This is a genomic window from Limosilactobacillus pontis DSM 8475 (genome assembly GCF_001435345.1).
GTDB lineage: Bacteria > Bacillota > Bacilli > Lactobacillales > Lactobacillaceae > Limosilactobacillus > Limosilactobacillus pontis.
Map to the genome: position 1 here is coordinate 137,807 of NZ_AZGO01000065.1, position 57,671 is coordinate 195,477.

The following is a 57,671-nucleotide window of genomic DNA, read 5'->3' on the forward strand; positions in this document are numbered from 1 at the left end:
TCATTGCCCCGGACTCATTTAAGGGGAGTCTGACCGATAAGCACCGCCCTTGCCATGGCCACGGGAATTCGCCGGGTCTTTCCAAGGGCCGAATATACCCTAGTACCGATGGCCGATGGTGGTGAGGGGACCGTGGCGGCTCTAGTTGATGCGACCGGGGGACAGCTGGTTCAAGTACCGGTCCATGATCCCCTTGACCGGGTCGTCACGGCAAGCTATGGCCTGCTTGGCACCAGCAACACGGCGGTGATTGAGATGGCCGCCGCAAGCGGGATTCAGTTCGTCGATGCGCAGACTAGTAACCCGCTGTTGGCCTCGACTTACGGGACCGGCGAACTGATTAAGGATGCCGTTGCCCGCGGTGTGGACCGGATTATCATCGGCCTGGGCGGCAGTGCGACGGTTGATGGGGGTGCCGGAATGGCCCAGGCCCTGGGGGTCCACCTCCGGGATGAGGCGGGACAAGAACTCCCCCATGGCGGTGGGGCCCTCACGCACCTTACGCGGGTTGACATGAGTGAACTGGATCCGAGATTGCACCAGGTGGAGATCCTCCTAGCTGCCGATGTCACCAACCCCCTAACCGGGTCAGAGGGGGCTGCACGGGTCTTTGGACCGCAGAAGGGCGCCACCCCGGCGATGGTGACCATCTTAGAGCGGGGACTGGCCCACTTTGCCACGGTTGTGAAGCACGACTGTTGCCGTGACCCATCCCGAAAGCCAGGTGCTGGGGCCGCAGGGGGGCTCGGCTTCGGCCTGCTGGCTTTCACCCATGCCGAGGTGAAGCGGGGGATCGACCTGGTCCTCCAGTACACCGACTTTGCCCGGCAGGTCGTCGGGGCGGATTACGTCTTTACCGGTGAAGGCCAGGTTGACTTTCAGACCGAATTCGGCAAAACCCCGTTGGGCGTGTCCCGGGCTGCTCGTCAGGTAGTTCCTGGCGTTCCGGTGATTGCCTTGGCCGGGAGCTTGGGGTCGGGTATCGATGCATTGGATGACGACTTCACGGCCGTCTTTGCCGCACCCAGCGGCGCCAAGGACCTCCACCAGGCGATTGCCGACGCTCCCGCCGACGTGGCCCTGACGGCGGAAAATGTTGCTCGTTTGATTAAGCGGCTCAAATAGTACACAGGAAAAGGCTCACTGTCACGTGATTGGCAGTGAGCCTTTTTGCGCATCGTGGTTATTTCAAAATCTTCTTTAAGAACTCCTGTGCCCGGGGGCTGGTCGGATGGTCAAAGAAGTCGTCTGGCTGGCCAGTCTCCTGGATGTAGCCATCGGCCATGAACCAGATCTGATCGGCCACCTCCTTTGCAAAGCCCATCTCGTGAGTGACGACGACCATCGTCATCCCGGAGTCGGCCAGGTCCCGCATGACCTTCAGGACCTCTTCAACCATCTCGGGGTCCAGGGCTGAGGTTGGTTCATCGAAGAGCATTACCGCCGGATCCATCGCCAGGGCCCGGGCAATGGCAACCCGCTGCTTTTGCCCCCCGGAGAGCTGGTCAGGATACTGGTTGGCCTTGTTGGCTAGGCCCACCTTGGCCAGGAGCTTCATGGCGGTTTGCTTGGCATCTTCTGCGCTGGTCTTCTTGACCTTGATCGGGGCGATCATGATGTTCTTGAGAACGGTCATGCTTGGGAAAAGGTTGAAGCCCTGAAAGACCATCCCCATCTTCTGGCGAATCTGGTCGAGTTGCTTATCATCCAGGCCCACCAGGTTCTGGCCCTCAAAGAGCACCTGACCGCTGGACGGCTGTTCCAGGGCGTTGAGACAACGGAGAAAGGTGCTCTTCCCGGCTCCAGATGGTCCGATGACGCAGATCACCTGGCCCTGGTCGACGTGCTCGGTGATTTCCTTTAAGACCACATTATTCTTGAATTTTTTCTGCAGGTTTTTGACTTCAATCATCTTAGTGGGCATGTTTCATCTTCCTTTCAAAGTGTAACAGGATCCGGGAGAGGGTAAAGGTCAGTACGAAGTAGATCAGCATGGTGATGAAGAGCGGGAGAACACCCTTGTAGGTGGCAGATTGGACCAGCTGGGTCTGATACATCAGCTCGCTGACCCCGATGACGGAGACCAGGGAACTATCCTTCAAGAGGGTGATCAACTCGTTCCCCAGGGCCGGCCAGATGTTCTTCAGGGCCTGGGGCATGATGACCTCTTGGAAGGTCGTCTGCTTGCTCATGCCCAGGCTCCGTGCCGCCTCGGTCTGCCCAACCGGAATTGACTGAATCCCGGAACGGATGATTTCGGCAACATAGGCCCCCGAGTTGAGCGAGACGGCAATGATCCCGGCAACCAGGGCGGGCATCGACTGGATGACGGCCCCAATCCCAAAGTAGACGAACATGATCTGAACAATCATTGGGGTCCCCCGGAGGAATTCAATGTAGCAAACCGCTAATGAGTGGAGCAACTTGTTCTTGGACAACCGCATCAGGGCGAAGAGGGTACCGAGGATGAACCCACAGATGACGGAGACGATTGTGATGATCAGGGTGTATTCAACCCCCTTGGCGAAGTAACGCCAGTAGGAGAGGACCGTGTTCTGCTTCTTGTAGGACTTCATGTACTTGGAAGCCTGGGGGATCCATTGCTTGTTGATCAGGTCCTCGTCGTTGACTTGCTTGATCGTCTTGTTGGCCGCGGCTTCCAGGGACTTGTCACCCTTGGGGAAGGCCATGGCGATGTCACCGGCCGTTGACGGTAGCTTCGAGTTGAAGGTGACCAGGTTGGAGTTGTTGGCCGCATATGCCTTAGCGGTGGCCTCATCCATCAGGACGGCGTCGACCTTGTGGGATTGCAGGCCGATGACCAGGTTGGACAGCTTGGCCAGCCCCTTGTTCTTGACGCCTGGCATACTCTTGTCGATCATTGTCGACTGCAGGGTCCCGTTCTGGGCGCCGACGGTCTTACCTTTGAAGTCGGTAGCCTTCTTGAACCGGTCATGGTCGGCCTTATTGATCAGGAAGTAGCTATTTCCGGAGTAGTAGGTATTGGAAAAGTCAACACTCTTCTTACGCTCGTTGGTGACGTTCATTCCGGAGATGATCGTGTCAATCTTTCCGGTCTCAAGGGCGACGAGTAGGGAATCAAAGTCCATATTCTTGATCACCAGCTTGACACCCAGGTCCTTGGCAAACTGCTTGGCCAGATCGACCTCAAAGCCGACGTACTCGGTCTTGCCGTTTTTCTTAGTGGTGAACTCGTAGGGCGGGTAGTCGGCACTCATGCCGACCACCAGGGTGCCCTTTTGCTTAATCTTCTGTAGTGAATCATCCGTGGCTGCCTGATTGCTGCTTGATGAGCTGACGGCGCTGCTGGAACTGGATGATGAACTAGCATTGGTGGCCGCAAGGGCCGTGCTCGGTATCACCAGTGAGCAGCACAGGATGAATAGCATGAATAATTGCTTGAGATGTTTCATAGTGTTGACTCCTTATCTGAATTTGATGATTGCTAGCAATATACACCGCTTTACATACCTATGCAATGATTAACGCTAAAATAGCATAAATATTCATAAATGGTGAAAGGGGTTCCATCAGCGGTGACCCGGTAATCACGGCTGATTGATCAGGGACAAAGATTTATTTATTCAGGGAATTATACCGAGAAGTGAAAACTGATAATTGGGTATAGATGGAAGAAAAAAGATCTTCCGTAAAATAAGTTGAGATTTGTTGAAAGAATTATTGACATGAAAGCCTTGATTAGGTACAATACTTTTTGTAGTGAAAAGGCGAATTTTCGTAGCCTTGTTACGTAACTTTAAGCTCGGAGGGAGGGAATCAACATGTCAAAAACAGTCGTTCGTAAGAATGAATCTTTAGACGACGCTCTTCGACGCTTTAAACGTTCAGTTTCACGTAACGGAACTCTGCAAGAATACCGCAAGCGTGCATTCTACGAAAAGCCTAGTGTACGACGGAAGTTGAAATCTGAAGCGGCACGGAAGCGCAAGAACAAGCGTGGTCGTCGTTACTAAAAATGTTTGCTCCTACCTTTTGCGGTGGGGGCTTTTTTTGAACGGAGGAGAAGACAATGAGTTTACTAAAGCAATTACAGACTGACATGATCACCGCGATGAAGAACCGGGACAAGGATACCCTGGCCGTCGTTCGGATGCTGAAGGCGTCGGTGCAAAACGCCCAGATTGAGGCGGGCCATGACCTGAGTGCCGACGAAGAGGTGGCTGTAATGTCACGGGAATACAAGCAGCGTAAGGAATCATTGGAGGAGTTCAAGAAGGCTGGTCGGCAGGACCTGGTCGACAAGACCAACACCGAGATGAAGGTTGTCGAAAAGTACATGCCAAAGCAACTCTCCGCTGACGACGTCAAGAAGATCGTCAGCGAGACGGTCCAGCAGGTCGGTGCGGCTAGCATGAAGGACTTCGGCAAGGTCATGGGGGCTGTGATGCCGAAGGTTAAGGGGCAGGCCGATGGAAAGCTGGTCAACCAGACCGTCAAGGAGACCCTGAGTAATCTCTAATATCATTTTTAACGAACGAACCGGTTCCACCACGGAGGGGTCGGTTCTTTTTATTGGCCACATATTAGCCTAGATTTAACAAATAAATTAATATTATATTAATGGGAGCTGACTTATCCTCTGGACCACCTTCCCGATTGATCGGGAGTTGAGTACTGAGTTACTGGGTTTTGACCACCCCTACGCCAACTCCTTAGATGCCGTCTCGGACCGGGACTTTGCCCTCGAATTTTTGAGTAACGCCAGCATCCTGATGGTCCACCTTTCCCGACTGTGTGAGGAACTGATCTACTGGTGCAGCTATGAGTTTGGCTACGTTGAGCTGGCCGACCAGTATGCGACGGGGAGTTCGATCATGCCCCAGAAGAAGAATCCCGACATGGCAGAGTTGATTCGGGGCAAGACTGGGCGAATCTTTGGCGACTTAACGGGCCTGCTGACGGTGATGAAGGGTTTGCCACTGGCCTACAACAAGGACATGCAGGAGGATAAGGAGGGGGTCTTTGATGCGGTCAAGACGATTATCCCGAGCCTGCAGGTGATGACCGGGATGATCAAGACCCTCCGCATCAACCGGAATCGGATGGAAGAGGCTACCCACCATGACTTCTCCAACGCCACCGAGCTGGCCGACTACCTGGCCACCAAAGGGATTCCCTTCCGGCAGGCGCACGAGATTGTCGGTGAACTGGTACTCAAGGGCCTAAAGACCGGGACCAACCTGGCCGACATTCCACTAGCCCAGTACCAGGAGATCAACCCACGGATCACTGCCGACGTTTATAAGATCCTCAAGCCCGATACGGCGGTGGCCCGGCGGCACTCGCTGGGTGGAACGGGCTTTGACCAGGTCAAGCAGCAGATCGCGGCGGCCAGAGAAGTGATTGATCAGAATCAGCAGGAGTAAAGAAGGCTGGATGCACGTCGTCCGGCTTTTTTTGTGGGCTGTGATATAATCAATTGAAGATTAACTACTAGAAGGAGCTTACTTAATTGGTAGAAAAAAACGACGAGATTGAACAGACATTTCAGATCGAAAGTCCCGAGATTGAGGTCGGCATCCTCGGTCCCCAGGATAAGTTTGTCAGCCTGATCGAGCAGGGGATGGACGTTACCATCAACCCCTTTGGCGACAATCTGAAGGTGAAGGGACGTACGGAGGACGTCAAGATGGCGGTGGATGTCTTCCACGCCCTGATCAACCTCCTGAACCAGGGGATCCGGATCCATAGCACCGACATCGTCAGCGCAATGAAGATGGCGCACCGGGGGACCCTAGAGTACTTCGCAGACCTCTACAGCGAGACCATCATCAAGGATCGCCGTGGTCGGGCCATCCGGGTGAAGAACTTCGGTCAGCGCCAGTACGTCAACGCCATGAAGCATAATGACATCACCTTTGGGATCGGCCCCGCTGGTACGGGGAAGACCTACCTGGCCGTGGCCATGGCGGTGGCGGCCCTGAAACGGGGGGAGGTTGAGCGAATCATCATCACCCGACCCGCCGTTGAGGCCGGAGAGAGCCTTGGCTTTTTGCCCGGTGACCTCCAGGAGAAAGTCGACCCCTACCTGCGGCCAATCTATGACGCCCTAAATGATATCTTTGGTCCCGACCACACCCAACGGCTGATGGAGCGGGGCGTAATTGAGATCGCTCCTTTGGCATACATGCGGGGGCGGACCCTGGATGGGGCCTTCATTATTCTCGACGAGGCCCAGAACACGACCAATGCCCAGATGAAGATGTTTTTGACCCGGTTTGGCTTTGGCTCCAAGATGGTGGTCAACGGGGATGTCTCCCAGATCGACCTGAAGCATGGGGTTCGCAGCGGCCTGGTCAGTGCCCAGCGGATCCTCCAAGGTGTCCGGTCGATCAAATTCGTGACCTTCAGTGCCGAGGACGTGGTCCGGCACCCGGTCGTTGCCCGGATCATCACCGCCTACGAGGAAGCGGTAACGAAGAAGAAAGCAAAGGAGGAACAGACGGATGGACCTGACAATTTACGATCAGACAAGTAGCGGCATCAGCCAGGACCAACATGACCTGGTTGAGCGGGTCCTGCAGTTTGCTGCCCAGAAGCTCAAGTTGGCCGACGCGACTGAGATGTCGGTGACGTTGATGAATAACCCGGCAATCAAGAAGATCAATGCCCAGTACCGGGGGGTTGACCGGGCCACCGACGTCCTCAGCTTTGCGGCAGAGGAGAGCGGCGCAGAGTCACCAATCATCATGGATCCCGAATTGGCGGCCGAACTACCGACCAACCTGGGGGACCTCTTCATCTCGGTGGATAAGGTGGCTGAGCAGGCCAAATTCCTCGGTCATTCGCCGGAACGGGAGCTGGGCTTTTTGCTGGTCCATGGTTTCCTCCACCTGAACGGCTACGACCATGAGCAGCCAGCGGATGAAAAGAAGATGTTTGCGCTGCAACGGGAGATTCTCGATGAATATGGGCTCAAACGATAAGCACCAGGTGACCAAGAACCACCACCTCTTTCAGGCGATGGGCCATGCCTTCGACGGGATTGTGGCAATGCTCAGGGAGGAGCGCAACATGCGTTTCCACGTCTTGGCAGCCATGCTGGCGGTCGTCATCGGCTGGTACCTGAAGATTAGTACCGAAGACTGGCTTTGGATCCTGCTGGTGGTCTTCTTGGTCTTTGCGGCTGAATTCTTAAACACGGTCACGGAGGCGGTCACTGACCTCCTTTCCAACCACCATTACGACATCAACGTCAAGAAGGCTAAGGACGTGGCGGCTGGCGGGGTCCTTTTGGCGGCCCTCTTTGCGGTGGCTGTGGGTCTGATCATCTTCGTACCACGCTTTTACGCATTAGTCACTTTTACGCATTAGTCATTAGATAGGAAGTAAGAAAGAATATGGATAATCCAGAATACAAGTCCGGCTTTGTCGCCCTGATTGGCCGGCCCAACGTCGGTAAGTCGACGCTGTTGAACTACATCGTGGGTCAGAAGGTGGCCATCATGAGTAACGTGGCTCAGACTACCCGAAACAAGATTCAGGGGATCTACACCAGTCCCGAAGCCCAGATCATCTTCATCGATACGCCGGGGGTCCACAAGCCGGCCACCAAGCTGGGCGACTTCATGGAACGGTCAACGATGTCGGCACTCGACGAGGTTGACGCCGTCCTCTTCGTGGTCAGCGCCACGGAGAAACGGGGGGCCGGGGATGACTTCATCATCGACCGCCTCAAGCAGGTCAAGCAACCGATCTACCTGGTAGTCAACAAGATCGACCAGGTCAGCCCCAACGACCTGCCGGACATCGTGGCCCAGTACCAGGACGCCCTGCCGTTTGCGGCGGTCGTGCCGATCTCGGCTTTACAGGGGAACAACGTTAACGACCTCCTGAACAAGATCATTGCCGGTCTGCCCCACGGGCCCCAATACTACCCGGCCGACCAAATCAGTGACCACCCCGAACGATTCGTGGTTGCCGAGATGATCCGGGAAAAGATCTTCATGCTGACCAGGGAGGAGGTCCCGCATTCGGTCGCGGTCGACGTCACCTCGATCAAGCGTGAGGACGAGGAGCACATCCACATCTCGGCCAACATCATCGTGGAGCGGCCTGGCCAGAAGGGAATAATCATCGGTAAGAAGGGGCAGATGCTCAAGAAGATCGGGACGATGGCCCGCCAAGACATTGAGCGCCTGCTCGGCGACCGGGTCTTTCTCCAACTATGGGTCAAGGTGGTTCCCGGCTGGCGTGACAAGTCTGCCATGCTGAAAGACTACGGCTACCGAAACAAGGATTACTAAGACGAGGAGGACTGGGTCGTGGCTAGAGAAGTGACCGACTTCAACGGGATCATCATCTACCGGCAGGACTACCGGGAGCGCGACCTCCTAGTGAAGATGCTGACTGATAAGATCGGCCCGGCGATGTTTTTTGTCAAGGGGGCCAAGAAGCGGGGCTTTCGCCTGGCCGCTGACATCCTGCCCTTCACCCACGGCAGCTACATTGGCTCGCTGGCCGATGACGGGTTGAGCTTCATCAACGTCGCCAGCGAGACCCACCAGTACCGTAATATCATTGCTGACATCAGCAAGAATGCCTATGCCACCTATATTCTCTCTTTGGTTGACCACGCCTTTCCTGATGGCCGGAGCATCGGCGGGTGTTTTAACCAGGTGGCGGCGGCCCTAGAGCGAATCGACCAGGGAGTCGACGAGCAGGTAATCGCCAACGTGATTGAGATCCAGCTGCTGACGATGTTCGGGGTGGCCCCTAACTGGGACCGGTGCGTGGTCTGCGGCCAGGATCAGGGCCCCCTTGACTTTTCCGAGGAGTCCGGGGGGATGCTGTGTAGTCGGCACTGGTACCTGGACCCGCGCCGACTACACCTCGACCGGCGAACCGTCTACTTTCTCCAGCGCATGGCCCACGCCAACCTCCAGCAAGTGCGCAAGATTAGTATCAACCCGGTGACCAAGCGCCGTATCCAGGCAGTCCTCGACACCATCTACAACGACCAGGTGGGCCTGAAGCTGAAGAGCAAGCATTTTATCGACGAGATGCACCGTTGGGAACAAAAGATGGGGAATTTGTCGACAAATGATTGACTTTCAAAAGGACATTATCTATTATTAGGTACGTATTTAAGAAACACCTCAATTGAATACGTGCAGCCACGACGGAGAATGATGATGGCCAGTACCATGACAGCGAATGGGGGAGAGTGAAAGCCCTAGCATGGTCGGCCATCACGGGCCCTCCACCAGCTGGATAAACTAAGCTGTTTTGCAGGAATTGCAAAAAAGCAGGGTGGAACCGCGAATCAATCTCGTCCCTGCAGTTACTATCAGGTAGTAGCTGCAGGGGCTTTTTACTTAGAGAAGGGAAGAATGACGATGACAACGAAGAAGCTAAGTGTCCAAGACATCATCTTTACACTTGAACAGTACTGGGCCAAGCAGGGCTGCATGTTGATGCAGGCCTACGATACCGAAAAGGGGGCCGGGACGATGAGCCCCTACACCTTCCTGCGCGCCATTGGGCCGGAACCGTGGAACGCAGCCTATGTTGAACCATCCCGGCGGCCAGCGGATGGTCGTTACGGGGAGAACCCCAACCGGCTCTACCAGCACCACCAGTTCCAGGTGATCATGAAGCCATCACCGGACAACATCCAGGACCTCTACCTGGGGAGTTTGCGTGAGCTCGGCATCGAGCCCCTGGAGCATGACATCCGCTTCGTTGAAGATAACTGGGAGAACCCATCGATGGGTTGTGCCGGTGTTGGTTGGGAGATCTGGCTCGACGGGATGGAGGTCACCCAGTTCACTTACTTCCAGGTTGTCGGTGAGCTGCCGATGAACCCGGTGGCCTCCGAGGTTACCTACGGGCTGGAGCGACTGGCTGAATACATCCAGAACGTTGATTCCGTTTACGACCTTGAATGGGCCGACGGGGTCCTCTACGGTGATATCTTCAAGGAACCGGAATACGAGCACTCCAAGTACGCCTTTGAGGAGAGCAACCAGGAGATGCTCCTGCAGGCCTTCAACGACTATGAGGCCGAGGCCAAGCGCCTGATCAAGCTCGGCCTAGTTCACCCGGCCTATGACTACGTTCTGAAGTGCAGCCACACCTTCAACCTGCTCGATGCCCGGGGTGCTGTCTCCGTGACCGAGCGGGCCGGCTACCTGCACCGGATTCGGATCATGGCCAAGTCGATTGCCAAGGCCTTCGTCGAGGAACGGCGCAAGCGGGGCTTCCCACTGATCCATGACGACAAGCTGCGTCAAAAGACCCTTGATGAATACACCAAGAAGGCCGAGCAAGAGAAGCAGCGGGCAGCAAAGAAGGCTGCTAAAAAGGCAAAGCAAGCACAGAAGGGGGACAAGTAAACATGGCTAATTCATACTTATTAGAGGTCGGCGTCGAGGAAATGCCTGCTCACGTGGTCACGCCAAGCATCAAGCAGCTCCATCAGCGGGTGGCCGACTACCTAAAGAAAGAGCGAATCTCATTTGACAATATCAAGGAATACGCCACCCCACGGCGGATGGCCCTCCTGATCTCCGGCCTGGCCGACAAGCAGCCTGACATTGACGAGTCCGTCAAGGGCCCGGCCAAGAAGATTGCCCAGGACGCCGACGGTAACTGGACCAAGGCGGCGATCGGCTTCACCCGGGGACAGGGCGCCACGGTCGACGATATCGAGTTTAAGGACGTCAAGGGCGTCGAATACGTCTTCGTCGAGAAGCATATCGCTGGAAAGCCAGTCGCTGAGGTTCTTCAGGGCCTGCCGGACGTCATCACGGCGATGAACTTCCCAACCCTGATGAAGTGGGGTTATAACAACCTTCAGTTCATCCGGCCAATCCGTTGGCTGGTCTCCCTGCTCAATGACCAGGTCGTACCGTTTAAGATCCTCGACGTTGAGGCGGGGCGGACGACCAAGGGCCACCGTTTCCTGGGTCATGATGTTGAGCTCAAGCAGGCCACCGACTACGAGGATGCCCTCCATGACCAGTTTGTGATTGCCGACCAGGCAAAGCGTAAGCAAGTGATCACTGACCAGATTGACGCCATCGTCAAGGAACACGACTGGGTTATCGACAAGGATGCCGACCTCCTGGAAGAGGTCAACAACCTGGTTGAATGGCCGACCGCCTTTGCGGGCTCCTTTGACCCCAAGTACTTGGTCCTTCCCGACGAGGTCTTGATCACCTCAATGAAGGATAACCAACGCTTCTTCTACCTTCGTGACCATGACGGCAAGCTTCTGCCGCACTTCATCGCTGTCCGTAACGGGAACGATGAGTACCTGGATAACGTGATCAAGGGGAACGAGCGGGTGCTGGTTCCGCGGCTGGAAGATGCCAAGTTCTTCTATGAGGAAGACCAGAAGATCACCATCGATCAGTACGTCGGCCGGCTCAAGCGGGTCAGCTTCCACGACAAGATCAGCTCGATGTATGATAAGATGCAGCGGGTGGCCGTCATCGCCCGCCTGCTCGGGGAACGCCTTGGCCTCAGCGATGACGAACTGGCCGATCTCGACCGGGCCGCCCACATCTACAAGTTCGACCTGACCACCCAGATGGTCGGCGAGTTTGCTGAACTGCAGGGGATCATGGGTGAGATCTACGCCAAGATCTTCGGCGAGAAGGACGATGTCGCCACCGCCATCCGCGAGCACTACATGCCAATCTCTGCCGAGGGTGAACTCCCGCAGACCAAGATTGGCGCCATCCTGGCCGTCGCCGACAAGCTTGACAGCATCATGAGTTTCTTTGCCGTCGGTATGATTCCGTCCGGCTCCAACGACCCGTATGCCTTGCGTCGTCAGGCCTTTGGGATTGTCCGGATCATCAATGATCGCAACTGGCACCTGCCGCTGATGGGGATGCAGGATGCGGTCATCGGCGCCTTTGGACAGGCCGGTCTGCAGATTGACTTTGACTTGACCGCCAACCAGGACCAGGTGCGGGCCTTCTTCCTCGACCGGCTCAAGCAGCTCTTTGCCGGTGAGAAGCTGCGTCACGACATTGTCGACGCGGTTACTGATACCCAGGGAGTCGACATCGCCAACGTGATTGAGGCGGCCCAGGCCATTGACAGTCACAAGGACGATGACAACTTCAAGGAGGCGGTTGAGGCCCTGACCCGGGTTCTGCGGATTGCCAAGAAGGGTAAGTTCGGTGATGCAATGCCGGGCGTCAACCCGGACCTCTTTGTCAACCCATCTGAACAGCAGCTCTACGACGCCGTCAACGCGGTTAAGGAGCAGTTTGCTGACCGGACCGTGGCCGAAAACTTCACCGCCCTGCGTGGCCTGGCACCCGTGATCAGCACCTACTTCGATGAGAACATGATCATGGACAAGGATGCGGCCGTTCGCCAGAACCGGCTCGCCCAGCTGACCATCCTGGCCCGGCTGGCGGCCGTGGTGGGGAACCTCAACGACCTGATCGTCAAGTAATGAGGGCTTTTATTTGAAATTCTCGCAATTTGTGGTATCTTATATACTAAGTGAATTATGGTTAAATGATTGATTGGAGGGTCGCATTCCGTTGGGTTGCGGCCTTTCGTTACTGTTCGCGAACCTAATCAAGTGGGGTGATTCAATGGCCAGAATACCACGTGAGATAATCGATCAAGTTCGTAATTCAGTTGATATTAGCGACGTCATTGGACAATACGTCCAGCTCAAGCGGGCCGGTAAGAACTTCACCGGCCTGTGTCCCTTCCATGAGGAGCAGACCCCGTCCTTTTCCGTCAATGCCGAGAAGCAGTTCTACCACTGCTTTGGTTGTGGGCGGAGCGGGAACGTCTTTCAGTTCCTAATGGACTACAAGCACATCAGCTTTGTTGAGGCCGTTCAGGAGGTTGCCAAGCTGGGGGGCACCACGCTGCCGAGCAGCTACACGGCTGATTCCACTCCCCAGCAGACCAGCCCGGTTGACCGGGAACAGGGTCAGCTTCTGGACCTCCATGACAAGGCGGCCCAGCTGTACCACCACATCCTGCTCAACACCCCTGCTGGGGAGCCGGCCCGGCGCTACCTGCAGAAACGTGGAATGTCGCGTGACCTGATTGAAAAATTTGGGATCGGTTTTGCTCCCGTCCAGCGGATCTTGGCCCCGTACTGTGCCCAGCAAAAACTTGATTACCAGCTGATGCGCAAGTCCGGGCTCTTCACCGAGGATCGCGACGGCAAGCTGCAGGACCGGTTTGTCGAGCGGGTGATGTTCCCGATCAGAAACGCTCAGGGAAAGGTGATCGCCTTCTCCGGGCGGCTGCTTAACACCGCCCAGACAGACCTGCCTAAGTACCTTAACAGTCCGGAGACCCCGATCTTCAACAAACGGCGGACCCTCTTCAACCTGGACTTGGCAAAGAAGGCCGCCCGGGATGATGGGCGTCTCTACCTGTTTGAGGGGTTCATGGATGTGATCTCGGCCTTTGGTGCCGGTGTCGAGAACGGGATTGCCTCGATGGGGACCTCCTTCACGTCGGAGCAGGTCCAGATCATCAACCGGACGACCAAGCAGCTCGATATCTGCTATGACGGTGATTCGGCCGGGCAAAACGCAATCGACCGGGCAATCAGCCTGGTCCAGGACCACCAGAACGGCCGCCTGAACGTGCAGGTCGTTCAGTTGCCGGCGGGGGTCGACCCAGACGAGTACGTTCAGCAGAACGGGGCCGCTAAGTTCCGTGAATACGTGCATGACCAGGAGGAGACAACGACCGATTTCTACCTTCGTTTTCTGCGCAACGGCCGCAACCTGAATAACCAGCAGGAACTGATGGCCTACCTGGATGCGGTCCTCAAGGAAATTGCCCGCCTGGATACCCCCCTGGCCCAGGACATGTACCTGAGCAAGCTGGCCGACGAGTTTAAGCTGGACAAGGCCGCCCTGCAGGGGCAACTGCGTCAGTTCCAAGGTGAATTACACCTGCAGCCAACCCAGCCAGCGCAGTCCTATCAGGAGCAGGCGGCAATTGCGTATGCACCACCGGCCCAACCGACCACGGTTAAGATCGACCGCACCGAGCTGGCCGAGCAGATCCTGCTCCGGTACATGCTCCATGACCCCAACGTCTGGAGCCATGTCCGGGCCCAGGATCACTTTCACTTCATCCACGAGAAATACGAATCCCTGTACATGGTTGCCAGCAGTTATTTCTCGGAGTACGGTGATTACACAACGGCCCGCTTCCTTGATTATCTGGCGGCTTACCCTGACTTGCGGACGACGCTCAGTCAGGTCGAACAGCTGACGGTAAACCCGGATGTGGACATGCAGGTGATCGACGACTGCCTACGCACCCTGACCCAGCAGACTCCCCTGCAGGATCAGATCGAGCAGGTCCGCGCCCAGCTCAAGGAGGCCAGTACCCTGAATAATACCGAGCTGGCCACCCAGCTGACGGTTAACCTGATTAAACTACTAAAGAAGCAACAACAGTATAAAGCGGAGGAGACTAAATAGTATGGCAAAGAGTAAGAAGAAAGACCTTGTTATCTCAAATAGTGACAGCTTTGATCAGCATGAATACGACACTGCCGTTGGTAAACTGATTCGCCATTACAAGAAGCAAAAGGAAGTCAAGTACGACGAGCTGACCGAACAGATTGCCAAGCTCTTTGAACTGAACGCTAACGGGATCGACAACCTCTTGCAAAACGTCGAGGACGCTGGGATTAGTGTTGTTGACAATAACGGGGACCCTGACCCGCGGGCATTGAAGGCGACGGAGAAGCTGTCCCAGAGTGCGATGAAGGATACTTCAGCACCAACCGGCGTGAAGATCAACGACCCGGTTCGGATGTACCTAAAGGAGATCGGTCGGGTCAAACTACTGACGGCCGACGAGGAGGTTCAATTGGCCCTGCGGATCGAGCAGGGTGATGATGAGGCCAAGCAGGAGCTGGCCGAGGCGAACCTGCGGCTGGTGGTTTCGATTGCCAAGCGCTACGTCGGCCGGGGGATGCAGTTCTTGGACCTGATCCAGGAGGGAAACATGGGCCTGATGAAGGCGGTCGAGAAGTTCGACTACCGGCGGGGTTTCAAGTTTTCCACCTACGCTACCTGGTGGATCCGGCAGGCCATCACCCGGGCGATTGCTGACCAAGCCCGGACGATTCGGATTCCAGTCCATATGGTGGAAACGATCAACAAGCTGATCCGGATCCAGCGGCAGCTGCTCCAGGACCTCGGGCGAGAACCATTGCCTGAAGAGATCGGGGCCGAGATGGACATGCCAACGGAGAAGGTCCGTAACATCCTGAAGATTGCCCAGGAGCCGGTCTCCCTGGAAACCCCAATCGGTGAGGAGGATGACTCCCACCTGGGTGATTTCATCGAGGACCAGGATGCCACCAGCCCGGCTGACCACGCGGCTTACGAGATGATGAAGAAGCAACTGGAGAACGTCCTGGATACGTTGACCGACCGGGAAGAGAACGTCTTGCGCCTGCGGTTTGGCCTGGATGACGGCCGGACCCGGACCCTGGAAGAGGTCGGCAAGGTCTTCGGCGTAACCCGGGAACGGATCCGGCAGATTGAGGCCAAGGCCCTGCGGAAGCTGCGCCACCCATCCCGCTCCAAGCAGTTGAAGGATTTCCTGGAGTAAACGGGTTCTTATTAATTAAATACGGAAAAATGACGGATTGTGACCAATTTGGTGGCAATCCGTTTTTCCAATTATGGATCTTGAACATTAAAATAAAGTTAAAAAGAAATTAAAATAAGCTTGACCGCGCCGTGTTTTGACAATAAACTTAATATAATTTAACGATTAGAGAGGAAATGACGCTATGCCTGAATTAGCACACGATTTGTTAGGGACGATTAACCACCGGCTCGATGCCCAGAAGCCATCTGGGATCCGGGCCTTTGACCAGGAAGTTTCCAAGGTGCCAGGAATCATCAAGCTGACCCTGGGCGAACCGGACATGAATACGCCGGAACACGTCAAGCAGGCGGCCATCAAGAGCATCCAGGAAAACGATTCCCACTACGCTCCCCAGGCGGGAAAGCCAGAACTGCTGGCGGCGATCAGCAAGTACATCAAGGATACCCGGGGTGTCGACTATGACCCAAGTCAGGAAGTCGTGGTTACCGTTGGGGCAACCGAGGCTGTCGTGGCGGCCCTCTTTTCCCTGCTGAACACCGGTGATAAGGTGATCATTCCCACCCCAGTCTTCTCCCTGTACTTCCCACTGGTTGCCATGACCGGGGCCACTGCAGTTCAGGTTGATACCTCCGCAGATGGCTTCGTCCTGACGCCAGAACGCTTGGAAGAGGTTATCCAGCGCGAGGGCAAGGGGGTCAAGGCGGTCATGCTCAACTACCCATCCAACCCGACCGGCCGCGAATACCCGCAAGATATTCTGGCGGGCCTGGCCAAGGTCATCGCCAAGCACCACCTGTACGCGATTGCCGATGAGATCTACAGCGACCTGGTCTACGGGGTCAAGCACTATTCGATTGCCACAATGATCCCTGAACGGACCCTGTTCATCTCCGGCCTGTCCAAGTCCCATGCCATGACCGGTTACCGGCTGGGATATGTTGCTGGTCCCGCTCAGATCATGGCCAGCATCCGTAAGATGCACGCCTACCTGGTCACAACGGTCACCGATAACGTTCAGGCCGCTGCCGTTGAGGCTTTAAACAACGGTCGTCAGGATCCAGTTGACTTTCGTGAGACCTACGAACACCGCCGGGACCTGGTTGCTGAGGGTCTCCGCAATCTTGGCTTTGAGATGTCGACGCCGCAGGGGGCCTTCTACATCTTTGCTAAGATCCCGGATCAGTTCGGCAAGGACGATGTCACCTTCGCTAAGCGTCTGGCCACGGAGGCCCGGGTCGGCGTCACCCCGGGGAGTGCCTTTGGGGCCGGTGGTGAAGGTTACGTCCGTCTCTCTTACGCCTCATCCGATGAGGACCTCACGGAGGCCCTGCGCCGGATCGGTGAATTTGTCAAGAAACTGAATTAAAATTGTCTGAAAAGTACCTGCTGGTCTCATGCCTGCGGGCACTTTTTGTTATACTAGTGTTAAAATGACAATAAAGAAGGATGTTAACGTGAACGAGAAACACTTATCAAAACGTCTGGCGACCGTCGCCAGTTATGTGCCGGCCGGGGCGCGGATGGCCGACATCGGCTCTGATCATGCCTACCTGCCGGCGGCTCTGGCACTGACGAAGAAGATCAGCTATGCGGTGGCCGGTGAGGTCGTCAGGGGCCCCTATGAAAACGCGGTCAATGAGATCAAGGGACACGGCCTGACTGATGTGATCCAGCCTCGGCTAGCGGATGGCCTGGATGCAATCACAGCCGCCGACCGGATCGATACGGTCGTGATTGCCGGGATGGGCGGGACCCTGATCACCGAGATCCTGGAACGCGGGAAAGCACGCCTGGCGGGAGTTTCACGACTGGTTCTCCAGCCCAATGTCGGTGAGGCTCGCCTGCGACGGTGGCTGATGGCTAACCGCTACCAGATCGTGGCCGAGCAGATTGTCGGCGAGGATGACCACATCTATGAGATCATTATCGCCGAACCGTCGCTGGTGCCGTTTCGCTACAGCGATTATGAGCTGATGTTTGGTCCCCACCTGCTGGAGAAGAAGGGCCCGGTCTTCGTTGCCAAGTGGCAAGACTTTGCCAAACGGGAGCGGGGGGTCATCGCCCAGATCGAGCGGGCCCAGCAGGTACCGGTGGCGCGGATCACTGAGATGAAGCAGAAGTTAGCATTGGTAGCGGAGGCGTTAGACGATGACAGAAATTGATGGTAATACCCTGATTCAACGCTTTGAGCTGTTCGCCAGCCCCCAGCTGGCCGAGCACTGGGACCACGTTGGCCTGCAGTTAGGCAACCCCGACCGGCCGATCAGAAAGCTGATGACGACCCTTGACGTCCGTCCAGAGACCGTCCAGGAGGCCATTGACAATGGGGTGGACTTTATCTTTGCCCACCACCCGGTGATGTTTCACCCGGCCAAAGACCTCGATACCCGCAACCCACAGAATGCCATGTACGCCCGGCTGCTGGCCCACCAGATCACGGTCTACGCCGCCCATACCAACCTGGATACGGCTAACGGCGGGATGAACGACTGGCTTGCCACCCAGCTGCACCTCAGCAACTGCCAGCCCTTGGTGCCGGCTGGCAGCGATCCAGTTACCGGTCAACCGGTGGGAATGGGGCGGATTGGTGACTTTGCCGGCTCAATGAACGCCGCCGCCTTTGCCCGTTACTGCATGCGGACCTTCAACGTGGCCGGCCTCCGTCTGGTTGTCAACCCGGCCGACGCTGACCGGCTGATCCACCGGGTGGCCGTCCTGGGTGGGGCCGGCCAGGACTTCTACCAGCAGGCGGTCAAACGAGGCGCTGACGCCTACGTCACCGGTGACGTTAGCTACCACTTCGCCCACGACATGATCGCCAACCACCTGACCGTCGTCGACCCCGGCCACCATATTGAGGCGGTAGCCGAGCACGGCCTGGCGGCTTTGATCCGCGGCTGGCAGAAAGAATACGGCTGGGACTTTGCGGTGATTGAGAACCGGATCAACACGGACCCCTTCACCTTCATGGTGCAGCAGGATGAGAATTAAAGGAGATGTTCAATAATGGTGAATGAAAAGTATGATGGTTTATTATCCCGATTCTTGAAGTACGTCAAGACCGAGACCCGGTCGAACCCAGCGTCCGATACGGTGCCGTCCGACCCCAAGGAGATGGCGTTCTTAAATGAACTGGCAGGGGAATTGAAGGAGATTGGCCTGGATGATGTCCACATCAACCAGCAGAGTTCCTACCTGATGGCCACGATTCCGAGCAACATTGATTACCCGGTCCCGACGATCGGCCTGATCGCTCACGTTGACACGGCGGACTTCAACGCCCACAACGTCAGTCCCCAAATTGTTGAAGACTACGATGGGCACGCCGTTATCAAACTCGGTGACGGTGAGTACCAGCTCGACCCGGCAGATTTCCCGTCTTTGAAGAAGTACGCGGGCGACACCCTGATCACCACTGACGGGACAACCCTGCTCGGTGCCGATGATAAGTCTGGAGTGGCTGAGATCGTGACGATGGCCGCCTATCTGATGAAACATCCGGAGATCAAGCATGGCCAGATCAAGATCGGCCTGGGTCCCGACGAGGAGATTGGGACCGGGGCGGACCACTTTGACGTGGTGGACTTTGGCGCCGACTTTGCCTACACGGTTGACGGTGGCCCCCTCGGTGAGCTCGAGTACGAGACCTTCAATGCTTCTCAGGCGGAGATTGCAATCAAGGGGAACGATGTCCACACCGGGGTCGCCAAGGGGACAATGGTCAATGCCATCCAGGTAGCGATCGACCTCCACAACAGCTTGCCAGCCCACGAACGGGCAGAACGAACGGATGGCCGGCAGGGCTTCTTCCACCTCTACAAGTTTGATGGGACGGTGGATCATGCCGAGATGGTTTACCTGATCCGGGACCACGACAAGCAGACCTTCACCGAACGCAAACACCTGTTGGAGCGGGTTGTGGCCGGCCTCAACGACGAACTGGGGGAAGAGCGGGTCACAATGAAGCTCTACGACCAGTACTACAACCTGAAGGATGCCTTGAAGGATCACATGGATGTGGTGAAGATCGCCAAGCAGGCCATGGAAAACCTGGGGATCAAGCCCGACATCTACCCGGTCCGGGGTGGTACGGACGGGTCGACGATCTCTTACATGGGGTTGCCGACACCGAACCTCTTTGCTGGGGGCGAAAACATGCATAGCCGTTTCGAGTATGTTTCCCTCCAGACGATGGAAAGGGCCTTAGACACCCTCCTGGAGATCAACCGGCTGAACGTTGAAGAAAATAAGTAATTGAACAAGAAAAGGATCAGCGAAACCAATCGCTGATCCTTTTTGCGTTACTAATGAAATTCGATTACTTATTGTCCTTAGCTGGGTTGGCACTCTCGGTGATGGCCGTCACTGCATTGACAGCGATCAGGGCCATGACAACGGCCAGGATCCCAACCATCGTGTAGTCAGGTGTCATGCCTTCGAGCTGACCGGTGATGTAGGCTAAAACCTCACCGAGGATCAGTGCCCAGATCCCGGCCATGATGTTCCGTGATAATACGTTCATGTAAGTCATCCCCTCTTTATAACTCCTTAATTTTAGCACAAAGGAAGGAGGACGGGAAAGGGGTAAACCAATTTAAGTGTTTCACTGCGGCCGGTCCGCCCAGATTTGGTATAATCAACCTAGATGTGAAAGGAGGAGAGTGTCTTGGCTTTTACGCCACTTGATGTGCAGAGTTCATTCAGCCTGTTGCAGGGTCCCATCCGAATCCCGGACCTGGTAAAGGCGGCTAAGGAGCGGGGGTACACGGCTCTGGCCCTGACCGATGAGAACATCCTCTACGGGGTGGTCGATTTTTATAATGCCGCGCGAGAAGCGGGAATCAAGCCACTGCTGGGGATGAAGATGCGCCTGGCCCTGGGGACGGAGACGGGAGCCAGCCTGATGGTGACCTTCCTGGCCCGCAACCGCCAGGGCTATCGGCACCTGATGGACCTCTCCACTCGTCACCAGACGACGCCGCATGACCAGCTGCCATTGACCGTTGACCAGGTTGCCGACCTGCTGGGTGACCTCTTCGTCATCGTTCCCCCGCAGACTGGCATGTTTACGCCGGCCCTCCAGCCGGCAAAGTTTCTGGCCCGGCTTGCGGAGCTGACTGACCCTGATGGCCTCTTGATCGGGGTCAACCCGGACCTGGATGCGGTTCACCGGGAAACCCTTAGGGACCTGACGTCTAGTCAGGGACTGGCGCTGGTGGGCAGTCGACCGGTAGAGTACCTGGACCCGACCGACCAGTTTGCCACGAAGGTGCTGCAGGCGATCCGGTCCGGTGGCCAGCTTGAAAACGTCGCCGCCCAGGCCCGGGAACGGGGGGCGCATTACCTGCGGACTGCCAATCAAGAAGTTGCGGCCTATTCTGTGGCGGGGTTGGGCCAGGCCGCGGCACAAACGGCCCGCCTGGCTGACCAATGTAACGTTGAGCTGGAGTTCAAGGCCCCGGTCCTGCCGCACTTTGTCACCCCGGACTCTCAGAGTTCCAAGGACTTCCTGCGGGCCCTCTGTGAACGGGGACTGGCCAAGCGACCGGTTGCCCAGGGACTTTCTAAGCAGGATTACCAGGCCCGGCTTGACCACGAGCTCAGCGTGATCCACCAGATGGGCTTTGACGACTACTTCCTGATTGTCTGGGACGTCATGAACTTTACCCACCGACAGCACATTACAACCGACCCGGGACGGGGGTCCGCGGCCGGCTCACTGGTCGCCTATGCTCTGGCGATTACCGAGGTGGATCCCTTGGCCTACCACCTGCTCTTTGAACGCTTCCTTAACCCGGAACGGGCCCAGATGCCCGACATTGACCTGGATATCCCGGATAACCGGCGGGGGGAGGTCCTCCAATACGTCCACGATAAGTATGGCCACCAACACGTTGGCCAGATCATCACCTTTGGCACCCTGGGGGCTAAGCAGGTCCTCCGTGACGTCAGCCGGGTCTTCAATTGGCCACGCTACGACGTCAACGAACTGCTGAGTACCCTGCCGGCCAGTCATAGCCTGACCCTGGCCAGTGCCTTGCGTGATTCCCAGCGCCTCCGCAACTTCATTGATGACCACCAGGATGCTAAACTGCTGATGACGGTGGCCCAGAAACTCGAGGGCCTGCCCCGGCACTACTCGACCCACGCGGCGGGGGTCGTCCTGTCCGAGCAGCCCCTCCATGAGATCGTCCCCCTCCAGGATGGGGGCGAGGGACTGCTGATGGCCCAGTTCACCAAGGGAACGGTTGAGGCCCTGGGGCTATTGAAGATGGACTTCTTGGGCCTGAAGAACCTCTCAATCCTGGCCCACACCCTTCAGCTGGTACACCAGGATCACCCGGACTTTGACCTGGGACAGATTTCCTATGAGGATCCGGCGACCCTCCAGCTCTTCCAACGGGGGCAGACCGACGGCGTCTTCCAGTTCGAGTCGAGCGGGATCCGCAACGTCTTAGTCAGCCTCCATCCCGATCAATTTGAGGACATCATCGCCGTCAACGCCCTCTACCGGCCGGGCCCACTGGAAAACATCAGCCACTTCATTGCCCGGAAGCACGGTCAGGAGGAGTACGCGATTCCCGACCCGGCCCTGCACGCGATTCTCGGCCCAACCTACGGCATCCTGGTCTACCAGGAACAGGTTATGCAGCTGGCGTCGGCAATGGCCGGCTTCACCCTAGGCGAGGCCGACCTGCTCCGGCGGGCGATGAGCAAGAAGAAGGCCAACGTGATGGCCGGAATGCGGGATAAGTTCCTCGCCGGGGCGGTCGCCAACGGTTTCACCAGTCAGCGGGCCCAGCAGGTCTTCGACTACATCGACCAGTTTGCCAACTACGGCTTCAACCGGTCGCACGCGGTTGCCTACTCGATGCTGGCTTTCCAGCTGGCCTACCTGAAGTGTCATTACCCCAACGCCTTCTACACGGCCTTGATGGGGGCGGAGACCAACCTGACCAAGCTTCGTCAGCACGTCGCCAACGCCCGTAAGCTTGGCGTGACTGTTTCGGGACCGCGGATTAACGTCAGTGTGGAATCCTTCACCCTCCACGATGGGCGGATCTACTTTGGCCTGGCCGACATCAAGGGGGTCCGGCGTGACTTTATCGCTGCCATCATCGAGGAACGGACTAAGCGCCCCTATCAGGACCTCCGTGACTTTGTCAACCGCCTGGACGATCGCTGGAAGAAGCCGGAACTGATCGAACCCCTGATCTATGCCGGGGCATTTGACCAGCTTGGTTACAACCGGGCGGAGATGATTGCCGCCCTGCCAGAGCTGGTCTCCGGGATCGACCAGCTCCTCAGCAGCTTCCAGGACGACCCCAGTCTCCAGTCAACGATCACCAGGCGCGCAGAGTTTCCCCTGACGACCCGCCTATTGAAGGAGAACGAGTACCTAGGTGTCTACCTGTCCGGGCACCCGGTTGGCCAGTACCGGCGGCTGGCAACGGCCCTGCGTACTCAGACGATTGACCGCCTGCAGCCGGGGAAGGAGGCAACCATCCTCCTCTTCGTCAACCACGTTAAGACGATCTACACCAAACGGGACCACCGCCCAATGGCCTTTGTTTCCGGGTCCGATCAGACCGGGACCATCGACGTGACCGTCTTCCCCAAGCAGTACCAGCGCTTTGCCGACTTGCTGGTCGATAACCAGGTCCTGGTGATCCGCGGTCGGGTTGAGGTCCGTGCCGGGCGGGGGACCCAGCTTTTGGCCGACCGGATTCAGGATGCCCGAACCCTGCAGGGACAGTTGGCGCCTAACCAACGCTGGGTGATCCGGGTCTTCCCCGACCGGGCCAATCGACAAACGATGGTGGCCTTAAACGAACTGATGCATGCCCACCACGGCAATATCCCGGTCCTGCTCTATTATCCCGAAACGGGTGCCAGGCACCGCCAACCGCAAAGCAAGTGGCTGGATCGAAAGTCCACGACCGGGGCCGCCTTGAAGCAGTTGTTCGGGGACGGTAACGTGGTTCTGCAGACCCTGAAAAATTAAAGTCAGATGAGAATTCTGAATAATTTTACAGTGGTAGCGGTTTCTTGATAATTTCTGCACAAAAATTAAAGACAGTGATTTTGAAAAGTGCTATTATACAAGTGTGCAAATGAGGGATGCAATTGGCAGACCGCAGTTGATGCATAAATGTAAAAGGAGAGATTCATTTATGAAGAAAACCAAGATTGTAAGTACCCTTGGTCCTGCAAGTACTGATGTTGATACGATCGTTAAGCTGATCCAAGCGGGTGCAAACATTTTCCGCTTCAACTTCTCACACGGTGACCACCCAGAACACTTGGGCCGGATGCAAAACGTTAAGAAGGCCGAAGAAATCACTGGTAAGCACGTTGGTATCATGCTTGATACTAAGGGTGCTGAAATTCGGACTACTGTTCAAAAGGACGGTAAGATCGAATACAACATTGGTGACAAGGTTCGTATTTCCATGGATGCTTCATTAGAAGGTACCCACGACAAGATCGCCGTTACCTACCCAGGCCTGTACGACGACACGCATGTTGGTGGCCACGTTCTCTTTGACGATGGTCTGATTGACATGCTGATTGACGAAAAGGACGAAGCAAACAAGGAACTGGTTTGCCACGTTCTGAACCACGGTGTTCTTGGCTCACGCAAGGGTGTTAACGCCCCAGGTGTTTCCATCAACCTGCCAGGGATCACGGAAAAGGACAGCAGTGACATTCGCTTCGGTCTTGACAACAAGATCAACTACATCTCTGCTTCATTCGCTCGGAAGGCCCAAGACGTTCTTGACATTCGTGAACTCCTCAAGGAAAAGAACATGGAAGACGTTCAAATCTTCCCTAAGATTGAATCTCAAGAAGGTATCGACAACTTCGAAGAAATCATTGAAGTTTCCGATGGTCTGATGGTTCCTCGTGGTGACATGGGTGTTGAAATTCCAGCTGAAAATGTGCCGATCGTTCAAAAGCACATGATCAAGCGGTGCAACGAATTAGGTAAGCCAGTTATCACTGCTACCCAAATGCTGGACTCCATGCAAGAAAACCCACGCCCAACCCGTGCCGAAGTATCTGACGTTGCCAACGCCGTCTTTGATGGGACCGACGCAACGATGCTGTCTGGTGAAAGTGCCAACGGTGACTACCCAGTTAAGTCCGTTGCCATGATGAACGCCATCGACATCAAGGCTGAAAACCACCTTTGGGAATTCGGTACTGAAACCTTCGATTGGGACAAGTCCGACGTTACCGAAACGATCGGTTCTGCCGTTGCCAACGCTGCCAAGGACTTAGACATCCACACCATCGTGGCCTACACTGCTTCTGGCTACACTGCTAAGATGATTTCTAAGTACCGTCCAAACGCCGACATCGTTGCCCTGACGCCAAACGAACGGGTAGAACGGGGCCTCATGATCAACTGGGGTGTTCAACCTTACGTTGTTACTGAAATGAAGGATACCGACAAGATGTTTGACCTGGCTGCCGAAAAGGCGGTTGAACTCGGCTTCGCTAAGAAGGGTGACAAGATCATCATCGTGGCTGGTGTTCCTCTGGGTGTCCCAGGTGCCACTAACCTGATGCGGGTTAAGACGATTGACTAATCGTTATTAACATTAAACTTAAGAAGAGTGCGATTTCAGTCGTGCTCTTTTTGTTTGCCTGGAAGCTGGCCAAAGGCCGGTTTGCCGTGTAAAATGGTTCTAGTACGCAAATCAGAAGAGACAAGTGGGGGAAGAAAATGAACTCGGCATTAGGAAGGGTCGTTTCGGCGGTGATGATCGACGAGAACGACGACTATTATTTTGTACAGCCGGCCAGAAATGGCCAGACATACCGCCTGCTTAAGGCGGAGAGTCCCCAGTTCCTGCATATCGGTGGTCAGGTTCGGGGCTTTGTCTATGAAAATGAAGACCACCAGCTGCAGATGACCTGTCAGCACATCCCAACGGTCCAGGTAGACCACTACGACTTTGGGACGGTGGTCGGCGTTCGGCGCGACCTGGGGGTATTTGTTGACATCGGGCTGCCAAACAAGGACATCGTGGTTTCCCTCGATGACCTGCCGGAGCCTAAGCAGCTCTGGCCGCAACCGGGAGATCGGCTGATGATCGCCCTGACGGTGGATGATAAGAACCGGATCTGGGGCAAGCTGGCCGACGACGCGATCTTCAACACCATTTCAACCGCGCTGTCACCACGCCTGCAGAACCGGGATACTTACGCGACCGTCTACCGGTTGAAGATCAACGGGACCCACGTCTTGACGGACGGTTACCAGCTGGGCTTCATTCACCCTAGCGAACGGGACCAGGAGCCGCGGTTGGGTCAACGGGTCAAGACCCGGGTGATCGGGATCTCGTCACACAACAGCCTCAACCTCTCACTCAAGCCCCGGGCTTACCAGGCCATCGGCGAGGACGCCCAGATGCTATTGGCAATGCTGGGCCAGGACTTGCATCACCGCCTGCCCTACACCGACAAGAGCGATCCCCAACTGATCCGGTCGACTTTTGGGATTAGCAAGGGCCAGTTCAAGCGGGCGGTTGGCCACCTGCTCAAGCGGGGGCTGGTTAAGGAGGAGGATGGCCAGCTGATCCTCCTAGAGAAGAATGATCACTAATGACGGATGAGATAACGGCCTTTGTTGCGGTGCTCAGAGATGAGCGGGGACTGGCGGTGAACACCTGCGCCAGCTACCGGCGGGATCTGGTGCGGGCGGCGGCCTTTTTCGAACGTCAGGGGATCACGGACTGGCAGGGAGTTGACCGCTATGCCGTGCTTGATTTCCTGACGGCCCAACAGGAAGGGGGGAAGTCGGTGGCGACCATCAACCGGCTGATTTCCAGCCTCCGTCAGTTCTTCCGCTACCTGGTCCGTCGGCAGTACCTGCAGGTCAACCCGATGGAGACGATTGACCACCGGCCAGCGGGCCCGACGACCCAACCACCGGTGGTTCTGGATGAGGATGAGGTTGAGCGTCTTCTGGCGGTTCCCAATACGACGACGCCATTGGGGATCCGTGACCGGGCCATCCTGGAGCTGCTTGACGCCACCGGAATGCGGGTGACCGAGTTGGCAACGTTACCGTTGGCCGCCCTCCACCTCGACATCAGGTTTGCCCAGCTTCAGGGCAGTGGTCAGCACGAGCGGATGGTGCCCCTGAGTCGGCCGGCGGTGCACTGGCTGCGGTGCTACCTAAAGTCGGTCCGGCCGGAATTAGTTGATGGCAAGCAGTCGGCGGTCTTTCTCAATGCTCACGGTCGACCGTTGAGCCGGCAGGGGATCTGGAAGAACTTCAAGCAGTGGGTCCAGGCGGCGGGAATCACCAAGCCGGTCGCCCCGCAGACCTTCCGCTACACCCTGGCGGTCCAGATGTTATCACGGGGGGCTAGCGGTCAGGTGGTCCAGGAGATGCTGGGCTACACCGAGCTGCGGATGCTGCGCCCCTACCTGAAGGTCACCCCCCAGGATTTGACCCGGACCTATGAGAAGTATCACCCGCGGGCCTAGATGAAGAAGGGAGTAACATGCTAGTACACTACCGAAAAGACTATCAGAAGATCGCGATGGGGTTGCTTTCCCTGCTCCCTGAGCTTCGGGATGAGCAGCGCTTTAATGACGAGCTCAACTGGGCACTTACGGCGGGGGATTCGGTCTACCTCTGGAAGGACCAGGAGGATAACCACTTCATTGCGGTGGTTATCCTGAAGGTGGGAGACGATTACGTTCTCCTCCGCCGGCTCTCCTTTACCCCGAGCGAGCGGTCGGGCCATAATGTTTACGCCCTCCTGACCGCCATTCATGAGCAGTATCCTGACCGGCGGCTGATGGGGACCCTGGACACGCAGCCACTGATCACGAGTTGGGGGAAGGCCAATGAGTGAGCAGCACATCCATCCTACCCGTCAGCAGCCGACCCTGAAGCTTGGTGACTTTGAGGGTCCCCTCGACCTCCTCTTGCACCTGATCCGGGAGGCCAAGATGGACATCTATGATATTAAGATTGCCACCATCACCAGCCAGTACATGGACTATCTCCACCAGATGCGGGCCCACCGCCTGGAAATTGCCGGCGAGTACTTCGTGATGGCCTCGACCCTGATGCGGATCAAGAGCCAGCTCCTCTTGCCCCAGACCCCACCCATCGACGAGGAAGAACCTGAAGAAGAGCCGGTTGACCCGCGTCAGGAATTGGTGGATCAGCTGATCGAGTACCAGCGCTATAAGCAGGCGGCCGACCGGCTCAAGGACAAGGAGAGCTTTCGCCAGCAGGAATACACCCGGCCGGCAATGCGGGTTCCCCGTAACCTGGTGGGTGAACAGGTAGCTCCCGGAGTAAGCCTAGACCAGCTCCAGGCGGCCTTTAACCAGGTTCTCAAGCGCCACCGCTTCACCCAACCGGTCGTGGAGACCGTGGCGGCCGAGCGGGTCAGCGTTGGCCGGCAGATGCGGACCGTCTTTGACCGGGTCGTGACTGGCCCCCAGCGCTTCGTCGACCTGCTGACCACAGCGGTGACGAAGGACGAACTGGTGACCACCTTCCTCGCCATCCTGGAGCTGGCCAAGCACCAGGCGGTTCACATTGAACAGGCGGGACTGTTTGCACCAATAATTATCAGAGAAGGACTGAAGAGTGATGACTACCGAAACAACGAATATCGCCCAGATTGAGGGCCTGCTGTTCATCAGCGGTGACGAGGGGATCACGGTCGGTGACCTCGCTAAGATCACCGGCTTCATGAAACCGGCCATCACCGCGATGCTGGACAAGCTTGCGGCCCGCTACGCTGGTGATCCTGACTGTGCCCTGGTGGTGCTCCACAGTGGCCAGACATACCGCTTGGCCACCAAGCCATCACTGGCCCCGGTGATCAAGCAGTACTTTGAGATCCCACTGACGGTGCCACTGACCAACGCCCTCCTGGAGGTACTGGCCATTGTTGCTTACCGGCAACCGATCACCAGGCTGGAGATCGACGAGATCCGGGGGGTACAAAGCTCGGGCTCACTGCAGAAACTGATGGCACGTGGGCTGGTGGATACCCACGGCCGGCTAGATGCTCCCGGGCGGCCGTTTCGCTACGTCACGACGGAGAGCTTTTTGGACTACTTTGGCTTATCGTCGCTGGATGACCTGCCACCGTTGCCGGAGGGGGCTGACGTCGATACGGCCGATCTGAGTGGAGACCTCTTCCTGTCGGCATTCCAGTCACGTAAGCAAGGAGGAAAAGAATAATGGAGAGAATACAAAAAGTAATGGCCGCGGCCGGGGTGGCCTCGCGGCGGGCCTCGGAGAAGCTGATTGCTGCCGGCCGGGTTCAGGTCAATGGTGAGACGGTTACCGCCCTGGGTACCAAGGTTGGCCACCGCGATAAGGTCGAAGTTGATGGGGTGCCAATTAACCGTGAGCCCCACGTCTACTACCTGCTGAATAAGCCGCGGGGTGTGATCTCCAGTGCCCATGATGACAAGGGCCGTAAGACGGTGGTCGATATTCTCCACGAAGACGAGGTGGAGGAACGGATCTACCCGGTGGGCCGGCTGGACTATGACACCACCGGAATCCTCCTGTTGACGAACGACGGGGCCCTGGCCAACAAGTTGATGCACCCCCGTTTCGAGGTGGCTAAAACCTACGTGGCCAAGGTCAAGGGCATTGTCACCAACGATGAACTAAAACGCCTCCGCTTGGGGGTGCGAATCGACGGTCGTAAGACTAAGCCAGCCAAAACCCGGCTCAAGGAGGTTGACCGTCACCAGCAGACCAGTCTGGTCCAGCTGACGATTCATGAGGGGCGCTACCACCAGGTCAAGCGGATGTTTGAGGCGGTTGGCCACCCCGTACTTAAACTACACCGGGAGACGTACGGCTTTCTCAACCTTCAGGGCCTCCAGTCCGGGGAGTTTCGGGAGCTGCGGCCTACGGAGGTTACCAAGCTGAAACAGCTGTGATATAGCAGAAATAGAGCAAAAATGGTGGAAAGTGCAGAAAACGTGGCATTGCCCAGGAGGCTGAGGGGCTAAGAATGTTGACGTGACGCAGGGAAGCCGCTATAATAAGAGCGTAAATTATAAAAAAGTTGTCTTCAAGGCGCGGTGAAATTCCCGACCGGCGGTGCAAGCCCGCAACCCACGTCACGTGGTTGATCCAGTTGAATCCTGGAGCCGACAGTATAGTCTGGTATATAGAAGAAGCTTCTACGTACGTTAACCCTAATTATGATAGGCGCTACTGACAGGTATTATGTTGGTAGCGCTTTTTTCATGACCGGGGCCCACTGAAGACAATCTCAATGGAGGTTGTTATTATGACGGTGTCGCATTTACGAATTCAGCGCTTAGTGGGGATTGCCTGCCTGAGCGCGTTGGCCTTTATCTTGATGTTATTTGAGTTTCCCATCATTCCGATGGCGTCCTATCTGAAAATTGATTTTTCAGACGTTCCGGTCCTGATCGGTGGCTATATCTACGGACCCGCTGGGGGGATTCTGATCGCCGTGATCAAGTGTCTGATTCACGGGATGGTGCGGGGATTTTCGGTCGGGGAACTGATCGGGATTACTAGTGACTTCATCTCGTCACTGGCGATCCTGCTCCCGTTTTGCCTGATCTGGCGCAAACGTCCCCAGTGGTCCCAGAAGAAACAACTGCTGGTTGGCATCATCGTCGCCACGGTGGTCCTGACGCTAGTCATGTCCCTGCTCAACCTGTGGGTTTTGACGCCGCTCTACATGGCCGTCTGGAACTGGAAGTCAACCCTGCCGGTGGCCCAGTTGGTGGCCGTCGGGGTCTTGCCCTTTAACATCATCAAGGGCCTGCTGGTGACGGGGGTCTTCGCCATCATCGCCAGCCAGCTGAAACCGTGGTTGGCGGCCCATCGCTATTAACCGGAAATAGACGAGGCCGAGAAGCTAGCCTATTGGGTTTCACGTAACTGCATTATAATATTCTGAAAACTAATCGTGGCTGGTAAGAAATCTCATCTTTCTCACCAGCCGCTTTTCGCGTATTTAGGGTTTGTTTCCGTTTATATCTAGTGAGAGAATGGAAAATGAGGTTTTGATCATGAATTCTTACATACTACGCTTCTTTTCTTATCACCAACCCCGGCGCGTCCGGGTAATTGAGAACCTGCTGGTGAACCGGCGGACGGTGGCCAACCTGTTCTGGGGACAGCAGTACGGTCTTTTGCAATGGCTGGGAGCAAATCGCAGCCTGACCCGTCGTGAATACGATACGACGATTGACGAACTGGTGGCTCAGGGCCTGTTGGTCGTCGATGACCAACAGCAGGCACGGCTGACGGTCGCGGGGGTCCAGCGTCAGGAGGAAGACCGTGACCATCAATACCAACCACATTTTTTGGACTGGTACTGGCTGGCCAACACCAATCAGCTCGGTCAGCGGCTCCTCTTGGGGATGCAGGTGGTCTCGGAGCTTGCCTACCATAACGTCCGCTATGCCCCGGTGACCGTCGGCTATGGGCACCTCCTGGCAGTCAAACAGTGGTTTGCCCGGGCAAATCGGGACCAACTAGCGGCGACGGTCTACCGGGATCTTACCCAGCTGACAACCGGTTTAGCGGGGGCCGATCCACGTCTGGCGACGGTTCTGACTGACGGCCTGGTTGGGCATGACCTGCCGGCGTGGACCAACGCCCAGCTCGGCAAGCAGTTGGGAATGGCACCGGCGGATATGCTGGTCCTCAGTCACGACCTCCTCCTGGGGGTGGCCGCTTATTGTCAACACGTTCCCGGACCCCTTCACGACCTCCTGGCCCCCCTGCTTAACGAGGGCCCCCTGTCAAAGAGTGCGGTCCAGACCCTTAACCTCTACCAGCACGGACACAGTCTGACCCAGATTGCGGCCCAGCGACACCTGAAGCTGAGTACGGTCCGTGAACACCTGTTGGAGGTGGCCATCCTTTGCCCGGCCCAGCTGGACTGGGACCAACTCCTGCCAGCGCGCAAGCGAGCAGCCCTGGTCAAGCGCTATCCAGACCCCGATGTCACGACCTGGCACTTTCAGTCACAGGCGGATGACGACGGGGCGGCCTTCTTTGATTACCGGCTCTTTCAGATTTACCAGGGGAGGGAAGCACATGAATAAGGATGAACAACTACACCGCCTGCTGCGCGAACGCTTCGGCTACCAGCACTTTCGCGACGGCCAGCAGGAAACCATCGAATCCCTATTGGCGGGGCATGATACCCTGACGGTCCTGCCGACCGGGGCCGGGAAATCGCTGCTCTACCAGCTGCCGGCCTACCTGTTGCCGCACGGGGTGGTCATCGTGTCCCCGCTGATCTCCCTGATGCAGGATCAGGTTGACCGCCTGCGCCAGCGTGGTGAGAAGCGGGTGGTGATGCTGAGCAGCCAACTCCAGGGCCCGGCCCGCGACCAGGTTCTTAACTCACTGGGCAGCTTTCGTTTCATCTTTGCCTCACCGGAGATCCTGGCCACCCCAGCCATCTTGGCGGCCCTGCGCCGGATCCAACCAAGCATGCTGGTGGTCGATGAGGCCCACTGTGTCTCGCAGTGGGGCCCGGATTTTCGCCCTGAGTACCTCCTATTAAAACGGGCCCGCCAAGCCCTCGGGTCGCCACGCCTGCTGATGCTGACGGCCACGGCCACTCCGCGGGTCCGGCGCGACATCCTCAATAAACTGGGCCTGGACCGGGATCGCGTTCATCAGGTAATCCGGTCGGTCAACCGGCCCAACATCTTCCTGGCCGTGGACCGGGTTGCCGATCAGGCCGCCAAGAACGACCGCCTCTGCCAGCTGGTGACCAGCCTTCCTGCCCCGGGAATCATCTACTTTGCTAGCCGTAAGCTGGCCAGTCAGATGGCGGATTGGCTTGCTGAGCAGACCGGCCTGGCGGTGGCCCCGTACCATGCCGGGATGGCAGCGGTTGACCGCTTCAAGATCCAGCAACAGTTCATGAACAACCGGCTTCAGTTGGTCTGTGCAACGAGCGCCTTCGGGATGGGGGTGGATAAGAATGATATTCGCTACGTCATCCACTATCATCTCCCGGCCAACCTGGAGAGCTACATGCAAGAGATTGGTCGGGCCGGTCGTGATGGTCAGCAGAGTGTGGCCGTTCTCCTCTATGCACCTGGTGATGAGGGCCTGGCCAGTCAGCTGACCACGATCAACCTCCCCAGTGCCGACCTCCTGACCCAGGTCCAGCACCACCAGTTGCGCCCCAGTGTTCTCGGTGATGACCAGGAGCTGTTTACCTTCTACCTGGACCATGGCTACCAGCCCGCCCAGATTGTGACGGCCTTTCGAAAGCGTCAGCGGCAGTTGGCCATCAGCCTGCAGAGGGTGGTGGACTATACCGGCCTAGCAACCTGCCGGCGGCGCTTTTTGCTCGACTACTTTGGGGAGGAGGCGGCCGATTTTCCACCACCGTGCTGTGATGTTGACCAGCCGCAGTGGGCAGGGGAGCTCACCATGAAGTCAGCACCGCATCCGGTCGTATGTCAGCAGGGGGATTGGCACCTTCGTCTCCGCCAGCTTTTTAACCAGGGGAATAATCAATAACTCGGTGCTAGACAAGACGTGAAGACGTGCGCTACAATCAAAGACGTTAAAATTTTATCGTGAAGGAGGTTTGTTTAGTGAGTGAGCATCATGAAGAGACACGCCAAGAGCGTGATGAATTGTGGGACAAGACCTTCGCGGACAACGAAGATTTAGATAGCGAGGGTCACCTGTCACGTACGGAACACCGCCGTCAGCGTTCACACAACTCGATGATCACGACGGTCCTGATTGTGTTGATCATCATCCTGGCCGCGGCCCCGGTGATCTACTGGGTCAACAATAAGCAATCGTTCAACCACCCGTTGCGTACCGAGCAGCAGGCCGCTTCGTCCGTGAGTAGTAAAAAAAAAGCTTCACAACGGTCCACAACCTCTGCTAAAAAACACCGGCGGAAAAGTTCGTCTGTAAGCAGTAGCTCATCAACCGCGGCGTCTAGCACGACGAGCAGTGCATCCAGTAGCGAATCTAGCACCAGCGCGCCGACCAGTAGTAGCCAGCAGCGCTACGTGACTGTTCAACACGGTGAGAGTGTTTACCGGATTGCCGCCCGCAACGGGATATCGGCTCAGGAACTGGCCCGGCTGAATAACATGACGATCAGGACGCCAATTCATCCTGGTCAGCAACTACGAGTAAAATAGATTTGGAGTGAATATCAATTATGACAAAGGGGATCCAAGTGGCTATCGACGGCCCGGCTTCAGCGGGGAAGAGTACGGTTGCTAAACTGGTGGCCAAGCGTTTCAATTATGTATACTGTGACACGGGGGCGATGTATCGGGTAGTCACCCTGGCAGCCCTGCGTCACGGCCTAGCGATGGATGCCACCGACCAGATTATCCAGCTTGCCCGCCAGATCAAGATCGGCTTTAAGCCTGGCGAGCCCGAACAACGGGTCTACTTAGACGGCATGGAGGTCACCCAGGATATCCGTCAGGGGGAGATCGACAGTAACGTCTCCACGGTGGCGGCCATTCCGGCGGTCCGTACCGAGATGACCCGCCAGCAGCGTGAGATTGCGGCAGCTGGGGGGATCGTGATGGATGGTCGTGATATTGGAACTACCGTCCTGCCTGATGCCCCGGTGAAGATCTTCATGGTGGCCACGGCTCACGAACGGGCCCGGCGGCGGTACGTCGAAAACCAGGCTAAGGGGATTGCTACGGCCTCCCTGGAGGACCTGCAAAAGGAGATTGAACTCCGGGACAAGAAGGATTCAACCCGGGCAGTTTCTCCTTTGACCCAGGCACCTGATGCCATTCGCCTGGACACCACCAAGTTGTCGATCGACCAGGTGGTAGACGAGATTAGCAAGATTATCAAAAAAACTCAGGAACAATTACATTAAATACTGGAAATACTAAACGTTTTTTAGTAGAATAGTTTCTAGAGTTGATTGTTGCAAGGAGGATTTTTTTTAATGGCTGAAAACAATGAAAAGAACAACGATATGTTAAAGGCACTCGATAGCATTGAAACCGTAAAGGTGGGTGATGTTGTCAAGGGTGAAGTTTTGGCAATCGATGACGATCGTCAAGCTATCGTTGGTATCAAAGATGCAGGGGTTGAAGGTGTCGTCCCTGCTAAGGAATTATCAACCAAGCCAGTTGAAGACATCAATGATGCAGTTAAAGTAGGTGACGAATTAGACTTAGTTGTCATCTCCAAGATCGGTAGCGATAAGGAAAATGGTAGTTACTTACTTTCTCACCGTCGTCTTGAAGCCCGTAAGGTATGGGATGACATTCAAAAGAAGTTCGATGATGGTGAAACCATCACTGCTAAGGTTACCCAAGCAGTTAAGGGTGGTTTAGTTGTTGATGCTGGAGTACGTGGCTTTGTCCCTGCTTCAATGATCACTGATCACTACGTTGAAGATCTGAATCAATTCAAGGGCCAAGAACTTGAATTCAAGATCATCGAAATCGAACCAAGTGAAAACCGTTTGATTCTTTCCCACAAGGAAATTGTCAAGGCTGAACACGAAAAGGCTGCCGAGAAGATCTTTGCCGAATTACAACCAGGTGACGTTGTTGAAGGTAAGGTTGCACGGATGACCAACTTCGGTGCCTTCATCGACCTTGGTGGTGTTGATGGCCTGGTTCACGTTTCCGAAATTTCCTACGACCACGTTGACAAGCCTTCAGATGTTCTGTCTGCCGGCCAAGACGTTAAGGTTAAGGTACTGAGCGTCGACCCTGACCGTGAACGGATCTCCCTTTCCATCAAGCAAACGCTTCCTGGACCATGGGATGACATCGAAGAAAAGGCCCCAGCTGGCTCTGTTCTGACCGGGACGGTTAAGCGTCTGACCAGCTTTGGTGCCTTCGTTGAGGTATTCCCTGGTGTTGAAGGTTTGGTTCACATTTCCCAAATCTCCCATAAGCACATCGCTACGCCAGCTGACGTGCTGAAGCCAGGTCAAGAAGTCAAGGTTAAGGTCTTAAACGTCGACCCAGAACGGCAACGTTTAGGCTTATCCATGAAGGCTCTTGAAGAGCGTCCAAAGGGTGAGGATAACGACAACCGTCGTGGTGGCCGTCGTTCACGCCGGAACAACAACCGCAACGCCATGAACAATGCCCCTGAAGAAGAAACAGGCTTCTCCATGGGTGACCTGATTGGTGACAAGCTGAAGGACTTACGTAATAACTAATTACGATTAAGTTGCATTCGGGAAGGCTGAGAAGAAAGGTATTTCTTCCCAGCCTTTCTTTTATTCAAAGGGGTGAATATTATGGAAAATCCTGTTGTTGCAGTGGTTGGCCGGCCGAATGTCGGCAAGTCAACCCTTTTTAACCGGATCGCGGGGGAACGAATCTCGATTGTTGAGGATACGCCGGGTGTTACTCGTGACCGGATCTATGCCCACGGTGAATGGCTGGGCAAGCACTTTAACCTGATTGATACCGGGGGGATCGAACTCTCTGACCAGCCCCTGCTGACCCAGATTCGGGAGCAGGCTGAGGTCGCCATTGATGAGGCCGACGTGATCATCTTCGTTGTTGATATCGAAAACGGGGTCACTGATGCCGACGAGCAGGTGGCCCGGATTCTCTACCGGTCGGATAAGCCGGTGGTCCTGGCGGTCAACAAGGTCGATAACCCGGAGCGGCGTAGTGACATCTATGACTTCTACTCACTGGGACTGGGCGAACCATACCCGGTTTCTAGTGTCCACGGGGTCGGGATGGGGGACCTGCTGGATGCGGTGATCCACCGCTTCCCGGACAATGTCGCCAATGATGAGGACGACAGCATTCACTTCTCCTTCATCGGACGGCCAAACGTCGGTAAGTCCTCCCTGGTCAACGCCATCCTTGGTCAGAACCGGGTGATTGTTTCCAACGTTGCGGGAACCACCCGGGACGCCATCAACACCAGCTTCACAACGAAGGATGGGCAGGAGTTCACAATGGTCGACACCGCCGGAATCCGTAAGAAGGGCAAGATCTACGAGAACACTGAGCGCTATGCCCTGATGCGGGCCATGCGGGCCATTGACGATAGTGACGTGGTCTGCGTCGTCCTCAATGCCGAGGAAGGGATTCGGGAGATCGACAAGCACATTGCTGGTTACGCCCACGAGGCCGGTTGTGGGGTGATCATCGTCGTTAACAAGTGGGACACCCTAAAGGAGAAGGACCACCGGACGATGACCGACTTTACCAACCTGACCCGCCACGAGTTCCAGTATCTGAGCTACGCACCGATCATCTTCGTCTCTGCTAAGACCAAACAGCGGCTCAACCAGTTGCCGGACCTGATTGAGGAGGTCAACGCCCACCACAAGCGCCGGGTCCAGTCATCGGTTCTCAATAACGTCTTGATGGACGCCATCGCCGCCAACCCAACGCCGACGACCAATGGCAAGCGGCTGCGGGTTTACTATGGAACCCAGGTGGCCACGGCCCCGCCGACCTTCGTGATCTTTGTCAACGATCCTGAGCTGATGCACTTCTCCTACCAGCGTTACCTGGAGAACCAGATCCGGTTGGCCTTCGATTTCAGTGGGACCCCGATCCACCTGATCAAACGTCAACGGCAGTAAAAATTTTCGGCTTTTGAATCCCTAAAAAAAGCCTTAAAAATTGGAGAAAAGCGCTTGCCAGTAGGGTTTCACTATGCTAACCTTAACATTGAAATGATGCGAACTCCTCGTAATTGTTTCGTTAATTTTGGACCACTCAAAATTAACATTCATTGACGTTATCTCAATAGCGTTGATTTGTGGGAGGTGAAATCAAATGGCAAACAAAGCAGAATTAGTAAGTAACGTTGCTGCCGCAACTGGCTTGACTAAGAAGGATGCTACGGCTGCTGTTGACGCTGTCTTCAGTTCCATCCAAGCATCTTTGGCTAAGGGTGAAAAGGTTCAACTGATCGGCTTCGGTAACTTCGAAGTACGTCAACGTGCTGCACGTAAGGGCCGTAACCCACAAACTGGAAAAGAAATCCAAATCCCTGCAAGCAAGGTACCAGCATTCAAGCCTGGTAAAGCTTTGAAGGATGCTGTTAAGTAATTAACAGTCTTATACTAAAAACGGGAAGGCTAGCCCAGCTGGTCTTCTCGTTTTATTTTTAGCCTAATCTCTGCTATTCTAAAAACAAGTTAACGAAGAGGAGCGACCATAATTGACATATTCAGAACAAATGCTTGACCAGTTGGAGAAGGGGGAGCTGACGGCGGCTAAGGGGACCTTCCGCCAGGCCCTGGCTAACGACAGTGATGACATGCTATTTAGCCTTGCCGAGGAGTTGTACGGGTTGGGCTTTCTCCGTCAGACCCGCCGTGTCTACCTGACCCTGCTCGACCGCTACCCGGATGAGGATGAGCTGCGGACCAACCTGGCGACGATCGCTATCGATGAGGGGCACAACGACGAGGCCCTCTCTTACCTGGCTCAGGTGCAACCCGACTCCCCGGCCTACCTGGAGTCCCTGCTGGTGGCGGCGGACCTCTACCAGACTGAGGAGGAGTTTGAAATCACCGAACAGAAGCTAAGGGAGGCCGAACAACTGGCCCCCGATGAGCCGGCTGTCCAGTTTGCCCTGGCCGAATTTTACTTCCTGGTCAGCCGCTTTGACGACGCGATCGACTACTATTTCCGCCTGATCAAGAACGGCTACACCGACTTTGCCAAGGTCGACATCGCCGGTCGGCTGGGGATGTGTTATGCCCAAAGCGGACAGTTCAAGCAGGCCCTGGGCTACCTTAAGCAGGTCAAGCCGGCCTACCGGACTAGCGATATCCGCTTCCAGACCGGGTTGACCCAGCTCCACCTCGGCCAATTGGATGACGCAATCAAGACGCTCACGGACTTGATTGGCGATGATGACCAGTACGCCTCCGCCTACCCGGCCCTGGCCCAGGCTTATAGTAGGCAACGCAACTACCCCCAGGCACTACGGGCGATCCAGGAGGGGCTGGCAGTCGATCAGTACAACGAGCAGCTCTATGCCCAGGCGGCCGAGATCGTCAGCCACCTCGGTAACCACCAGCTGATGGCGAAGTACCTCAACCGGGCCCACGAGCTGGATCCGGATAACCTGACCATTATCCTCCAGTACAGTAACTTCCTCCTCCACCAGCATGACGATGCTGCCAACATCAAGCTCCTTACGCCACTGATCAAGAACGACGAGGTTGATCCCCAGGTCTACTGGAACCTGGCCCGTTCCTACCAGCGGATTGAACAGTTGGACCTGGCCAGCAAGTACTTCCGGGCGGCGGCACCGAGCTACCAGGATGATCCAACCTTCCTGAAGGAGAAAATCGACTTCGATCGGGAGGTGGGTGATACCGGTGACCTCGTGAGTGAACTTCATCGTTACCTAACCCTGGTGCCAACTGACGCGGCGATGCAGGACCTCCTGGACGAGTACGAGGAATATTAAGACCAAATTAAAAGCATCGACAGTCAATGAATTGCCGATGCTTTTTTAGTTAAGCTTGAGGAGGAGGTGCTGGTAGTAGAGGAGGGAGGCCGGATCGAGCTTTAGGCGGTCCATTAGCTCCCCGTCACTCAGGTCACGGTGGGCAGCCAGTTGGGTGAGGATGTAACCCTGGTGGAGGTACTTGGGCGCGAGGTGAAAGCCCAGGTAGTCCTGGTCAGCGCGCAGGTACTTGTGGAGGCCGGCGTTGGTCAGCTGGGGTGCGTCCGGCTGGTAGCGCTGCTTGAGAAAGAGGTCGCCGGAATTCTGCAGGGCCTGACGGGGGGCGATGAAGTCCCGGTACCGCCGGAGAAATTCCCGCTCAATCGGGTCAGTGATCATGACCTGGTCGAACACCCGGTAGAAGCCGGGCTGGAGAAATTCGCCGACCGTGAAACCGTGCTTGACCAGCAGGAGGGTCAGCCGGGTGTAGTAGTGGACGTGGTCGTCCTGAAGGATCGCATCTAGTTTTGCCAGCCACTTGGTCGAAATCCGCTGGCCAGGGTCAACCGCCTGGCCGTGCAGGGTCAACGTCGGGTAGGTGGTGATCAACTGGTGGGTGAAGAGGTAGCGAAAGTAGCGGTTGAGCTGGGAGAGGATCTTGTTGTAGGTCCCCATGGTGATGCCCTGCTGGGTACGCAGGGTGTTGAAGTAGGCGCGGACGTCGCTCTCGGTGAGGTTGGCCAGCCGTGGATCACGGGCGAAGGCGGGGCGGTTGGCCAGCAGGTAGTTGAAGAAGTTGGTCAGGGTACTGTTGTAGGTGTGAACGGTCAGCGGGGCCAGTTTCTTCTGGTTACGGAGGAACTCCTGGAATTGTTTTTGGTAGGGATAGTTCATTTGTCAATGCACTCCTTCCTTGACAGTTGTAATTTACTTTAACTATACCACCAAAACCACATTTCACAACGAAAAACGATTTGTTATAATCAATAACAGACGAACAGAAGGACTTGATAAAATGAAAATTGACAAGCTGCCGGCAATCTTTGCGCCGGCCCGCCCCGTCCTGCAAAAGATTGAGCAGGCGGGCTTTGAAGCCTACTTTGTCGGGGGGTGCGTCCGCGACACCATCCTGGGCGACCCGATTCACGACATCGACATCGCGACCAGCGCCTATCCCAGTGAGATAAAGGCGATCTTCAAGCGGACCGTCGATACCGGGATTGAACACGGCACGGTAATGATCTTAGACCACGGTACCGGTTACGAGACGACGACCTTCCGGACCGAGTCGGGCTACCAGGATTACCGGCGTCCTGATTCGGTGACCTTTGTCCGCTCCCTGGCCGAGGACCTCAAGCGCCGTGACTTTACGATCAACGCCCTGGCCCTGCGTGAGAATGGGGAGGTGATCGACCTCTTCGATGGCCTGGCCGACCTGGCCCGCCACCTGATCCGGGCGGTCGGTGACCCCAACGAGCGCTTCCACGAGGATGCCCTACGGATGATGCGGGCGGTCCGCTTCGCCAGTAAGCTGGACTTCGTGATCGACCAGCCAACCCTGGCCGGGATCCGGGAGAATGCTCCCCTCCTGAGTAAGATCGCGGTGGAACGGATCCAGGTAGAATTTGAGAAGCTGTTGCTGGGCCAGCGGCCGGTCAGCGGGCTGAAGGACTTCATTGATACCGGCCTATACCGTTACTGCCCCGGTCTGGTCGACCAAGAGGCAGCCCTGAGCCAGCTTTTGGTTTTGAACAACTGGCAGCTGGAAAATACCCAGCAGGCATGGGCAATGCTCTGCTTCCAGCTGGGCTTATCGAATAAGCAGGTGGCTGGCTTTCTCAAGCGCTGGAAGACTTCCAATGACCTAATTCGGCAAGTCAAACGGATTATCCCACTGGTGGCCGGACTACGGGACAAATCCCTGGATGCCATGGCGATGTTTGCCGGTGGTTGGGACGCCCTCCACGATGCCAACCAGGTGGCTAAACTTTACGGCTGGGCCGAGGAGGATCCAGTGCTTGAGAAGCGCTACCAGACCCTACCGATTAAGAGCAGCAATGAATTGACCGTCGATGGGCGGAGCTTGATGGCCGACGGGGGGATTAAGCCCGGTCCCCAGCTGGGCCGGATCTTAAACGACCTGACGACGGCCGTGGTCGAAGGGCGACTGGCTAACAACCGTGACACCCTCCTGACGGCGGCCCGGACACTTGCAGAAGAAAAGGGGTAAAGAATGCAAACAATGCGCGCAGAGGGTCTGACCAGTACCTATGGCGAGAAGACCCTCTTTAAGGATATTGACTTTATCATCAACGAAAATGACCGGATCGGGCTGATCGGGGTCAACGGCAGTGGGAAGACCAGCCTGCTCAACGTCATCAGCGGGGCGGTTAGTCCGGAAACGGGGACGATCACCAAGCCCAACGACTACACGATCGGATACCTGAAGCAGCAGCCGGAACTAGATGCGGACAAGACGATCATGGAGGCCATCTTTGAGGGGCAGCAGCCGGTCTTCAAGACGATCCGGGCCTACGAGGGTGCCCTCCAGAAGTTCAGTGACCAGCCCACGGATCCCCAGGCCATCGACCGTTATACCAAGATGCAGGCCAAGATGGACCAGGAGGACGCCTGGGAGGCCGATAGTCAGGTCAAGACGATCCTGACCCAGCTGAAGATCACTGACACCAGCCAGCGGATTGGTGACCTGTCCGGGGGCCAGCAGAAGCGGGTTGGCCTGGCCCAGGTCCTGATTGAACAGCCGGACCTCCTCCTGTTGGACGAGCCGACCAACCACCTCGACTTAGACTCAGTCATCTGGCTTCAGGACTTCCTGCGCAGCTACAAGGGTGCCGTCCTGGTTGTCACCCACGACCGTTACTTCCTTGACCAAGTCACTAACCACATCTGGGAGCTCTCATTCGGCAACCTCTACCATTACGAGGGGAACTACCAGGACTTCGTGGCCAAGAAGGCAGAACGGGTCGAACTGGCCCAGGAGACCGAGAAGAAGAACCAGCAGCTCTACAAGAAGGAGCTGGCCTGGATGCGAACGGGAGCCAAGGCCCGCAGTACCAAGCAGAAGGGGCGGATCAACCGTTTCCACGAGTTAGCGGGCAAGGTTGGAAACCTCCAGACCGACCAGGACATCGCCATCAACCTGGGCTCCCAACGGCTGGGTAAGGATGTGATTAAGTTCAAGGATGCCAACTTGACGCTCGGGGACCACCGGATCTTAAACGACTTTAACTGGCTGGTCCAGGCCGGTGAACGGATCGGCATCACCGGTGAGAACGGGGCCGGCAAGACCAGCCTGCTCAACGTGATCGCCCAGCGGGTCCCCCTGGATAGCGGGGTGTTGAAGATTGGGGAGACCGTTAAGCTCGGCTACTACACCCAGCAGACCGAGGGGGTCGACGACAGCAAGCGGATGATTTCGTTTCTGAGTGAGATTGCCGAGAACGTCACCGATAAGGATGGCCACAAGCTCAGTGTCACCCAGCTCCTGGAGCGCTTCCTCTTCCCCCGTTTCATGCACGGGACCCTGATCCGGAAGCTCTCCGGGGGTGAGAAGCGCCGGCTCTACCTGCTGAAGATCCTGATGCAGCAGCCCAACGTCCTCCTCTTGGACGAACCGACCAACGACCTGGATATTGGGACACTGACGGTCTTAGAAGACTACCTGGATAGCTTTGCCGGGACGGTCATCACCGTCTCCCACGACCGCTACTTCCTGGACAAGGTGGCCGACGACCTGCTGATCTTCCAGGGTAACGGCCAGATTCAGCGCTACACCGGCCGCTTTACGGACTACCTCAAGGAGGAGCAAGCGGTCAAGGAGAGCCAGCAGGCAGCCAAGGCAACGACCAAGAAGAGCCAGCCACCGAAGAAGGTTGCATCGGCGCCCAAGAAGAAAACTAAACTCACCTACGCGGAGCAGCTGGAGTGGGACCACATCGACGACGACCTCGATGCCCTCGATCAGCAGCACCAGGACCTGGAGAAGCAGATGGCCGCGGCGGCCAGCGACTACACCAAGCTGGCCGACCTGCAGAAACAGTTGAACGCGGTCCAGAAGCAGATCGATGAAAAGACGGCCCGGTGGGAGTACCTAAGCAACTTTGTCGATGAATAAAATTAAAATGGGGTGCTAAAAATGGCCACCCCATTTTTGTGATATGTGATATATTATTAGCAACCATGACAAGGAGTGCGAGAACAAGATGACAGAAAACATCAACGAACAGCAGTACCTCGACCTGGCCCGTTACGTCCTGGAACACGGCCACGAGAAGTCGGATCGGACCGGGACGGGGACGCGGTCGGTCTTCGGCTACCAGATGCGCTTTGACCTCAGCCAGGGTTTCCCCATCCTAACCACCAAGAAGGTGCCCTTTGGCCTGATCAAGAGTGAATTGCTCTGGTTTTTGCGGGGGGACACCAATATCCGTTTCCTCCTCCAGCACCACAACCACATCTGGGACGAATGGGCCTTCAAAAAGTGGGTCACCAGCCCAGAATATCACGGCCCGGACATGACCGACTTCGGTCACCGCTGGCTGACGGACCCGGCATTCAAGAAGCAGTACCTGGCCGAGAAGCAGGCCTTCTGTCAGCGAATTCTTGATGACGATGACTTTGCCAAGAGGTACGGTGACCTGGGCCTGGTCTACGGAAGCCAGTGGCGGCACTGGAAGACGAGCCAGGGGAAGACGATTGACCAGCTGGCCAACGTGATCCACCAGATCAAGACCACCCCTGATTCCCGGCGGATGATTGTCTCCGCCTGGAACCCCGAGGACGTGCCGTCGATGGCTCTGCCACCATGTCACACCATGTTTCAGTTCTACGTCAACGACGGCAAGCTGAGCTGCCAGCTCTACCAGCGCAGTGCTGACATCTTCCTCGGGGTGCCATTTAACATCGCCAGCTATGCCCTGCTAACCTCGATGATTGCCCACCAGTGCGGATTGGAGCCCGGGGACTTTGTGCACACCCTCGGGGATGCGCACATCTACCTTAACCACCTTGCGCAGGTTAAGGAACAGCTCACCCGGACACCCCACGCAGCGCCCCAGCTGATTTTGCCGGACGCCCCGAAGCCGATTGACCAGTATCAGATGACTGACATTCAATTGGAAGGCTACACCCACGAGCCGGCAATCAAGGCGCCGGTGGCAGTCTGAGGTGACGGCGATGACAGCGATTAGTTTTGTGTGGGCTGAGGACCTGGATGGTTGGATTGGCAAGGACAACACCCTGCCTTGGCACGTGCCGGCCGATATGCGCCACTTCAAACAAGTCACGATGGGTCAACCAGTCATTATGGGGCGCCGGACCTATGAGTCGATCGGCCGGCCCCTGCCACACCGGGAAAACATCGTCCTGACCCACCGAGACCTTATGATTCCCGGGGTGACGGTGGTCCATGATAAGGCCGCACTCATGGGGCTGCTGGACCGGCTGCCGGACGGTGAAAATGCCTGCGTGATCGGCGGGGCCGGGGTGTTTGACGCCCTGCTGCCGTGGGCGACGACCCTTGAGAGGACGGTTATCAACGGCCACTACCATGGTGACACAAAAATGCCACCGGTCGATTATTCCCGGTGGCATTTACTTGATCGGCAGACCGTCGATGGTGACGGTGCCGCGCCAGTCTGCTGGTTTGAGCAGTGGCAATTAAACGAATAATAGGATGGAGAAGTACATGAAGGCCGTCCCAACCAGGACGAAGAAGTGCCAGATGAGGTGGGTGTAATGACTTGGCCGGCTATAGAGCAGGGCACCCAGGGTGAAGGTGATTCCCCCGGCCAGCAACAAGCCAAAGCCCACCGGCCCCAGAGCGCGCCAGAGAGGGATGAAGGCGAAGACGCATAGCCAGCCCATCAGGACGTAGATCAGGGTCGAGTAGTTACTCTTATGCTTGAGCCAGATGCTCTTGTATACGACCCCAAGGACCGCCAGTGCCCAGATGATTCCGAAGAAGGTCCATCCCGCCCAGCCGCGGATGGCGACCAGGCAGTAGGGGGTATAGGTGCCGGCGATCAACACGAAGATCATGGCGTGATCAAAGATCCGGAAGAGCCGGCGGGCCCGGGTGAAGTAGAGGGCGTGAAACAGGGTTGACGACAGGTAGAAGAGGACTAGGATGCTGCCGTAGACGGTGAAGGTGACAATCCGCATCGGGTCACCGGTGGAAGCAGCCCGGATGATTAAAAAGACCAGTCCGGCGATCGCCAGTCCGGCCCCGATCCCGTGGGTCACCGCGTTGGCAATTTCGATTAATAGTTCCTGACGATTCTGCACCCGGTTGGGATTGTTCGATGTTCTGATCATGATAATTACCCCTTTCTGGTTGATCAGCGATGAATTCTTGATTGAGATTTGCTATACTAAAGGCTGAATGTTAACGAATTTAATCATTCAACATTCAATAAAATGTGTATAATAGTTTTGTAAATTCTATAGCTGGTTTTGACAACTAGGTTAATTATAACACAGATATACACACAGGGAGAGTAGATTTTCCATGGCAAAGGTTAAAATAGTTTGTGATTCTTCCGCCGGCCTGACCGAGGAAGAGATTAAAAAATACGATATTACAATTGTTCCATTGACCGTGATGATCGACGGGACGGTCTACACCGAACGGGAGACGATCACCAACGAGCAGTTTCCCGAGATGATGAAGAATGCCAAGTCCCTGCCCAAGACGTCCCAGCCGCCAATTGGCAAGTTTGTCGACGTCTTCGACAAGCTTGGCGAGGACGGCAGTGAGGTCCTCTGCGTAACGATGATGGCCTCCATCTCCGGGACCGTTCACGCGGCCCAGCAGGCGGCTGAGCTCACCAAGGCCAAGGTGACGGTTTACGACTCGCAGACAACTGACCAGGAGATGGCCTTCCAGATCGTGGAGGCCGCCCAGGTCCTGGAAAACGGTGGTAGTGTTGATGACGCCATCGCCAAGATGAAGGAGGTCCTGGATAAGAGCAAGCTCTACCTGGCAATTGATAACCTCCACAACCTGGTGGCGGGTGGCCGGATCAGCAAGTTTGCCGGCGCCCTGTCCAGCCTCTTGAACATCAAGGTGATGCTCCAGGTTTCCGGTGGGCAGATCCACATCCTGATGAAGGGACGGGGAACCAAGGCCATTCACAAGGAATGGGACAAGCTCCTGGGTGAGATGGCAGCCGGCCCCAAGGTTAAGGCGATTGGGATCTCTCACGTCCAGGCCGATAAGGAGGTTGCCCGGCTCAAGGAGGCCCTGGGTAAGCTCTATCCAAACATCAAGGTAGTCGTTCGTGAGACGGTGCCAATTATCGCAACGCACACCGGGATGGGTGCCTGCTGTCTCCTGTACTACACTGAATAAGAAACACGGCGGTCAGATAGCGGCCGCTTTTATTTATCCAAAAAGGGGTGTTGTCTGTGAAAAAGAGAGGATGGCTGGCGGCCGGGCTGGTTCTGGTGGTTGCACTGGTGGCCGTCTGGGCCTGGCATGTCCACGTTTCAGCCGCCGGGAACCAGGGTCGTGAGCGGGTGCGGGTCACCAAACCGCGGTACGTGGAGCGCAAGCACGTCAAACTGGTGGCGCTTGGTGATTCCCTCACCCACGGCCAAGGTGATGAGACCAATAATGGTGGCTACGTCGGCATCATCAAGAAGAAGGTTGAACACCGTTACCGCAAGACAAGTGTGACAACGGTTAACTACGGGGTCAGTGGCGATCGGTCCGATCAAATTCTGGCCCGGTTAAACAGCCAACAACAGCTGCGCCGGGACCTCCGTCAAGCCAACGTGATCACGATGACCGTTGGGGGCAACGACCTGATGCAGAAGTTAGAACAGGATGCCACCAACTCACCTGACCGGATCAACCGCGATGTCGAACTTGCCAGCAAGACCTACCGGGCCAAGCTGAACAAGCTTTTCACGGCAGTTCGCAAGCAGAATCCCCACGCGCCGATCTTTGTGATGAGCATCTACAACCCCTTTTATACCTACTTTCCGGACGTAACCACCATCAGTGATGCCGTTGTCTACTGGAACCAGACGACCAGGCAGGTGATGAGCGGGTACTCGCGGATGTATTTCGTGGATATCAACCACCTGATGTCATACGGTCAGTACAAGACCAAGGCCGCCCGACAGCAGCTGGCGGCCAAGGAGAACCGGGTTAACCACGGTAAGGTCAGTCAGGCCCGGTCCATTAAGGTCATGAACAACGAGGACAAGAATCTGAACGACTACATTTCCACCGATGATAACTTCCACCCGAACCATACCGGTTACGAGCACATCGCCCAGGAGCTCTTTAAGGCGATGGTGGACCATGACGGTTGGGAATACGTAAAGAGGTAAGCCAATGAGTAAGTTAGCAACAAAACATTTCAATATCTGGAAGTGGGCCTTCTTTGTCCTGCTGGCGGCGATCGTCGTCTCCGGGGCGGTGGTGGTCCATAAGGCGGCCACCCCCGCGCCAGCTCCCGAAGTTAGCCGGCCGGCGACGGTCAGCAACACCTCGCTGACGGTGGTTCTGAACCGCAAGCAGGTCAATGCCCTGTCGGCCAACTACCTGAACAAGTTCCTGAAGGGCCAGCAGGTCAAGTACCACTTCATGGTGGGGGAAAAGTACGCCACCCTGGTTGGTGATACCAAGTTCATGGGGGTCAAGGTCTGCTTTGCCATTAACTTCATTCCCCAGATGACCAAGCAGGGCAACATCCTGCTCAAGGCCAAGGGGCTCTCGGTCGGGCAGTTGAACATCCCACTGCGCTTTGTGATGGGCTACATCGCCAAGAACTACAACATCCCGAAGTGGGTCTCGATCAACGCCAAGAAGAAGACGGTCCTGCTCGACCTCAACCGTTACAGCAAGCACCGTTCACTGAAGTACTCGGCCAAAGAGATCAACATGGCAGACGGCCGTTTCCGCTTCCTGATCACCGTGCCAACCGACAACTAGGAGGAATGAATAATGCGTGATAGCTTCTACCGCTTTTTGATGACCCAGCGCAAGCCGACCGACGCCGATGAGGTGGAACAGTTTGCCAACAACGCCTTTTTAGACAGCAGCTTTCCCAAACAGTCGACCGACTTTGATGAGATTTCTAAGTACCTGGAAGAAAATGCCGAGTACCTGCCGTCAATGACCATCTTTGATACGGCCTGGCAGCGGTACCTGGATGCAATGAATTAAGGAGGAATTAACATGGCAGTGATTCAATGGTTCCCCGGCCACATGGCCAAGGCCCTGCGCCAGATTCGCGAGCAGATGCCGTTGGTTGACATCGTGTTTGAACTGGTTGATGCCCGGGTTCCTTACTCCTCGCAGAATCCGGAGGTTGCCCTAGCCGCCGGCGATAAGCCCCGGCTCCTGATCATGACCAAGACCGACCTGGCCGACCACGACCGGTTGGCGGAATGGTTAGCGTTCTTCAAGAAACAGGGGCAGCCGGTCCTCGCCCTCGACTCTCGCCAGCAGAACGTCGCCAAGCTGGTAACCGCTAAGAGCAAGGAGATCCTCCACGACAAGATGGTGGAGGAGAGTGCCAAGGGGCTCAAGAAGCGGCCGATCCGGGCAATGTGTGTTGGGGTACCGAACGTCGGCAAGTCGACCCTCTTGAACCACCTGGTCAAGAAGAACGTTGCCGTCACCGGAAACCGACCAGGGGTGACGACCGGTCAGCAGTGGCTGCGGTCGTCCGCCGACCTGGAGCTCCTGGACACCCCCGGGGTTCTCTGGCACAAGTTTGCCAGTGCCAAGCAGGGGCAGATGCTGGCCCTGAGCGGGGCGATCAAGGACAGCCTTTATCCCAAGGATGACGTGGCCCTGTTTGCTCTCCACTACCTACGGGAACACCAGCCGACGAAGCTGGCCCAGCGTTACCGACTTACTGAAGCCGACCTGGCAGATTCGGTGACCGATCCTGACCTGCTCTTGACAATTACCCAGAAGATGGGCTTTCGTGACGACTACGACCGGGCTAGTGAGCGGCTAATCTTTGACCTGCGTAAGGGGAAGCTGGGGCCGATCACGATGGAAGTACCGGGCGACCTGAATGCGGAGGGCATCAATGAGTGAGACCATTAAACAGGTTAGGGCCCACCTCGCCCAGCTGACCGACCGGGATGATCCTTACGTTGAAAGCCTGCGGGCGGACCCACGTAAGGGTGTCCAGCCGGCCCTGACCCAGTTTTTCCGGCGGCTGGACCGAATGGCAGCGGCCCAGGCGGCTTTTCGGCGGCGCTTTCACTATGAACGGGCCCTCTGGCAGAGCGGCTGTCAATATGTTGCGGGGATGGATGAGGTCGGTCGGGGTCCCCTGGCCGGGCCGGTGGTGACCTGCGCCGTGATCCTGCGGCCAGACTTCGACCTAGTCGGGGTGACGGACTCCAAGCAGCTGACCCGTCATGAGCGGGAGCAGCTCTACCTCCAGATTGTCAATGAGGCGGTCGAGGTCAGCATCGCCGTCAACGATCGGGAGGTAATTGACCGGCTGAACATCTACGCGGCTACCCAGGACGCCATGATCCGGGCGGTGCAAAACCTTCACCACCGGCCGGCTCACCTGATCGTCGATGCGGTGCCATTGAAGGTTGACATCCCACAGACGACCCTGATCAAGGGAGATCAGAAGAGCATCAGCGTGGCCGCCGCCAGCATCGTGGCCAAGGAATACCGGGACCACCTGATGCGCGACTATGACCGGGTCTATCCGGGTTACGGTTTTGCGGAGAACATGGGCTACGGGACCCGGGAGCACCTGGCCGGCTTGGCTGCCCAGGGGGTAACCCCAATTCATCGCCGGTCGTTTCGGCCGGTACCGGATTATTTAAATTAGCGTTTTTCGACCAGAATCTCGTACTTATCTAGTAGGAGGTTCTTCTTATGTTACAAGCACGTGAATTCTTATTACGATTAAGTCTGTGCCGGGGCCTGGGCCGCATTTCGAAGGTGCGGGTGTGGAAGCGGGCACAGCAGCTGCGGTGTTTTGATGACCTGCCCCGCCTGGTAGATGGCTGCCAGCTCAGCCTGCGTTCCCAGACCGCCCTATTGAACAACTGGACCAGTCCGGAATTGGACCGGGCCGTCCGGGTCAACCAGGCCCAGCCCCACCTCACGATTGATGACCTGGCCTATCCGGCATCCCTCAGGGAAATCTTCTGTCCACCCCTGGTTCTCTTCTATGCTGGGGATCTCTCCCTCTTAAAGCGGCCGCGGCTGGGGATTGTGGGCGCCCGGGACGCGTCGGCCTATGGGGTGGGGGTCCTGCGTGGCTTTCTCCCCGAGATTGTCAAGCACCGCCTGGTGGTGGTCAGCGGCCTGGCCCGGGGAATTGATGGGCTGAGCCACCGGGTTACCCTGGAGTGCGGCGGGATGACGATTGGTGTCATTGGATGCGGTCTGGACCGCTGCTACCCGGCAGAGAATCGCCAGTTGCAAGCGGCAGTGGCTAGTCGGGGCCTGGTCCTGTCCGAGTATGGCCGGGGTGAGCCCCCGTTGGCTTTTCATTTTCCCGAAAGGAACAGGATTATTGCTGGCCTGGTCCAGACCCTCCTGGTGGTGGAGGCCAAGCGGCGCAGCGGCAGCCTGATAACCGCAAATTTGGCCCTCGACGAGAACCGCAACGTCTGCGCCGTTCCGGGCCGGATCGACACCATCCGGTCACTGGGCTGTAACGAGTTAATCGCGGCGGGTGCCAAGCCGATCCTGCGGGCCCAGGACCTGATTGACGAATTTTCCTGAGGGGCTTTTTAGGTTAATTTCTCGAAAAAAGGCTTTTCTGATTTGACAGATGATGGTTAAATGGATTAATAATAGAAGAGAAATTAATCTAGAACGTGAGGAGCCTACTTTATGGCAACCAAAACAACGACAAGTAAGACAAAGAAGACGACACGCCGTAAGACGACCCGGCGCGCTAAGCCAAAGAAAAATTTGGTGATCGTGGAGTCACCTTCGAAGGCCAAGACCATTGGTAAGTTTCTGGGGCGGTCATACAAGGTCGTCGCTAGTCTTGGCCACGTCCGCGACCTGCCCAAGAGCCGGATGGGGGTTGACGTTGAGAACAACTACCAGCCCGACTACATCTCAATCCGGGGTAAGGGGGACGTCATCAAGGAACTGCGTAAGGATGCCAAGAACGCTAAGGCCATCTACCTAGCATCAGACCCCGACCGTGAAGGGGAGGCGATTGCCTGGCATGTTTCCAACATCCTCAAGCTCGACGACCAACAGAAAAACCGGGTGACCTTCAACGAGATTACTAAGGATGCGGTCAAGGAGGCCTTCAAGGAACCCCGGACCATCAACATGGACCTGGTCGATGCCCAACAGGCGCGGCGGGTTCTGGACCGTCTAGTGGGGTATTCGATCAGTCCGATCCTCTGGAAAAAGGTCAAGAAGGGGCTCAGTGCCGGCCGGGTTCAGTCGGTGGCCCTCAACCTGATTATCCAGCGGGAAAACGAGATCAAGCAGTTCAAACCCGAGGAATATTGGACGATCGACGCCGAATTTATTCACGGCCGTGACCGTTTCCAGGCCAGCTTCTATGGTACGGACGGTAAGAAGGTCCGCCTCCATAACAACACGGATGTTCAGGCCGTCCTGGGGAAGCTGGATAAGCGCAAGCACTTTGCGATCACTAAGGTAGTGCGCAAGGAACGCAAGCGCCAACCACAGCCGCCGTACACCACCTCGACTATGCAGCAGGATGCTAACCGCCGCCTCAATTTCCGGACCCGGAAGACCATGATGGCGGCCCAGATGCTCTACGAGGGAATTGACATCAAGCAGGGGGCCCCGGTTGGGTTGATTACCTACATGCGGACGGACTCCACCCGGATTGCCTCGATCGCCAAGCACGAGGCCTCCAAGTTCATCCACGAGGAGTACGGTGGTGAATACGCGGCCGTCAAGCCGGTTAAGGGCAAACTGCCTGAGGGGGCCCAAGACGCCCACGAAGCGATCCGGCCAACCTCGGTCTACCGGACTCCGGCGGCGATGAAGCAGTACCTGACCGGGGATCAGTACAAGCTCTACAGCCTGATCTGGTCGCGGTTCGTGGCCAGTCAGATGACCCCTCAGGTCGTGGACACGATGACTGTCGACCTGGAGCAAAACGGGGTCGACTTCCGAGCCAATGGTTCCAAGGTCAAGTTCCCCGGCTTCACTAAGGTCTACAAGGGCGGCAAGGAGAAGGACAACCTTCTGCCCGACCTGAACGAGGGTGACACCGCCAAGATGGCCAGTGATAATCTTGAGCAGCACTTCACCCAGCCACCGGCCCGCTACACCGAAGCGGCCCTGATCAAGACCCTGGAGCAAAATGGGGTCGGCCGTCCATCCACCTATGCACCAACCCTCGATACGATCCAGCGGCGCTACTATGTCCGCCTGGTCTCCCGTCACTTCGAGCCAACCGAACTGGGCGAAATCGTCAACCGGATCATCGAGCGCCAGTTCCCCGAGATCGTCAACGCTAAGTTTACTGCTGACGTCGAGGGCGAGCTGGACCGGGTCGAGGAGGGGAAGCAGAACTGGATCAAGGTGGTTGACAGCTTCTACCAGCCCTTCTCCAAGGAGGTCAAGGATGCCGAGGAGCAGGTTGACAAGATCCAGATGCGTGACGAGCTGGCTGGAATGGACTGTGACATCTGTGGGGCCCCGATGGTCGTCAAGATGGGGCGCTATGGCAAGTTCTACGCCTGCTCCCGCTTCCCCAAGTGTCGAAATACGAAGGCGATCGTCAAGGATACCGGGGTCACCTGCCCGAAGTGCCACCAGGGAACGGTGGTTGAGCGTAAGTCAAAGAAGAACCGGGTCTTCTACGGTTGCTCCCGCTACCCAGACTGCGACTTTGTCTCCTGGGACAAGCCGATCGGTCGTCAGTGCCCCAAGGATGGTCACTATCTGGTAGAAAAGAAGGTCAAGGGGGGCAAACAGGTTGTTTGTCCAAACGGTGACTACCAGGAGGCTGTGCAAAAGTAAAAGCAAGTAAAAATCACGGGTTAATTTTACTAAATTTACCTAGTTAAAATTGTTGAAAGGGGTTTCCTAACCTGTTACAGTAAGGTTAGGAACTTTTTTATCGGCTAAATGATAATCGTTTAACAATTGGAGGAACGGACAATGATTACACTTACGAACGATCAGTTGACGGTGCAGGTTGATGAGTTGGGCGCCCAGCTTCACAGCATCAAGCGACATGGCGATTCTCGTGAATACCTCTGGCAGGGGGACCCGGCCAGCTGGGGGCGGCAGGCGCCGATCCTCTTTCCCTTCGTGGGTCGGCTGAAGGATGACCAGTACGTCTTTGCTGGACGGCGCTACCACCAGACCCAGCACGGCTTTGCCCGCGACCGGCGCTTTAGCGTGATCAGCCAACAAGCAGACCGGGTCACCTTTGAGCAGCACGATGATGCCCAGACCCGGCAGGCCTTCCCGTTTGCCTTCCGACTAGAAGTGACGATTGCCCTGGTTGACGACCAGGTGGCGGTCACCTATATGGTCGTCAACACGTCGACCGATCGTTCTCTGATCTATGCGATCGGTGCTCACCCCGGCTTCAACATGCCACTGACGGCGGGGGCCGCCTTCGATCAGGTCCAGCTGAGTGTAAAACCTGCCGAAGAGTATTCCCGAATCGTCCTCCGTGGCCCGTACAACGATTCCAACCACCCACAGCTGATTGACATGCACCAGCCGCTGACGATTAACCACGCGACCTTTAAAAACGATGCTGTAATCTTCAAGACGGCGGGGAGTGACTTTGCGGCCACCCTGACCGATCCCGCCGGCCAACACGGGGTAACAGTATCAACCGTGGGTACCCAGTACGTGGGTGTCTGGTCGGCATACCCGGCGACGGCCAACTTCGTCTGTGTTGAACCCTGGTGGGGGATTGCCGATAACCTAAATGCGGACGGCCAGCTCCTCCACAAGCAGGACATGCACCGGCTGGCGCCACAACAATCGGCACAATACCGGTTTAGCATTCGGCCGTTCTAAGATAAAAAAACAAGCCGTGAGTTGAGATTTTCAGCTCACGGCTTGTTTTTACTTTTGGTGGTGCTGGCGGAGGTAGTGGCCGAGGCCAAAGCTGACCATCGATTCCTTGCCGGCAAAGATCCGCTTGATGTTGCTCCGGTGACGGTTGAGGACCACAGCGGCCAGGATTCCGGCCACCAGGGTGAGAACCCAATCATGTTCACACAGGGCGATGATGAAGATCGACGTAATCCCGATGATACTGGCTGCACTGGCCATGCTGGTCAACAGCAGGGTGGTGATGAAGATCAGGCAGGCGATGCCGAACAGGGGCGGATTGTAGGCCAACAGGATCCCGGCACTAGTGGCGACTGCCTTGCCGCCATGGAAGTGGTCGAAGATCGAAACGGTATGACCCAGGGAGGCGAAGAGCCCGATCAAAAGGGGGTTAACGCTGGCACTAACTCCCCAGAAGTAGGGCTGACAAGCGGCCAGGGTCCCTTTAAGGATGTCCATGAAGAGGACCACGACCCCGGCCTTGGGTCCCAGGGTGCGAAAGGTATTGGTGGTGCCGATGTTCCCACTGCCCAGCTGGCGGATGTCCTTGTGGTAGAAGAACTTACCGATCCAGAGACCCGAGGGGATGGACCCCAACAGGTAGGCGACGACGATCATGACGATAATTTTTAGTGTCATTTGATTTACTCCTCAGTATCAATGCATTATTGCTCATCAAGAATAGCATGAAACCGCGCTGTTCGCCACTTGGAATTGGCAATGCTGGTAAATTAAGGTTTGCGAAACGGCCCAGTTTTGAGTATTATTCATATTGTGTCTACTTTGTTGATTTGTCGGAGAGCGAAAAGAATTTGCGTTCGGCATTTGGCAATGATAAAATGTTTTTATCGAACATACGTTTAGTACGTTACTAATTGTGTTATGGGAGGTCATTTTGTGACCACAAGAAAAGTAAAATATGATGATTCTTCAATTCAGGTTTTGAAGGGCCTCGAAGCAGTGCGTAAGCGGCCTGGGATGTATATCGGATCGACCGACGCCCGCGGCTTGCACCACCTGGTATATGAGATTGTCGACAATGCGGTCGATGAGGCCCTGTCCGGCTACGGGGATGAGATCAGTGTTACCATCGAACCCGACAACGCCATCACGGTCCAGGACCACGGGCGGGGGATGCCGGTCGGGATGCACGCGTCTGGTAAGCCGACTCCCGAGGTGATTATGACCGTTCTGCACGCCGGTGGGAAGTTTGGCCAGTCCGATGGTTACAAGACCTCTGGGGGCCTGCACGGGGTGGGGGCCTCGGTTGTCAACGCCCTGTCGACCCACCTGACTTTGACAATCGTCCGTGACCACCAGCGTTACCGGGAGATCTTCAAGGACGGTGGTCAGCCGGTTGGGACCCTGAAGAAGCTCGGCAAGACCCGGGATGGCAACGGAACCACGGTTTCCTTCAAGCCTGACCCGGCGATCTTCACCACGACTGTCTACGACTACAATACCCTGGCCAACCGGCTGCGCGAGTCGGCCTTCCTCCTGAAGGGGATCAAGATCATCCTTACCGATAAGCGGTCCGGCCACGAGAAGCAGGACGTCTTCCAGTACAAGGATGGGATCCAGGAGTTTGTCTCCTACCTCAACGAGGGCAAGGACACCCTGGGGAAGATCCTCTACTTTGACGGCAAGCAGGACGGGGTCGAGGTCGAAGTGGCCGCCCAATACAACGACGGCTACTCGGAGAACCTCCTCTCCTTTGTCAACAACGTCCGGACGCCAGATGGTGGGACCCATGAGGCCGGTTTCCGCAGTGCCTGGACCAAGACCTTCAATGAGTATGCCAAGAAGGTCGGCCTCCTCAAGGCGAACGACAAGAACTTAGAGGGGAGCGACGTCCGAGAGGGCCTGACCGCGGTCGTCTCTGTCCGGATTTCTGAACGCCTCCTTCAATTTGAGGGTCAGACCAAGGACAAGCTCGGTACCCCTGAGGCCCGTAAGATCGTCGACAGCATTGTTTCTGAGCAGCTAAACTACGCCCTGATGGAGAATGGTGACTTCGCCCAGATGCTGATCCGTAAGTCGCTCAAGGCTCGGGAAGCCCGGGAGGCCGCCCGTAAGGCCCGCAACCAGGCCCGGGGCGGTAAGCGCAAGAGCAGAAAGGAACGCAACCTTTCCGGCAAATTGACCCCGGCTCAGTCCAAGAACGCCAACAAGAACGAGCTCTTCTTAGTTGAGGGGGACTCGGCCGGTGGGTCCGCCAAGCAGGGCCGGGACCGTAAATACCAGGCCATCCTCCCATTACGGGGGAAGGTCCTCAACACCGAGAAGGCTAAGCTGGATGATGTTTTAAAAAATGAGGAATTAAACACGATCATCTACACGGTTGGCGCCGGGGCCGGGTCGGAATTCAACGTCGAAGATTCCAACTACGACAAGATCATCATCATGACCGATGCCGATGACGATGGGGCCCACATTCAGATCCTGCTGTTGACCTTCTTCTACAAGTACATGCGGCCGATGATCGAGGCCGGCAAGATTTACATTGCCCTGCCGCCCCTCTACCGGCTCCAGCAGGGGCGGGGAGCCAAGACGAAGATCACTTACGCCTGGACCAACGATGAGCTGACCAAGCTGACTAAGAAGATGGGCAAGACCGCCCAGCTCCAGCGGTTCAAGGGGCTCGGTGAGATGAACGCCGACCAGCTCTGGGAGACGACCATGAATCCGGCTACCCGGACCCTGATTCGGGTGCAAATTGAGGACGCTGAGCTGGCAGAGCGGCGGGTCACCACCCTGATGGGAAACAAGGTTGAGCCGCGGCGGGACTGGATTGAGCAGAATGTTCAGTTCACCCTAAGTGACGACCAGGAATCCGATAAACTGGTTGAGAGCAAGGGACATCTAGCTAGCAAGTGAGCCAAGTAATGAGACTGAGTCATTGCCCGGTCTCTTTCTTTTTCATGATGTGAATAGAAAGGATGCGTTTTTGTGAAGAGCGCTAAAATTGAGACCATGTCACTCGAGCAGATCATGGGTGACCGTTTTGGTCGGTATTCAAAGTCAATCATTCAGGAGCGGGCCCTGCCCGATATCCGGGACGGCTTAAAACCCGTCCAGCGGCGGATCCTGTTTGCCATGAATAAGGATGGCAACACCTATGATAAGGGCTTCCGCAAGTCGGCCAAGTCTGTTGGGAACGTCATGGGTAACTTCCACCCCCACGGGGATAGCTCGATCTACGAGGCCCTGGTCCGGCTGAGCCAGGATTGGAAGCTTCGCGAGCCCCTGGTTGAGATGCACGGGAACAACGGGTCGATGGATGGGGATCCGGCCGCCGCGATGCGGTATACCGAGGCCCGGCTGAGTAAGATCGCCGGCCTGATGCTTCAAGACATCGACAAGGACACGGTTGAGATGACTCTGAACTTCGATGACACGGAGAAGGAACCGACCGTCCTCCCAGCCCGGATCCCCAACCTGCTGGTCAACGGGGCTACGGGGATCTCCGCCGGGTACGCCACCGAGATTCCGACCCACAACCTGGCTGAGGTTTTGGATGCCTTGATCTACCTGCTGGGCCACCCCGATGCCAGCCTGGATAAGCTGATGGAA

At 56.4% G+C, this 57,671-nt stretch carries 53 protein-coding genes, 2 pseudogenes and 1 riboswitch (1 of these 56 cut by a window edge); of the genes and pseudogenes, 49 read left to right on the forward strand and 6 right to left on the reverse strand.

Features of this window, described 5'->3' with window-relative positions:
• Positions 1–2 precede the first annotated feature (2 nt).
• Positions 3–1,125: pseudogene (locus FD34_RS07595) on the forward strand (glycerate kinase family protein).
• 58 nt (positions 1,126–1,183) lie between these two features.
• Here the strand turns inward: FD34_RS07595 and FD34_RS07600 are convergent.
• Together FD34_RS07600 and FD34_RS07605 are read right to left on the reverse strand one after the other, a co-directional pair.
• Entirely contained in the window at positions 1,184–1,924 is a 741-nt protein-coding gene (locus FD34_RS07600; RefSeq protein WP_057808230.1) for an amino acid ABC transporter ATP-binding protein, read from the reverse strand.
• The gene (locus FD34_RS07605) at positions 1,914–3,434 is read right to left on the reverse strand and encodes an ABC transporter substrate-binding protein/permease (protein ID WP_057808231.1); all 1,521 of its coding nucleotides are present in this window, start codon (positions 3,432–3,434) and stop codon (positions 1,914–1,916) included. The genes FD34_RS07600 and FD34_RS07605 overlap by 11 nt, the downstream gene beginning before the upstream one ends.
• A 369-nt stretch (positions 3,435–3,803) precedes the next feature.
• On the opposite strand from FD34_RS07605, the gene rpsU reads away from it, so the two are divergent.
• The 16 genes and pseudogenes from rpsU (at position 3,804) to pepT (ending at position 19,878) form a co-directional block, all read left to right on the forward strand.
• Positions 3,804–3,995 carry a 30S ribosomal protein S21 gene (gene rpsU, locus FD34_RS08505; protein ID WP_083479933.1) on the forward strand — a complete coding sequence of 64 codons (192 nt, stop codon included), beginning with the start codon at positions 3,804–3,806 and terminating at the stop codon, positions 3,993–3,995.
• A gap of 56 nt (positions 3,996–4,051) precedes the next feature.
• Positions 4,052–4,501, forward strand: coding sequence for a GatB/YqeY domain-containing protein (locus FD34_RS07610; protein ID WP_057808232.1), 450 nt, complete (start codon positions 4,052–4,054; stop codon positions 4,499–4,501).
• 124 nt (positions 4,502–4,625) lie between these two features.
• Positions 4,626–5,408: pseudogene (gene argH / locus FD34_RS07615) on the forward strand (argininosuccinate lyase); the annotation flags it as partial.
• Between the two features lie 86 nt (positions 5,409–5,494).
• Complete coding sequence (locus tag FD34_RS07620; RefSeq protein WP_057808233.1) at positions 5,495–6,520, forward strand: PhoH family protein; 1,026 nt, start codon at positions 5,495–5,497, stop codon at positions 6,518–6,520.
• The gene (gene ybeY, locus FD34_RS07625; RefSeq protein WP_057808234.1) at positions 6,489–6,968 is read left to right on the forward strand and encodes an rRNA maturation RNase YbeY; all 480 of its coding nucleotides are present in this window, start codon (positions 6,489–6,491) and stop codon (positions 6,966–6,968) included. The genes FD34_RS07620 and ybeY overlap by 32 nt, the downstream gene beginning before the upstream one ends.
• Complete coding sequence (locus tag FD34_RS07630; RefSeq protein WP_057808235.1) at positions 6,952–7,356, forward strand: diacylglycerol kinase family protein; 405 nt, start codon at positions 6,952–6,954, stop codon at positions 7,354–7,356. The genes ybeY and FD34_RS07630 overlap by 17 nt, the downstream gene beginning before the upstream one ends.
• A 26-nt stretch (positions 7,357–7,382) precedes the next feature.
• Positions 7,383–8,288: a GTPase Era gene (gene era / locus FD34_RS07635; RefSeq protein WP_057808236.1), complete on the forward strand. Its 906-nt coding sequence runs from the start codon at positions 7,383–7,385 to the stop codon at positions 8,286–8,288.
• 18 nt (positions 8,289–8,306) lie between these two features.
• Positions 8,307–9,092, forward strand: a complete 786-nt coding sequence (gene recO / locus FD34_RS07640; RefSeq protein ID WP_057808237.1) for a DNA repair protein RecO — start codon at positions 8,307–8,309, stop codon at positions 9,090–9,092.
• Positions 9,093–9,380: 288 nt separating this feature from the next.
• The gene (glyQ, locus tag FD34_RS07645) at positions 9,381–10,379 is read left to right on the forward strand and encodes a glycine--tRNA ligase subunit alpha (protein WP_057808342.1); all 999 of its coding nucleotides are present in this window, start codon (positions 9,381–9,383) and stop codon (positions 10,377–10,379) included.
• Positions 10,380–10,381: 2 nt separating this feature from the next.
• Positions 10,382–12,460 (forward strand): glycine--tRNA ligase subunit beta, encoded by a 2,079-nt coding sequence (gene glyS / locus FD34_RS07650; protein WP_057808238.1) that lies wholly within the window; start codon positions 10,382–10,384, stop codon positions 12,458–12,460.
• Positions 12,461–12,605: 145 nt separating this feature from the next.
• A complete protein-coding gene (gene dnaG, locus FD34_RS07655; RefSeq protein ID WP_057808343.1) occupies positions 12,606–14,477 on the forward strand; it encodes a DNA primase in 1,872 nt (623 codons plus the stop codon).
• Between the two features lies 1 nt (position 14,478).
• Positions 14,479–15,621, forward strand: a complete 1,143-nt coding sequence (gene rpoD / locus FD34_RS07660; RefSeq protein WP_057808239.1) for an RNA polymerase sigma factor RpoD — start codon at positions 14,479–14,481, stop codon at positions 15,619–15,621.
• 184 nt (positions 15,622–15,805) lie between these two features.
• Positions 15,806–16,990 (forward strand): aminotransferase class I/II-fold pyridoxal phosphate-dependent enzyme, encoded by a 1,185-nt coding sequence (locus FD34_RS07665; protein ID WP_057808240.1) that lies wholly within the window; start codon positions 15,806–15,808, stop codon positions 16,988–16,990.
• An 88-nt stretch (positions 16,991–17,078) separates the two neighbouring features.
• A complete protein-coding gene (locus tag FD34_RS07670; protein ID WP_057808241.1) occupies positions 17,079–17,786 on the forward strand; it encodes a tRNA (adenine(22)-N(1))-methyltransferase in 708 nt (235 codons plus the stop codon).
• Positions 17,773–18,615 carry a Nif3-like dinuclear metal center hexameric protein gene (locus FD34_RS07675; RefSeq protein WP_057808242.1) on the forward strand — a complete coding sequence of 281 codons (843 nt, stop codon included), beginning with the start codon at positions 17,773–17,775 and terminating at the stop codon, positions 18,613–18,615. Before FD34_RS07670 ends, FD34_RS07675 begins: the two co-directional genes overlap by 14 nt.
• 15 nt (positions 18,616–18,630) lie before the next feature.
• A complete protein-coding gene (pepT, locus tag FD34_RS07680; protein WP_057808243.1) occupies positions 18,631–19,878 on the forward strand; it encodes a peptidase T in 1,248 nt (415 codons plus the stop codon).
• A gap of 64 nt (positions 19,879–19,942) precedes the next feature.
• On the opposite strand, the gene FD34_RS07685 is transcribed toward pepT, so the two are convergent.
• Positions 19,943–20,146: a YjzD family protein gene (locus FD34_RS07685; RefSeq protein ID WP_057808244.1), complete on the reverse strand. Its 204-nt coding sequence runs from the start codon at positions 20,144–20,146 to the stop codon at positions 19,943–19,945.
• A 144-nt stretch (positions 20,147–20,290) separates the two neighbouring features.
• Here FD34_RS07685 and dnaE point away from each other — a divergent pair, with 144 nt between their 5' ends.
• The 17 genes from dnaE (at position 20,291) to FD34_RS07770 (ending at position 39,070) form a co-directional block, all read left to right on the forward strand.
• Entirely contained in the window at positions 20,291–23,629 is a 3,339-nt protein-coding gene (gene dnaE, locus FD34_RS07690) for a DNA polymerase III subunit alpha (RefSeq protein WP_057808245.1), read from the forward strand.
• Between the two features lie 169 nt (positions 23,630–23,798).
• Entirely contained in the window at positions 23,799–25,220 is a 1,422-nt protein-coding gene (gene pyk / locus FD34_RS07695) for a pyruvate kinase (RefSeq protein ID WP_057808246.1), read from the forward strand.
• Between the two features lie 137 nt (positions 25,221–25,357).
• Positions 25,358–26,239 (forward strand): CvfB family protein, encoded by an 882-nt coding sequence (locus tag FD34_RS07700; RefSeq protein ID WP_057808247.1) that lies wholly within the window; start codon positions 25,358–25,360, stop codon positions 26,237–26,239.
• Positions 26,239–27,129 (forward strand): tyrosine-type recombinase/integrase, encoded by an 891-nt coding sequence (locus FD34_RS07705; protein WP_057808248.1) that lies wholly within the window; start codon positions 26,239–26,241, stop codon positions 27,127–27,129. The genes FD34_RS07700 and FD34_RS07705 overlap by 1 nt, the downstream gene beginning before the upstream one ends.
• A 17-nt stretch (positions 27,130–27,146) precedes the next feature.
• Positions 27,147–27,503, forward strand: coding sequence for a hypothetical protein (locus FD34_RS07710; protein ID WP_057808249.1), 357 nt, complete (start codon positions 27,147–27,149; stop codon positions 27,501–27,503).
• A complete protein-coding gene (locus FD34_RS07715; RefSeq protein ID WP_057808250.1) occupies positions 27,496–28,290 on the forward strand; it encodes a segregation and condensation protein A in 795 nt (264 codons plus the stop codon). The genes FD34_RS07710 and FD34_RS07715 overlap by 8 nt, the downstream gene beginning before the upstream one ends.
• Positions 28,256–28,855, forward strand: a complete 600-nt coding sequence (gene scpB / locus FD34_RS07720) for an SMC-Scp complex subunit ScpB (protein ID WP_057808251.1) — start codon at positions 28,256–28,258, stop codon at positions 28,853–28,855. Before FD34_RS07715 ends, scpB begins: the two co-directional genes overlap by 35 nt.
• Complete coding sequence (locus FD34_RS07725; RefSeq protein ID WP_057808252.1) at positions 28,855–29,571, forward strand: pseudouridine synthase; 717 nt, start codon at positions 28,855–28,857, stop codon at positions 29,569–29,571. The genes scpB and FD34_RS07725 overlap by 1 nt, the downstream gene beginning before the upstream one ends.
• Before the next feature lie 126 nt (positions 29,572–29,697).
• Positions 29,698–29,817, forward strand: a riboswitch (FMN riboswitch).
• Positions 29,818–29,927: 110 nt separating this feature from the next.
• A complete protein-coding gene (locus FD34_RS07730; protein WP_057808253.1) occupies positions 29,928–30,506 on the forward strand; it encodes an ECF transporter S component in 579 nt (192 codons plus the stop codon).
• 178 nt (positions 30,507–30,684) lie between these two features.
• On the forward strand, positions 30,685–31,728 hold the full coding sequence (locus FD34_RS07735; protein WP_057808254.1) for a helix-turn-helix domain-containing protein: 1,044 nt from the start codon (positions 30,685–30,687) through the stop codon (positions 31,726–31,728).
• The gene (locus FD34_RS07740; RefSeq protein ID WP_057808255.1) at positions 31,721–33,169 is read left to right on the forward strand and encodes a RecQ family ATP-dependent DNA helicase; all 1,449 of its coding nucleotides are present in this window, start codon (positions 31,721–31,723) and stop codon (positions 33,167–33,169) included. The genes FD34_RS07735 and FD34_RS07740 overlap by 8 nt, the downstream gene beginning before the upstream one ends.
• A gap of 77 nt (positions 33,170–33,246) precedes the next feature.
• Positions 33,247–33,813, forward strand: coding sequence for an SAG1386/EF1546 family surface-associated protein (locus tag FD34_RS07745; protein ID WP_057808256.1), 567 nt, complete (start codon positions 33,247–33,249; stop codon positions 33,811–33,813).
• A gap of 20 nt (positions 33,814–33,833) precedes the next feature.
• The gene (cmk, locus tag FD34_RS07750; protein WP_057808257.1) at positions 33,834–34,520 is read left to right on the forward strand and encodes a (d)CMP kinase; all 687 of its coding nucleotides are present in this window, start codon (positions 33,834–33,836) and stop codon (positions 34,518–34,520) included.
• Between the two features lie 72 nt (positions 34,521–34,592).
• Entirely contained in the window at positions 34,593–35,828 is a 1,236-nt protein-coding gene (gene rpsA / locus FD34_RS07755) for a 30S ribosomal protein S1 (protein WP_057808258.1), read from the forward strand.
• Between the two features lie 81 nt (positions 35,829–35,909).
• On the forward strand, positions 35,910–37,223 hold the full coding sequence (gene der, locus FD34_RS07760; RefSeq protein ID WP_057808259.1) for a ribosome biogenesis GTPase Der: 1,314 nt from the start codon (positions 35,910–35,912) through the stop codon (positions 37,221–37,223).
• A gap of 196 nt (positions 37,224–37,419) precedes the next feature.
• On the forward strand, positions 37,420–37,695 hold the full coding sequence (locus FD34_RS07765) for an HU family DNA-binding protein (protein ID WP_057808260.1): 276 nt from the start codon (positions 37,420–37,422) through the stop codon (positions 37,693–37,695).
• Between the two features lie 112 nt (positions 37,696–37,807).
• Positions 37,808–39,070, forward strand: a complete 1,263-nt coding sequence (locus FD34_RS07770) for a tetratricopeptide repeat protein (RefSeq protein ID WP_057808261.1) — start codon at positions 37,808–37,810, stop codon at positions 39,068–39,070.
• Between the two features lie 45 nt (positions 39,071–39,115).
• On the opposite strand, the gene FD34_RS07775 is transcribed toward FD34_RS07770, so the two are convergent.
• Positions 39,116–39,943, reverse strand: a complete 828-nt coding sequence (locus FD34_RS07775) for a site-specific integrase (RefSeq protein WP_057808262.1) — start codon at positions 39,941–39,943, stop codon at positions 39,116–39,118.
• Positions 39,944–40,064: 121 nt separating this feature from the next.
• Here FD34_RS07775 and FD34_RS07780 point away from each other — a divergent pair, with 121 nt between their 5' ends.
• From FD34_RS07780 to FD34_RS07795, 4 genes are all read left to right on the forward strand, one after another.
• Positions 40,065–41,279 carry a CCA tRNA nucleotidyltransferase gene (locus tag FD34_RS07780; protein ID WP_057808263.1) on the forward strand — a complete coding sequence of 405 codons (1,215 nt, stop codon included), beginning with the start codon at positions 40,065–40,067 and terminating at the stop codon, positions 41,277–41,279.
• Between the two features lie 3 nt (positions 41,280–41,282).
• Positions 41,283–43,184, forward strand: coding sequence for an ABC-F family ATP-binding cassette domain-containing protein (locus FD34_RS07785; protein WP_057808264.1), 1,902 nt, complete (start codon positions 41,283–41,285; stop codon positions 43,182–43,184).
• A gap of 88 nt (positions 43,185–43,272) precedes the next feature.
• Positions 43,273–44,235, forward strand: a complete 963-nt coding sequence (locus tag FD34_RS07790; RefSeq protein WP_057808265.1) for a thymidylate synthase — start codon at positions 43,273–43,275, stop codon at positions 44,233–44,235.
• 10 nt (positions 44,236–44,245) lie between these two features.
• The gene (locus FD34_RS07795; protein WP_057808344.1) at positions 44,246–44,740 is read left to right on the forward strand and encodes a dihydrofolate reductase; all 495 of its coding nucleotides are present in this window, start codon (positions 44,246–44,248) and stop codon (positions 44,738–44,740) included.
• On the opposite strand, the gene trhA is transcribed toward FD34_RS07795, so the two are convergent.
• Positions 44,729–45,385 carry a PAQR family membrane homeostasis protein TrhA gene (trhA, locus tag FD34_RS07800; RefSeq protein WP_057808266.1) on the reverse strand — a complete coding sequence of 219 codons (657 nt, stop codon included), beginning with the start codon at positions 45,383–45,385 and terminating at the stop codon, positions 44,729–44,731. The two genes, FD34_RS07795 and trhA, sit on opposite strands and share 12 nt — an antisense overlap.
• Before the next feature lie 193 nt (positions 45,386–45,578).
• Between trhA and FD34_RS07805 the strand changes: the two genes are divergently transcribed.
• The 9 genes from FD34_RS07805 to FD34_RS07845 all read left to right on the forward strand — a co-directional run bounded on the left by FD34_RS07805 (position 45,579) and on the right by FD34_RS07845 (position 54,062).
• A complete protein-coding gene (locus FD34_RS07805; RefSeq protein WP_057808267.1) occupies positions 45,579–46,421 on the forward strand; it encodes a DegV family protein in 843 nt (280 codons plus the stop codon).
• Between the two features lie 56 nt (positions 46,422–46,477).
• Positions 46,478–47,410 (forward strand): SGNH/GDSL hydrolase family protein, encoded by a 933-nt coding sequence (locus FD34_RS07810; RefSeq protein ID WP_057808268.1) that lies wholly within the window; start codon positions 46,478–46,480, stop codon positions 47,408–47,410.
• A 4-nt stretch (positions 47,411–47,414) separates the two neighbouring features.
• Complete coding sequence (locus FD34_RS07815; protein WP_057808269.1) at positions 47,415–48,014, forward strand: YpmS family protein; 600 nt, start codon at positions 47,415–47,417, stop codon at positions 48,012–48,014.
• 12 nt (positions 48,015–48,026) lie between these two features.
• A complete protein-coding gene (locus FD34_RS07820) occupies positions 48,027–48,248 on the forward strand; it encodes a YozE family protein (RefSeq protein WP_057808270.1) in 222 nt (73 codons plus the stop codon).
• A gap of 12 nt (positions 48,249–48,260) precedes the next feature.
• Positions 48,261–49,133 (forward strand): ribosome biogenesis GTPase YlqF, encoded by an 873-nt coding sequence (gene ylqF, locus FD34_RS07825; protein WP_057808271.1) that lies wholly within the window; start codon positions 48,261–48,263, stop codon positions 49,131–49,133.
• Positions 49,126–49,893 carry a ribonuclease HII gene (locus tag FD34_RS07830; protein ID WP_057808272.1) on the forward strand — a complete coding sequence of 256 codons (768 nt, stop codon included), beginning with the start codon at positions 49,126–49,128 and terminating at the stop codon, positions 49,891–49,893. Before ylqF ends, FD34_RS07830 begins: the two co-directional genes overlap by 8 nt.
• A gap of 47 nt (positions 49,894–49,940) precedes the next feature.
• A complete protein-coding gene (gene dprA, locus FD34_RS07835; protein ID WP_057808273.1) occupies positions 49,941–50,798 on the forward strand; it encodes a DNA-processing protein DprA in 858 nt (285 codons plus the stop codon).
• 111 nt (positions 50,799–50,909) lie between these two features.
• Positions 50,910–53,042, forward strand: coding sequence for a type I DNA topoisomerase (gene topA, locus FD34_RS07840; protein WP_057808274.1), 2,133 nt, complete (start codon positions 50,910–50,912; stop codon positions 53,040–53,042).
• A 141-nt stretch (positions 53,043–53,183) separates the two neighbouring features.
• Positions 53,184–54,062 carry an aldose 1-epimerase family protein gene (locus FD34_RS07845; protein ID WP_057808275.1) on the forward strand — a complete coding sequence of 293 codons (879 nt, stop codon included), beginning with the start codon at positions 53,184–53,186 and terminating at the stop codon, positions 54,060–54,062.
• A 48-nt stretch (positions 54,063–54,110) separates the two neighbouring features.
• On the opposite strand, the gene plsY is transcribed toward FD34_RS07845, so the two are convergent.
• Entirely contained in the window at positions 54,111–54,737 is a 627-nt protein-coding gene (gene plsY, locus FD34_RS07850) for a glycerol-3-phosphate 1-O-acyltransferase PlsY (protein ID WP_057808276.1), read from the reverse strand.
• Between the two features lie 243 nt (positions 54,738–54,980).
• Between plsY and parE the strand changes: the two genes are divergently transcribed.
• Together parE and parC are read left to right on the forward strand one after the other, a co-directional pair.
• Positions 54,981–56,975, forward strand: a complete 1,995-nt coding sequence (parE, locus tag FD34_RS07855) for a DNA topoisomerase IV subunit B (protein WP_057808277.1) — start codon at positions 54,981–54,983, stop codon at positions 56,973–56,975.
• A 72-nt stretch (positions 56,976–57,047) separates the two neighbouring features.
• Positions 57,048–57,671, forward strand: partial view of a DNA topoisomerase IV subunit A gene (parC, locus tag FD34_RS07860; protein ID WP_057808278.1) — the beginning only. The gene runs 1,860 nt beyond the window's last position; 624 of the gene's 2,484 nt are visible here — the first part of the coding sequence; the start codon lies at positions 57,048–57,050; its stop codon lies off the right edge, out of view.

Excerpts from the sequence above, each read along its gene's own strand:
- FD34_RS07600 (WP_057808230.1), bottom strand. The coding sequence starts at position 1,924 with ATGCCCACTAAGATGATTGAAGTCAAAAACCTGCAGAAAAAATTCAAG.
- FD34_RS07605 (WP_057808231.1), bottom strand. The coding sequence starts at position 3,434 with ATGAAACATCTCAAGCAATTATTCATGCTATTCATCCTGTGCTGCTCA.
- rpsU (WP_083479933.1), top strand. The coding sequence starts at position 3,804 with ATGTCAAAAACAGTCGTTCGTAAGAATGAATCTTTAGACGACGCTCTT.
- FD34_RS07610 (WP_057808232.1), top strand. The coding sequence starts at position 4,052 with ATGAGTTTACTAAAGCAATTACAGACTGACATGATCACCGCGATGAAG.
- ybeY (WP_057808234.1), top strand. The coding sequence starts at position 6,489 with ATGGACCTGACAATTTACGATCAGACAAGTAGCGGCATCAGCCAGGAC.
- FD34_RS07630 (WP_057808235.1), top strand. The coding sequence starts at position 6,952 with ATGGGCTCAAACGATAAGCACCAGGTGACCAAGAACCACCACCTCTTT.
- era (WP_057808236.1), top strand. The coding sequence starts at position 7,383 with ATGGATAATCCAGAATACAAGTCCGGCTTTGTCGCCCTGATTGGCCGG.
- glyQ (WP_057808342.1), top strand. The coding sequence starts at position 9,381 with ATGACAACGAAGAAGCTAAGTGTCCAAGACATCATCTTTACACTTGAA.
- glyS (WP_057808238.1), top strand. The coding sequence starts at position 10,382 with ATGGCTAATTCATACTTATTAGAGGTCGGCGTCGAGGAAATGCCTGCT.
- dnaG (WP_057808343.1), top strand. The coding sequence starts at position 12,606 with ATGGCCAGAATACCACGTGAGATAATCGATCAAGTTCGTAATTCAGTT.
- rpoD (WP_057808239.1), top strand. The coding sequence starts at position 14,479 with ATGGCAAAGAGTAAGAAGAAAGACCTTGTTATCTCAAATAGTGACAGC.
- FD34_RS07665 (WP_057808240.1), top strand. The coding sequence starts at position 15,806 with ATGCCTGAATTAGCACACGATTTGTTAGGGACGATTAACCACCGGCTC.
- FD34_RS07675 (WP_057808242.1), top strand. The coding sequence starts at position 17,773 with ATGACAGAAATTGATGGTAATACCCTGATTCAACGCTTTGAGCTGTTC.
- pepT (WP_057808243.1), top strand. The coding sequence starts at position 18,631 with ATGGTGAATGAAAAGTATGATGGTTTATTATCCCGATTCTTGAAGTAC.
- FD34_RS07685 (WP_057808244.1), bottom strand. The coding sequence starts at position 20,146 with ATGAACGTATTATCACGGAACATCATGGCCGGGATCTGGGCACTGATC.
- pyk (WP_057808246.1), top strand. The coding sequence starts at position 23,799 with ATGAAGAAAACCAAGATTGTAAGTACCCTTGGTCCTGCAAGTACTGAT.
- FD34_RS07700 (WP_057808247.1), top strand. The coding sequence starts at position 25,358 with ATGAACTCGGCATTAGGAAGGGTCGTTTCGGCGGTGATGATCGACGAG.
- FD34_RS07705 (WP_057808248.1), top strand. The coding sequence starts at position 26,239 with ATGACGGATGAGATAACGGCCTTTGTTGCGGTGCTCAGAGATGAGCGG.
- FD34_RS07710 (WP_057808249.1), top strand. The coding sequence starts at position 27,147 with ATGCTAGTACACTACCGAAAAGACTATCAGAAGATCGCGATGGGGTTG.
- FD34_RS07715 (WP_057808250.1), top strand. The coding sequence starts at position 27,496 with ATGAGTGAGCAGCACATCCATCCTACCCGTCAGCAGCCGACCCTGAAG.
- scpB (WP_057808251.1), top strand. The coding sequence starts at position 28,256 with ATGACTACCGAAACAACGAATATCGCCCAGATTGAGGGCCTGCTGTTC.
- FD34_RS07725 (WP_057808252.1), top strand. The coding sequence starts at position 28,855 with ATGGAGAGAATACAAAAAGTAATGGCCGCGGCCGGGGTGGCCTCGCGG.
- FD34_RS07730 (WP_057808253.1), top strand. The coding sequence starts at position 29,928 with ATGACGGTGTCGCATTTACGAATTCAGCGCTTAGTGGGGATTGCCTGC.
- FD34_RS07735 (WP_057808254.1), top strand. The coding sequence starts at position 30,685 with ATGAATTCTTACATACTACGCTTCTTTTCTTATCACCAACCCCGGCGC.
- FD34_RS07740 (WP_057808255.1), top strand. The coding sequence starts at position 31,721 with ATGAATAAGGATGAACAACTACACCGCCTGCTGCGCGAACGCTTCGGC.
- cmk (WP_057808257.1), top strand. The coding sequence starts at position 33,834 with ATGACAAAGGGGATCCAAGTGGCTATCGACGGCCCGGCTTCAGCGGGG.
- rpsA (WP_057808258.1), top strand. The coding sequence starts at position 34,593 with ATGGCTGAAAACAATGAAAAGAACAACGATATGTTAAAGGCACTCGAT.
- der (WP_057808259.1), top strand. The coding sequence starts at position 35,910 with ATGGAAAATCCTGTTGTTGCAGTGGTTGGCCGGCCGAATGTCGGCAAG.
- FD34_RS07765 (WP_057808260.1), top strand. The coding sequence starts at position 37,420 with ATGGCAAACAAAGCAGAATTAGTAAGTAACGTTGCTGCCGCAACTGGC.
- FD34_RS07775 (WP_057808262.1), bottom strand. The coding sequence starts at position 39,943 with ATGAACTATCCCTACCAAAAACAATTCCAGGAGTTCCTCCGTAACCAG.
- FD34_RS07780 (WP_057808263.1), top strand. The coding sequence starts at position 40,065 with ATGAAAATTGACAAGCTGCCGGCAATCTTTGCGCCGGCCCGCCCCGTC.
- FD34_RS07785 (WP_057808264.1), top strand. The coding sequence starts at position 41,283 with ATGCAAACAATGCGCGCAGAGGGTCTGACCAGTACCTATGGCGAGAAG.
- FD34_RS07790 (WP_057808265.1), top strand. The coding sequence starts at position 43,273 with ATGACAGAAAACATCAACGAACAGCAGTACCTCGACCTGGCCCGTTAC.
- FD34_RS07795 (WP_057808344.1), top strand. The coding sequence starts at position 44,246 with ATGACAGCGATTAGTTTTGTGTGGGCTGAGGACCTGGATGGTTGGATT.
- trhA (WP_057808266.1), bottom strand. The coding sequence starts at position 45,385 with ATGATCAGAACATCGAACAATCCCAACCGGGTGCAGAATCGTCAGGAA.
- FD34_RS07805 (WP_057808267.1), top strand. The coding sequence starts at position 45,579 with ATGGCAAAGGTTAAAATAGTTTGTGATTCTTCCGCCGGCCTGACCGAG.
- FD34_RS07815 (WP_057808269.1), top strand. The coding sequence starts at position 47,415 with ATGAGTAAGTTAGCAACAAAACATTTCAATATCTGGAAGTGGGCCTTC.
- FD34_RS07820 (WP_057808270.1), top strand. The coding sequence starts at position 48,027 with ATGCGTGATAGCTTCTACCGCTTTTTGATGACCCAGCGCAAGCCGACC.
- ylqF (WP_057808271.1), top strand. The coding sequence starts at position 48,261 with ATGGCAGTGATTCAATGGTTCCCCGGCCACATGGCCAAGGCCCTGCGC.
- FD34_RS07830 (WP_057808272.1), top strand. The coding sequence starts at position 49,126 with ATGAGTGAGACCATTAAACAGGTTAGGGCCCACCTCGCCCAGCTGACC.
- dprA (WP_057808273.1), top strand. The coding sequence starts at position 49,941 with ATGTTACAAGCACGTGAATTCTTATTACGATTAAGTCTGTGCCGGGGC.
- topA (WP_057808274.1), top strand. The coding sequence starts at position 50,910 with ATGGCAACCAAAACAACGACAAGTAAGACAAAGAAGACGACACGCCGT.
- FD34_RS07845 (WP_057808275.1), top strand. The coding sequence starts at position 53,184 with ATGATTACACTTACGAACGATCAGTTGACGGTGCAGGTTGATGAGTTG.
- plsY (WP_057808276.1), bottom strand. The coding sequence starts at position 54,737 with ATGACACTAAAAATTATCGTCATGATCGTCGTCGCCTACCTGTTGGGG.
- parE (WP_057808277.1), top strand. The coding sequence starts at position 54,981 with ATGGGAGGTCATTTTGTGACCACAAGAAAAGTAAAATATGATGATTCT.